Here is a 57,671-nt window from a genome sequence, read left to right as displayed (position 1 = left end):
AGATTCATAAGTTTCTTTATCTGTAATGACTTTTTTTATTTTACCTGAAAGTTTTGTTTCTATGACATTTTCATAACGAATCTCCACCCCAGCACTAAGTGCCTGCTCTTTCATCCTTTTAGCAAATGTAATACCAGATTCTTCTTGCACAATTGCTGTATAGTGAGTAACTGTAGATACTGTTCCTATCAAACCACCAACCTGATTTTTTTCTAAGACCAAAACTTTTTTTCCTCTGCTTTTGCCATAAATAGCTGCACTAATACCTGCTGGTCCTGCACCAATAATAATCATATCATACATTTCAATATCCTCCTTATACATAAAAATATTAGGCCATTACCTAATATAAAATTATATCATAATTTTTAATTTAAGTATGATTATATTTTTACTATTTTTAAATATCTTATTCAAAATATTTCGTAATTAATCCTTATTATTTCTAAGCTTTGCTTTTTCTTACATTTTAAGTTATTTTTAAAAATCTAATATGCAATTCAAATATGTCTTATAGCTATATTGTCATAGGACTTTTTTTGATTCGACTAGCACATTTCTATTTGTTGACGCATCCATGATCTTCTATACAAATTCCCAGATTTACTACCACTTTTTAGTGTTGTTCAATACCTATAGTTTGCCCTCTTTCTAAATCTAATTTTTGATATTTATGTGTAATAAAAAAGGTGAATTTATCAATATTTGATTTTCCCATGCTCAAAACTATACTTAGCAATTTTGCTGAATTGATTACCATTATCACAATCACTACAATATTATCCTAAAAACATAGGACATAGCTCGCAATTTAAACCACAAGGAGAAAACAGACGATTCTTTCCCTTGATCTACTTTACAGATCAGTAAAAAACATTGTATTTTATACAATGGTATTAGTTAAGAGAAAACGAAATATTATTGGGATATTTATGAGCTTTTTTTACATATTTTACGATTTATCAATAAAATAAAAAGAAAAAGGATATATTGTATATCAACAAATACAGATTATATCCTTTTTTAATGTTAAATTTACGACATTGAGTCATTAATACAGACTAACTACTTTTTTGTATGTAGAACATGAGTTTATTAGATTACAGCTTAAAGACTAAAATTGCTTTATCAGTCCTAACCATTGGCATAGTGACCAATTCATTGGTGCTTTTTTAACATTTCTTCAGCTGTTTTTTCAATCTCTTTTGTCATATCTTCTACACCAGTTGAACATTTAGTGAAATGAATTAAACATTTTTGATCCTTTCATAAATGCGTTTTTCATTGTAATTACATTATTATAATTAATCAACAATAAAATGTAAATTTTATTATTTCTTATCTTCTTTTTCCTTCTTTCTATCCCACCATGTACCTGTTAATGAACAAGTTCCGCCCATAGCTATAAAAACTATCATTATAATCCAAAACTCCATATTTCTTCCTCCTTAATTTATTAAATATTGGCAAATAAAAATTACAATTATACATACAATAAGTGCGATTACACCTGCTAAAAGTGCAAATATGATTTTTTGATAATTTCTTTTTCCTATTTCTTGTTGTGTTTCATCATAAGTTAATTGTTTTCCGTCAATAAATGCCAGAATTTCTTTATATGTTTGAATATCATACTTCTTTTTAAATCTTTCAATCTTACTTGCTGTATATAGTGCTACAGTAAACAAGCATAGCCAAATAATAATTCCAGTATACCCATCAACACTAAATAAAGGATAAGCACTTATGGTTACAATTATCAATTCAACCAGAAAAACAAAACTCATCACATTAAACTTTTTAATTGTTGTTTTTTCTACAATTTCCCTCATCTCCTTTATATCTTCTTTTATAAAATTATCTAAAGATACATTGAAGATATTAGATAAAGCAATTAAACTTTTAACATCTGGACAACTTTTATTTGTTTCCCAATTTGAAATGGTTTGTCTTGAAACAAATATTTTAAAAGCCAGTTCTTCTTGAGAAATCTTTTGTTGTTCTCTAAATTTCTTGATTTGTAATCCAATATCCATCTTGAATCTTCCCCTTTATTGTATATAAATATATATTATTTGTCTGTCAAAAGCCTTTGACATTGCCTTTTTTTCTTGTCAAAATGATTTTACATGGCTAAAAACAGTTCTTTTTGACTAATTATATCGTTTCCATATATAAGTTACAATAAAAATCTAAACTTCTATTTTATTTTTTCGGCGTCCTTATGATGTATAGTTCTGTAAATTGCCAGCTTGACTATTATGATTCAAAAAACTATGTGATATTAATAATGGCGGGACTGCCAACACTGAACTTTACAATCAATAAAGCAGTACATGAAGCATTGAAACAAAGGGTAGTAATTTAGCATGAAGCCAGTGGTATGAAACTGCTTCTTTTTTATTAATTTTAAATTTGTTAGGGAGACCAAAAATACTTTCAAAGGAGGCTTTAACCATGACAAATAAAGTACAAAATGAACGACTTGAAATTAAACTAACACAAGAAGAAAATGAAGATGACACGTTGTAAAACTATGAACTATTTTTTAAGAAAAGTTGTATCTGAATCAGATATTTATGTTGTAAATTTACAACCTTAAAAAAATACAAGGTCCACTTGCAAGATATACAAATAGTGTTAATCAGATAGCTAAGTGTGTAAATTCTACTAGCGTTATTTATAACGACGATATCAAAGATCTAAAAAATCAAATAGAACATCTATCAAAAGAAATATGGCAAATTCATTCTTTGCTACTTGATAGGACTTCTAATAAAGATGATGTTTAAATTATGAAAGTTTACTAACTCCCTTCTTAGCCTAGCTTGAAAACAATGAAAAGGAGATAACATTTTTGCTATCTCTCAGTCTTAAATCATATTATGATTTCTTATTTACAACTTGTTTAATTGCATTTGTTTTTTGTGTGAAAGCATTACAACCGTCTCCACATGTGTCGTTACTACTATCAGAACACATTTTACCAACCTCGTTGCTGTCATGTGAACACAATTCAGCAGTCCTATGTCGTCCTCTTGCATTTTTTCTTTGTGGTTTAAATTTAGCACCATCTACACTATTCTTCAAGTCCGTTTTATAAACAAACGTTAACTGTGCAGGGTCAACATTTCCATTTTCATCAAGTCCACCTACAATTACTTTTTCAACAATACTTTCAAACACATAGCGGTCAAATTTATCAAGAACTTCATTCTGTTCCAGAGTTTTCTTAAACTCTTTCAGACGTTTTTTGATGTCTTTCTCATTATCAGAAGTTTCTTGTAATTTTTTTCTTTCTTCGACAAGCTGTTCTTGTTTGCTTACTAAATCGGGATATTTTCTTTCGTAGGTTTCCTTATCAATAATTTCTTCTAAACGCATATCCACAAGTTTACTCTTTTTGATAATCTTTGGATTGATAAGTTTTACACGCTGTTCTGGCTTAAAGTGCTTTTCGCCAGCCTTTGCAAGCAATACAACAACGATAATATCGTTGGCTCTTTGAATATCCGAATATAACCACATTATATCATTGCAAATTCTAATACTTATATCTTCCTTTTCTTAAATTTTTCCTTTGCATATTCATAGGCTTCTTGAATAAGTGGTTTCAATTCTTCAAATTTTTGCTCTGTAGGATTTAAAATACAGACCCAGCCCATCCATGCGTATATAGGGTGTGGCATTAGTTGATTGCTGGAAGTAAAATCATATTCCATTTCTACGATACCGCCTTTTATTGGTCGCTTAGGGATACCGCCAAACATATTTACAAATGTATTTTTTCTCAACCCCATATTTACACGGTATATGTTTTCTCTATCAAGATTAGAGCTTTTATCATTCTCGCCGTCTTTTTCTTTAACAGTAAGAATATACACCCCACGTTTAAGCGTATTATTAGGATTGTAAAATATACCTTTTTCTCCCCAGCTATTTACTAAAACAGTACCTTCCAAGTTATTAAGACAGTATTGTAATATCTTATCTGGTGTCATAGATTATACCTCTCTTTCAATTTACATATATGGTACAAATTATAACTGTGCCATTTATTTTTTTCAATGATATTGATTTATTTTTTCGGCTGTCCCTGCGGAGCATGGTTCTGTGTATTTCCAGCCTGATCGCCTTTGTTCTTCAATACAATATCATCAGCCTTGATATACCAATCAACCATAGTCCCTCTAAAGTTGGCATTTGCCACCGTATCAGCTACGGGATTGATTAACTCCACTTCCACATTATAAGGATAGTCCTTTACGGAAACATCAGCGGGGATTGTCACTTGTATCATGCGTTCCTGCACACTACATTTCAAATCATAAGTACGACGCTTAATTTCATCACTTGTCGTTCCGTCCTCATTTTCTAAACGAACCTCATGTCGAAGTGCAGAGAATTTCACTACTCCAAAAGTTTTGAGATTTCATCATAGGAAGCTCGCACGTTGTCACATTACCAGCCAAGATGAACGCTCAATCTTTGCCAGACAACCAACTGTCTTAATAAGTAGTTGTGCTGGCTACTCAAACCGCTGCGGTTTTTTGCTCATCACTTTTCGTCCAATACTGCGTACCTGACGCATGAACTGCCCGGTAAAGCGGTAACGACAGTCGCAAAGGCAAGGAAGCCCATACACAATCGTTTTAATATCTTTTTCATACCTTAGATGCTCCTTTCGTTTTATTTTTGGGTAAAAAACAGACGCTCAATTTTGGACGTCTTATATTGAAAAGGGATACTTTTTTACAAGTACCCCTTAAATTGAATATTTAGTTTCTTGTCTTCCCACACTCTATATCAACTACTACTGAAACATTGATATAGTTTTTAATCTCTTTATTTCGGATTTTATCGCCCTCACTTGTAAATACGATATGCTTGAAAAAGTACCTAAAATTAAGGATTTCTACATAGTTCGTCTTTGTAGCAACACACAAGTCTCTATATGTACAGTCTGTGGAAACATATCAACTGGATACATAATATTGCCACGATATCCTAGTTTTGCTAGATATTTAATATCTCTAACCTGAGTACTTGGATCACAAGAAATATAAACGACCTTGCCTGGATTCAAGATTTTTATAGCATCAATGAATTCCTTAGTACTACCACTACGAGGTGGATCCATAATAACACAATCAACTTTCATTTTTTGCTTTGCTAATTTAACCATAAAAGCACTAGCATCATCATTAACAAATCTAATATTATTTATTTTATTCATCTTAGCATTATTAATTGCATCTTTAACAGCATCCTTGTTTACTTCTACTCCAATTACTTCTTTTACTTTACTTGAAGCAATCATTCCAATTGTACCAATTCCACAATATGCATCAATAACAACTTCATTACCCTTTAATTCTAATAAATCTATCGCTTTAGAATAAAGTATTTCACATTGTTTATGATTAATCTGATAAAATGATTTCGGTGAAATCTTAAATTTCAAACCACATAATTCATCAACAATAAACCCTTTACCATAAAGTACCTTTTCATCATTCCCTAAAACAATACTCGTTTTTCTTTTATTAACATTTAAAACAACTGTCTTAATACTAGGAAAACTCTTTATCAACTCATTACAAAAATTCTTAGATCCTTTAAACACATTATCATTACAAACCAAAACCACCATTGTTTGATCTGCAATAACTGCTCTACGAATTAAAACATGTCTTAACAAGCCACGATTACGATTTTCATCATAAATACTAACTCGGTATCTTTTTAATAAACTTTGAATTTTCTTTATAATCAAATCACTTACTTCTTCATGTAATAAACAACGATTATAAGGAATAATTCTGTGACTATCTTCTTCATAAAAACCAAATTCATATTTATGATTAAAAGCAACAATTATTTTATTACGATACCCATAAGGATATTCCATCCCAATCGTATTTTCCACTTTATACATATCTAATTTCTGATCATTTAATAACTTTTTACAATAATTCATTTTAATATTTAATTGTTTTTGATAATCAGTATTAATATATTTACAACTACCACACTTTTTTTCAATCAAACATTTCATCTTATCACTAATCCTATCATATATTCATAAAACTACTTATTTAGTATAACACAACCCTTATAAGAAAACTCAATTATTCATTAATCTTTACTAGCATCAAGCATCTTTTTTATATATAAAGCCAACATATATGACATTTTTTCATCAAATGTTTCTAACTGACAATTTAATAATTCTTTTATCTTTATCATTCGATAATTTATTGTATTACGATGCATATAAAGATTTTTAGCCATAGCTACCTGACTACCATCATAAAGCAAATAATAGTAAAGTGTATGTTCTAATTCGCCATGATGCTTTTGATCATAATCAATAAGAGGTTGTAACAGTTTTTGATACATTTCAATTAAAATCCGTTTATCTTCAATTGAAAATAAAATTTGGTAAACACCCATTTCCTCAAATAAAACCATTGGATATTTAAACTGTTCAGCCATGGTTACTGCTGCTTTAGCACGCTTATAGCTTAAAATAACTTGGTGAAGATCATGCATTTGAGTTCCTATTCCTAAATGAATAAATCTTGATGGCATCCGTTTTTTTGTCCGTTTATACATTTTATCAATTATTGATTCTAATATTTCTGAATCTAAATTATTCACAACCAAAACAAAATATCCATCAAACCAAAAAAAGGCGTATGAACTTTCTATTTTCTCAAAACACAATTCCAATTGAAAAGCCACTCGTCTTCGTTCAATTGCATCAAATTGATCAGAATCTTCAATTCCAATTAAAACAACCTGGAAAGAGCCATCAACATCAAAGGCCCCCATTAACTGTTGTCGTATTTCTTCAATCAATTGTGGCATTGAAAATGCTTTTTGAAACAACTTAGATATTTCATTATCTTCCTTTTGAGAATATAAACAACGCATACTAAAATCTTTTATTAAATCAGCCATATGCACTTCCCATGGCGTAGTTAATAAAGGAAAATCCTGCTCATTGCAATAATCAATAATATCCTGTGGTATATCAAAAATATACTTTCCAGTATTAATCACTAATCCTACACTATGATATTTGATTAAACATTTAATAAATTCAAATAATGCATCATGGCTTTGAAAACCTAATCCAGTTGTAACTGCTAATTCTTTTCCCCACAATTGTTGGATGATTGTAGTATCTTCAATCATATGAACCCAACTCATTGCGTTTGAACAACCTCCATGTCCAGCTAATAACTTTAATTGATATTGTTTCTGATTTTGAATCAAAGCATCTTCAATCGTAAACCCCATCATTATCACCTCTTAATTATCATCTTACAACAATTGTGCAAAACGCACAATTGAATACACTTTTTTTATTATTTATGTCTCTATAATAATTTATAAAATATCTTATAATATAGATGTATTAAAAAACGAACATTTAGGAGGGACATTAAATGGATATTTATGGATATTTTGTAATAACTGATAATTTTGAAACTTGCCCTGCTTGGGTTCAAAGTGAAAATTATTTTAACTGTGAAAACTTTTCAAAACTTTTTAAATTTTTAAAAAGAAAATAATATAATAATGTTTCATTATATTTAAAAAACAGAGATTACAATTGATTGTATCTCTGTTTTTAGTTCAACTAAAGCTATAGTCACTCCGATTTATTACACACATAATATAACAGAGCAAAATCAATGTTAGCTGTTTTTTTATCTTACTGAACTGCAAAAGTTAACTCTGCTTTACAAACTACTTTTCCATTTACCTTTGCAACTGCTTCACCAATACCAATTGGTCCTTTTTGCTTTGTTAAAACACATTCCATCTCTAATACATCACCAGGTGTAACTTGACCCTTAAATTTACATTTATTAATTCCTCCAAAAAAAGCAATTTTACCTTTATTTTCTTCTTTTGAAAGAATCGCAATACATCCCACTTGTGCCAATGCCTCTACAATTAAAACACCAGGCATCACATGATGCTCAGGAAAATGTCCACAAAAATGCATTTCATTAACACTTACACACTTAATTCCTTTCGCCCACTGCCCAGGTTCAAAATCAGTAATTCGATCTACTAATGCAAAAGGATAACGATGAGGATTAATTGCCTGAATTTGATTACTATTTAATTCCATATTTTTATTCTCCATATTTCTTAAATACAATAGTAGCATTATGTCCGCCAAAACCTAGTGAATTTGACATTGCTACATTTACTTCCTGATTTCTACCAGTATTTGGTACTATATCTAAATCACAAAGCGGATCAGGTGTTTGATAATTAATTGTTGGTGGAATAAATCCCTCCTCAACTGCTTTTACACAAATAACTCCTTCAATTCCCCCAGCGGCACCTAGACAATGTCCAGTATTACCTTTAGTTGAAGAAACAGCAACTTTATTAGCAGCTTTACCTAAAGCTGTTTTAATCGCCATAGTTTCGCCCTTATCATTTAAAGGTGTACTTGTACCATGGGCATTAATATAAGTTACATCTTCTGGTTTTAAATTAGCATCATCAAGCGCATTAATCATTGCTTTTGCACCACCTGAACCATCTTCTAATGGTGCGGTAATATGATGAGCATCACAACTAACACCATAACCAGCCATCTCACAATAAATATGAGCACCACGAGCTCTAGCATGTTCTAATTCTTCAAGAACAATAATCCCAGCGCCTTCCCCCATAACAAAACCACAACGATTTGCATCAAATGGAACTGATGCTCTTTTAGGATCATTATTATCACAAAGTGCTTTCATTGATGAAAATCCACCAATTCCAAGTGGTGTAATACTAGCTTCAGCACCACCAGCTACCATGATATCTTGATAACCATCACGAATATTTCTAAAAGCATCACCAATTGCATTAGTTCCACCAGCACATGCAGTTACTGGACAAGTACATAATCCTTTTGCACCTAATTCAATTGCAATATTTCCAGCCGCTAGATTAGTGATTGACATCGGAACAAAGAAAGGTGATACTCGATCATAGCCTTTTTCTAAACCTTTAGTATGGTCTTTTTCAATTGTTGCTAGCCCACCGATTCCACTAGAAACAACTACACCAAAACGATCAGCATCAATTTCTTCACTATTTAAACCAGAATCTTTAAATGCTTCTTTAGCAGCAATTACTCCAAATTGAGTAAAACGATCCATTTTACGAATAGCCTTTTTATCTAAATAATCAGCTGGATTAAAATTCTTTACTTCACCAGCAATTTTTACTTTTGTTAGTTCTTTATCATAGTTTGTGATTTCCGCAATTCCACAAACACTCTCTTTAATACTTCTCCAAGTTTCTTCAACATTATGACCAATCGCATTAATTGCTCCAAGTCCTGTTACTACAACTCTTCTTTTTTCCATTATTTCTCTCCTTACATTGCCATTCCACCATCAACGTGGATAGTTTGACCAGTTATGTATCTAGCATCATCACTTGCTAAAAATACTACTGTATTTGCAATATCACTTACTTGACCAAATGTCCCTAATGGGATTTGTTTAGCCATACTCTCTTTAATTTCATCAGGTAAAACATCTGTCATTGCTGTTTGAATAAACCCTGGTGCTATAGCATTAACCGTAATTCCACGACTACCAACTTCACGTGCTAATGACATTGTCATCCCAATAATTCCAGCCTTGCTAGCAGAATAATTAACTTGTCCTGCATTACCCATAACCCCAACTACTGAAGACATTGAAATAATTCGACCATAACGCTGTTTCATCATAAACTTAGCAGCATGTTTCATACAATTCCAAGTTCCTTTTAAATTTACATCTATAACAGCATCAAAATCACTTTCTTTCATTCTCATTAACAAATTATCTTTAGTAATTCCTGCATTATTAACTAAAACATCAATTCGCCCAAATTCTTTAATTATAGTTTTAAACATTGTTTCAGTCTCTTCAAATGAAGCTACATTTGCTTGTACTAGCATAACTGTTGCTCCTAATGCTTCTAGTTCTTCTTTTGTTGCTTTAGCAATAGTTTCATTTTCACCAAAATCAACATAATTTACAACTATTTTAGCTCCTTCACGAGCACATGTTATACAAATTTCTTTTCCAATTCCTTGAGCTCCACCAGTTACTAAAACTACTTTATCTTTTAATTTCATCCTATTCTCCTTTCAATCCAGCTAATGTTTTTTCCAATGATGCTTGGTCTTCGACTTGATAAGTCTTTATTGTCTTATCAATTTTACGAATAAATCCAGATAATACTTTACCAGGACCGATTTCAATAATTGTATCAACACCATTAGCAATCATATAACGAACACTATCCTCAAAATAAACAGAAGACATAACTTGTTTTTCTAACATCTTAGCAACACTTTCATCAGCCTCTAATTCTTTAGCTGAACTATTAAAAACAACTGGTATTTTCATCTCTTTAAATTCTACACTAGCAAACTTTTCTTTTAATTCTAAGCTTGCTGGCACTAATAAGCTAGTATGGAATGGTCCACTTGTATTTAATGGGATAGCTCGTCTTGCTCCCTTTTCTAAAGCTAATTCACTAGCTTTATTTACTGCATTAGCTTCGCCACCAATTACTAATTGCCCAGGACAATTGTAATTAGCAATGGATACTACTCCTAGATTACTCGCTTCATCAACTGCTTCATTTAATAATTCCCGATCCAAACCAATAATCGCAATCATTTTACTTTCAATTCCAACAGCTGCTCTTTCCATTGCCTGACCACGAAAACGAACTAAATTAATTGCCATTTGATCATCCAAAACACCAGATGCATTTAAAGCAGAATATTCACCAAGACTTAATCCAGCAACATAATCAGGAACAACTCCATTTTCTTTTAGTAACTTAGTTGCAACAACAGCAACAGCAACCATACAAGGCTGGGTATTACTAGTCTTAGAAAGTTCTTCAAGAGGACCTTCAAAACATAATTTTTTAATATCTATATCCAAATCAATATTGTCAAAAACATCTCTAGCCACTTGATAATTATCATAGAATGATTTTCCCATACCTACTACCTGGCTACCTTGACCAGCATATACAAATCCAATCTTCCCCATTATTTTAATCCTCTCTTTAATTCTTCCATCAACGCTTTGACAGAAACGATTTTATTATTACGATACCCATTACTACCACTAAAAACTAAACCTTCATCAAGATTACCTTTAGCTGCATTGATCAATGCCCCGCTAATACAATATGGTGTAGTCTTAACATCACATGGAATTAAACAGTTATAACATCTTTTAACTGTTATTTTTTCATCATTCCTTAGTTTTTCTGTAAGCTTTGTCATGATTGCCCTTCCTGGCATCCCAACTGGTGATTTAACAATTTCAATATCTTCTTTTTTGGCATTAATAAAAGCTTGTTTATATTTTATATCTGCATCACATTCATCAGTACAAATAAAGCGTGTTGCCATTTGAACACCATCTACACCTAAATCTAAATAATCCTGAATATCTTTACTATCATATATGCCACCAGCAACAAAAATCGGTATTTCTCTTTGATATTTATCAATAAATGGTTGAATCGTTTCTTTTACTTCTTTAAAAATATCTGTTAATTTTGCTGTTGTTTTATTTAAAACATCTTCTTTATGGAATCCTAAATGTCCACCTGCCTCACTACCCTCAATAACAACAAAATCAGGGACAACTTTAAATTTACGATCCCATGTTTTACAAATCAACTTAGCAGCCTTACCACTAGAAACAATTGGTGCAATCTTTACTTTTGTTCCCTTAACAAAACTTGGTAGATTTAAAGGTAATCCAGCTCCAGAAATAATTGCATCAATTTTATTTTTAACTGCAACTTCAACTAAAGCAGCATAATCAGTAATTGCTACCATAGCATTAATTGCTACCATTCCCTTGCCTTTAGCAATTTCTTTAGCCTTTTTTATTTCATTAGCTAACTCTCGTCTATTGACTTCAAGTGGATTCTTTTCAAAATCATCAGCTCGATATCCAGGATGAGCAGTTGAGATAACACCCATTCCCCCATTTAATGCAACATGACCAGCTAAATTTCCAAGTGAAATCCCAACTCCCATACCACCTTGAATAATTGGTACATCAAGAGCCATTTCACCAATATTAACTTTTTTCATTTTTAAAACTCACTTTCCAATTTTTTAAATTCAGTTGCACAATCATCAAATAATTCTTTAATAATTATTTTTATTGGTTTTATTTCATTAATCATTCCAGCTACTTGACCAGCCATTAATGAACCAGTATCAATATCGCCTTCAAAAACAGCTCTTCTAAGTGATCCTAAAGTATATTTTTCTAACTCCAACATATCCACGCCTTCTTTTTCACGTTTGACATATTCTTTAGCCATTTTATTTTTAATTATTCTTACTGGTGTTCCCGCAATTCGACCAGTAACTACAGTACTCGTATCTTTAGCTTTAATTACTGCCTGTTTATAATTATCATGAATTGGACATTCTTCACTTGCAAGTAAACATGTTCCTACCTGAACTCCACAAGCACCCAAAGCATAAGCTGCTAAAACCTGTTTACCACTAGCAATGCCACCTGCTGCAACAACTGGTACATTAACAGCTTCAACTACTTGAGGAACAAGTGCCATTGTAGTAAGTTCCCCAATATGTCCACCTGCCTCAGTTCCTTCAACAATGATTGCATCAACATTATATTTTTCTAAACGCTTTGCCAGCGCTACACTTGGTACAACTGGTAATACTTTAATTCCTGCTTCTTTCCAAGCTTCAACATATTTTCCAGGATTCCCAGCACCAGTTGTTACAACTGGAACTTTTTCATCAATTACTAATTGTGCCATTTCATCAGCACAAGGATTAATTAACATAATATTGACCCCAAAAGGTTTATCAGTTAAACTACGACAAATTTCAATATTCTTTTTTAATGTTGCAGTATCCATACCACCTGCACCAATTAAACCAAGTGCCCCAGCATTAGATACACTAGCAGCAAACTCGCCAGTAGCAATATTTGCCATTCCCCCTTGAATCAAAGGATATTTAATATTTAATAATTCATTTAATTTCATCTTCTAACTCCATTCCATTAATACTGCACCCCAAGTAAGTCCACCACCAAAGCCAACACAAATTATTTTATTTCCTGATTTTAGCAGTCCTTTTTCATCCATCTCACCTAAAGCAAGAGGAATGCTGGCAGCTGATGTATTTCCATATTCTTGTAAATTCATATAAAACTTTTCTTCAGATGACTTCATCTTCTTATAAACATTTTTAATAATTCGATAATTTGCCTGATGACAAACAACATAATCAATATCATCAAGTGTTAAATTAGCCTTTTGTAAAACCGCATTAATACTTTCAGGAATTACTTTAATTGCAAACTTAAACACTTCCTGTCCAGCCATACTAAGATAATGATTTTCATTCATTTTGCCAATAGCAGGAGCTTTTAAAGCTTCTAAATTTCCAGCTGAATTATTATAACTTGCAAATACTCCTGTCCCTTTACCAACCACTACAGCTCCTGCTCCATCACCAAACAGTACACAAGTATTGCGATCAGTAAAATCAATTATTTTAGAAATTTCTTCACTACCTATAACTAAGGCATATTTATCATCGAGATTTTGCAATAATGCTTGAGCTACTGTTAATGAATATACAAAACCACTACAAGCTGCGCTTAAATCAAAACACATTATCTCTTGATCATTTAACCCCAGTTTTTCTTGAATTAAACATGCTGTACTTGGTGTAAAATAATCAGGTGTCATCGTAGCACAAATAATTAATCCAATTTTATTTTTATCTATTTTTTCAATTGCTTTTAATGCTGCCTGATACCCAAGATCAACACAACTTTCCTTTTTAGCAATATGTCTTTTATTTATCCCAGTTCTAGAAACTATCCACTCATCTGTTGTTTCGACCATTTTTTCAAAATCGAAGTTATTAAGAACATTTTGTGGTGCATAATAACCAGTTGATATTACTTTTAATCCATTCATATAATCTCCTAATATTTTTCTTTGATATCTTCAAAGAAATAAACCAGCTGTTGTAAAGATTTTATCAATAATTCATCATCAAGAACATGACTATCTTCACATATTCGACTAACCATTTCTTCATGAAATTCGTGATGAACTTTACAAACACGATTCCCTTTTGTTGTCAACTCAACTCTAATAACTCGACGATCAATATCATCTTTACGTCGCTTAACATATCCCTTAGCTTCTAATTTTTTTATTGCTATAGTAATCGTACCATTAGATAAAGTTGCCTTTGAAGCAATTGTTGACATTGTGGGATTTGAAAGTGAGCTAATTGCATCAATAATATGCAGCTCAGACAAACTTAAATCTTCGACCCCATGACCAACCATATATTGAGCTTCAATATCCAATATTTGGTTAAATAATCTTACAAACAGATGATTAATTAATTCTCTATTTAAGATATCACGATTAGTCATTATTAATTCGACCCATTTCTCTAAATTTATTATAGCGTTTATTTATTAATGATGTTTTTGATAACTTCATTAACTCTTCTAAATTATCTCGAAGATATATTCTCAAACGTTTATATACATACTCACGATTCTTTGTAATACCTCCACGAGGTTCTTTAATAATCTTATCAATAATTTTCATTTCATATAAATCTTCGGCTGTCAATTTCATTAACTCGGCAGCTTCCTGAACACGTGAACCATCTTTATCTTTCCATAAAATTGAAGAGAATCCTTCTGGTGATAAAACTGAATAAACACTATTTTCTAACATTACCATGCGATCACCAATACTTAAAGCTAGTGCTCCACCACTTCCCCCTTCACCAATTACAATTACAATAATTGGTACTGTTAACTGTGACATTTCCATTAAATTACGAGCAATAGCTTCACCAATACCATGTTTTTCTGCCTTTAAACCAGGATACGCTCCTGGTGTATCAACAAAGGTAATGATTGGGCGATTAAACTTTTCTGCCTGTTTCATTAAACGCATTGCTTTACGATATCCTTCTGGTGAAGACATTCCAAAATTACAATGAAGATTTTCTTCTAAAGTTCGACCCTTTAAATGTCCAATTACTGTACAAGGAATATTGTTAAACATTGCTAGACCACCAACAATCGAACCATCATCCTTATACAAGCGATCACCATGCAACTCAATAAAATCATCAAATAGATTATCAATATATTCGTAAACATTTGGACGATCTGCCTTTCTTGCAAGATAAACACGATCATAAGCACTAATATCTTTATAAGCCTCGGCTTCTATTTTTATTTTAGTATTTTCTAAGTCTTGAATTTGTAAAGTATGATCTATTTCTTGATCATCTTTTAGTTTTAACAATTCTAACTCAATTTCTTTTATTTTAATTTCTTTTTCCTGCAGCGACATTATTGTGCCCCCCTGCTATGCATTTTTAATAACTTTATAATTGTTTCCCGCATTTTAGAGCGTTCTACAATCATATCAATAAAACCTTGAGCTTGCATAAACTCAGTTCTCTGGAAACCTTCAGGTAATTTTTGTTTAATCGTTGATTCAATTACTCTTGGTCCTGCAAAACCTATTAAGGCTTTTGGCTCCCCAATAATAATATCGCCAAGCATCGCAAATGAAGCAGTTACACCACCTGTTGTAGGATGCGTAATATATGATATATACAGCAATCCTGCTTCATGATGTTTTGCTAATGCTGCACTAGTTTTAGCCATTTGCATCAATGAAATAATTCCCTCTTGCATTCTGGCTCCCCCTGAAGTAGTAAAAATAATAATTGGACATTTACGTTTTGTTGCATGTTCAATAGCTTTAGTAATCTTTTCACCTACCGCCCCTGACATACTCCCCATTAAAAAACGTGAATCCATCACACAAACAACTACTTTTTTTCCATCAATTTTTCCAGTTGCACAAACAACCGCTTCGCCAAGACTAGTTGTTTCTTCTAATTTTTCTAATTTATTTTTATAACCTGGAAACATTAATGGATCATTAGATTTAATATTCTTATATAACTCTTTATACTTTTGACCATCGTATAAAAGATTTAATCTTGTATAAGCTCTCATTTTTAAATGAGCACCACAGCTAGGACAAACATAATAATTTTCTTTTAAGACTTCACTCAAAATAGATTCTCCACAAGTATCACACTTGGTATAAATACCATCAGGTACATCAATTCTTTTTTTATCCTGCATTTTATTACGAATTGATTTAAATAAATTTAACTTCTCTTTTCGCGCTTTAAATAACTCTTCCATTTATTATCCCACCAACTTATCTAAGTGATTTTCAATAAAACCAGTATCAAAATTCCCTTTTACATATTCACCTGTATGCAAAATCAAATATTGTAATTCCTGATTTGTATCAATTCCATCAATGACTAGCTCTGCCAAAACTCTACGCATTCTTCTAATTGCTTCTAAACGATTAGAACCATGTACTATTACTTTAGCAATCATTGAATCATAGTGCGATGATACTTTATATCCCTGGTATAAAGTTGTATCTATTCTTACACCAAGCCCTCCAGGTAAATGAACACTATTAACTATCCCTGGACATGGTCTAAATCCTTCCCGTGGATTTTCAGCATTAATACGACATTCTATGGCATGTCCATTTAAATGAATATCACTTTGTTTATAAGTTAACTTTTGATTAGCTGCAATTCTAATTTGTTCTCTAATCAAATCTACTCCTGTTACCATCTCTGTAATTGGATGTTCTACCTGAATTCGTGTATTCATTTCAATAAAATAATAATTTCCATCTTGATCAAGAACATATTCAATAGTTCCAGCATTACGATAACCAGCTCCCTTAGCTGCTTTAATAGCATCCTCACCCATTTTTTGGCGAAGTAATGGCGTCAATGCTTTACTTGGTGCTTCTTCAATCATCTTTTGATTGCGACGTTGAATTGAACAATCACGTTCTCCCAAATGAATTACATTGCCATAATTATCTGCTAAAATCTGAAATTCAATATGTTTAGGATTTAAAATTAATTTTTCTAAATACATATCATCATCACCAAAACAAGCTTTCGCCTCCGCCTTAGCAGTTAAATATGCATCATCAAATTCTTCTTCACTAAAAGCTTTACGCATTCCACGTCCGCCACCTCCAGCCGAAGCTTTAATTAAGACTGGATAACCGATTCGATTAGCTGCTGCTCTTGCTTTTTCTAAAGTATTAACACTGCCATCACTTCCTGGTACAACTGGTACTCCAGCCTCAATCATTTTTTGACGTGCCATACTTTTATTCCCCATCATATCAATAACATCACCACTTGGACCAATAAAAGTAATGCCACATTCTTCAACTAAACGAGCAAATGTTGAATTTTCAGACAAAAAACCAAATCCAGGATGAATTGCATCACATCCAAGTGCTGTTGCAACACTTAAAATATTTTTCATATTTAAATAACTATCTGCCGCCTTAGCTGGACCAATACAAACTGCATGATCAGCTAATTGTACATGTAATGAAGTACTATCAACATCTGAATAAACTGCCACTGCCTCAATCCCAAGTTCCTGACAAGTTCTAATAATCCTTACCGCAATTTCGCCACGGTTAGCAATTAAAATTCGTTTAAACATAACAAATTACCCTTCAATGATCATTAATACTTGATCATATTCAACTAAATCTTCACTATTAGCCATAATTGATGTAACAGTTCCATCAATTGGTGCTTTAATCTCATTCATTACCTTCATCGCTTCAACAATACACAATACCTGTCCTGCTTTTACTTTACTTCCTACCTCTACATAAGGTTTAGCAGTTGGTGAACTAGCTGCATAATAAACACCTACGATTGGTGATTTAACAGGTGTCCCATTTATCTCAGGCTCTTGCTTAACTGGTTCATTTACAATTTCCGTATTTGTTACTTGAGTTGTAATAGGAGTACTTACTACATTTACAGGCGCTATTGGTGTTTTTTCTAATTCTAATTTTATATCATCTATCTCTACTTTCATTTTAAAAACTTCTGAGTTTTCAAATTCATTAATAAGTTGTTTTACTAAATCTATTTTCATGTCATTCTCCTTTGTTTTGAATATCAAAGTAAATTTTGTTAAAAAAATAAATGTTCATACTTTGAACATCAAAATATTTTTTTAGTAAAATTATTACCCAGCTATCCTGGGTAATAATTTTAAGCATTTGCTTTAATGTAATCTACGATATCTTGAACTGTTTTGATTTCAGTAGCTTTATCATCTGGTATTTCAATATCAAATTCTTCTTCAACTGCCATAATTAGTTCTACTGCATCTAATGAATCAGCATCTAAATCTTCTTTCAAATTAGCTTCTAAAGTTACTGCATCTTCATCACAACTTAAAGAATCAACAATTATTTCTTTTACTTTTTCAAATTCCACGTTTTCTTCCTCCTCGTGTATATTACGCGTACATTATAACAAAAACTAAATATTTGTAAATAGTTTGATGTTCAAAATTTTTATCGAATCTTAGCCGATAATTGAAAGCACTAGTAAAATCAAGGAATTTTTTTTATGTTTTAATCAACTTTTTTATGTTATATTCTTTTTTAGGAGGACTTATTAATGAAAATACCAGAAATTAAGACCAAAACAATTATCCAAAATAAAGTTGATAAAAAACATCTATGGTTCGGATTCGACTATAATATGAACCTCTACCAAGGCTGTCATCATGGTTGTATATATTGTGATAGTCGAAGTGAATGTTATCATATTGAAAACTTTGATCAAGTCAAAGTAAAAAAAGATGTCATACCACTGCTTTCAAAAGAACTTTGTGCTAAAAGAAGAAAAGGTATCATTGCAATTGGTGCAATGTCAGATCCCTATAATCATTATGAACAACAATTAAAAATAACCCATCAAGCTCTAAAAATAATTAACCAAACTAATTTTGGAGTAATGCTAACAACTAAAAGTCATACAATTATCAATGATCTCGAACTCCTAAAACAAATAAATGCCAAACAATCTGTACTAATTTGCATGACAATTACTTGTGGCAATGATCTACTTTCAAAAAAAGTTGAACCAAATGTTTCTCCTTCATCAAAACGTTTTAAAACCATCAAATTATTACGTCAACAAGGTATCTATACAGGAGTTTTAATGACACCAATTTTACCTTTTATAAATGATACTCCTGAAAACATCAAAGAAATCATCTACCAAGCCCATTTAGCCAATGCAAATTTTATTTATCCTATGTTTGGTGTAACTTTACGAGATCGTCAGCGTGAGTATTTTTACGCTCAGCTTGATAAACTATTCCCTGGTCTTAAAGAATACTACATAAAACAGTTCGGTAATAATTATTTATGCAATAGTCCTCGTCTTTATGAATTAAAAAAAGTATTTATTAAAGAATGTCAAAAATATAATTTAACTTATAAAATGGAAGATATTATAGCTGGTTATAAACATCCCTCTTTACTACCTGAACAATTAAGTTTATTTTGATAAAATATCAATCCCCAACATCATGATTTATAATATATACAACACTTTATTTTTTCACTCTTCAAGAGAAAACAAGAAAGAATTAAGTTAAAAATTACTCTTTTCTTTCAAATATTTATTAGCATGATTCATTATATTAATCATTTTTTTGTGAGTATCACCATTTTTATAATTTAACCGTTTTACTAACTTTGTAATATAATCTTGTTGATAAACATAATTACAGCTGTATTGATAATTTAAATCAAAAATTAAAGCCAGAAATGATACCCATCGATCTAAATCTGTTCTACGAGTAGTACTAAGAATCGACTTATTATTCATAAATGTTTGATATATTTGTTCACTAATAATATCATTTTCTAAAACACACTGATTTGAATCTAAAAATGCCTCAAATGTTTCAAGTAATCCTGTCTTAAAAATATCAATTTTATCAGCATCTCGAATTATTTTACAATGAAGTAACTCATATTCATTTAAATCTTTAGCAACTTCGTATTTATTATGATTAAAAATTGCTTTGTAGATTAATTGATAATCTTTTTGTTTTATATTAAATTTATCAATTAAGCCATCATCAAATAAAATTTGTACTCCTAATAATGCATGATCAACTGTTTTACTATCAATAAAACAATTATAACGCTTTAATTGTTCAAATCTCCCAATATCATGTAATAACCCAATTAATGTTGCTATTTCAATATCATCTTGAGTTAAATTTAGTGATATTGCAACATTTTTAGCAGCTTCCATAACTCGATAAGTATGTTCTATCTTCAAAACAATTTTTTGATTATTTTTATCAAAATCATTAACATATTCATCAAATACTCTTTTAGCATTTATTAAGTCAATCATCTAACCACCTCCAGCTTTCATTATATGCTCTTTATCAACAATTCTCTACTATTATTCTAAATAGCAATTTCCATTTTAATATAGTTATGCTATATTAATAACCAAGGATGTGATTAAATGAAATTAAGATTGACTACAACTAATGATTTAAATGCTGTTATGACAATTATCAATCAAGCTAAAAAATATTTTAAAGAACAAGGAATCAACCAATGGCAAGATGGCTATCCCAATGAAAATTCTATTCTTAATGATATTGATCATCAAGAAGCATACGTACTTGAAATTAATGGTGAAATAGTCGCAACTGCTATGATTTCTAAAGCACTTGAACCAAACTACAATTATATTGATGGAAAATGGCTTCAAAATGCCAACTATATTACTGTCCATCGTATAGCAATCAGAAATGATCAAAAAGGTAATGGATTAGCAAAAATAATTATGGATGAAGCAACCAAACTATATCCCAAACTGCCTAGTATTAGAATAGATACCCATGATGATAACTTATCAATGCAGCGTTTTTTAACTAAATATGGATTTACACATTGTGGTACTATCTATTTAGAAAATAAAGAAACTCGTCGTGCATATGAAAAAATCCTTTAACCTGCCAATGCAGGTTTTATTGTTCAATAAAATCAATTAATACTTGATTAAATCTTTTTAACTCATCATAAAATATCCCATGTCCACTGTATTCAAATTTACAAAGACATGAATTTTCAATGCATTCATGCATAATTAAAGCAAATGAAAATGGACAAATTTTATCTAATACACCATGCATTATTAAAGTTCTAACCTTGATATTAAATAAATCTTGATAAACATCCTCATCACGTAAAGAGACAGCCGTTCGAATTGTTCCAATTCCTGACCCTGTTAAACAAATCGAAGAAAACCAATTCATAAATTCATTTCCATGATTTAAAGCAAAAACATCCTGACCAAAATCATAAACTAATTTTGGACGATTTATATAACACTGCTCAATTAGATGATTTACTTCATCAATAGTTTTGCCATCTGGATTATGAACTGTACATGTAAATGATGGTGCTGCTGCTCCTATTAAAACTAGTTTATTAACTCTTTCATTATTATATTTACTCATGTACCGAACACAAATAGCACCACCCATTGAAAATCCTACCAAAGTTACATTATAAACATTTAAAATATTTAAAATACAGTGAAGATCAGTAGCTAATTGATCATAATCATAACCACTTCCAGTAACCTGAGATTTTCCCAACCCTCGAATATCATAACTAATAATTCGATACCGCCTATCATTTAAAACATTTTTTTGGTATTCATACATATCCTGGCAAATAGGCCACCCATGTACTAAAACTACTGTTTTTTGGCAATGTGGATTTATATCTTCTACTGCCAAATTTGTATTATCTGATGACTTTAGATAAAACATATAATTCCCCCTCACCATATTCTATGCAGTATAATAATAATTTATAATAAAAGATTAAATCTATATTTTTAATATAATAATCACCATTATTTTAGTAATTAAATGTATTATTTATATTATTAATATCTTTAATCATTAAAAGATGTAACATATATTATTTTTTTATTCATATTTACTTCTGATTTGCATATTTTCAAATGAGGTGAAATTATGGAATATAAAGTTAATAAACCCTACCCTAAAGTAGAGGTCGAAGCACCAAACGAAACATATGGATTAATGATTCTTGATAATGTTGGTGGTATGAATTCTGAAACATCTGCCATTTGTCAATATATTTATAATCATGCTATTGCAGGAGAAGATTTTAACGATCTAAAACAAACATTTTTAAATATTTCAATGGTTGAGATGCATCATTTAGATATCTTTATGGAATTATCATTAAAACTAGGAATGAATCCTCGTTGGTGGACTTGTTTAGATGACCAATGCTGTTATTGGTCTCCATCATATTTAAACTATCCTAATCAAGTTTCTGAAGTTCTTCAAAACGCAATAGACAATGAGTACCAAGCAATTAATAAGTATATGTATCAAGCTAGTATAATTAAAGATCTACATATTGTAGATATTTTAAAAAGAATTATTGAAGATGAAAAATTGCATATAAAAATCTTAAAACAATGGGAGACTAAATTAGTTAGATAAACTAACTAATTAGTCTCCCTTCTTTTAATAGCTGCAATAATTCTAGATTCTGAGCAGCACTACCTACATAATTAGTTACCCCATTTAAGTTTGCTAAACGCCGTCGATTTTCAAAACTAATATCTTCACCAATTTGTTTTAATGCATTAACAAAACTATCTCCTACATAATTTGGATTTGACAAATAATTAACTCTTCCCTCAATTACCTGATCATTAACCCATCCTTGATCTTCTCCAATAAGATATGGATTACGAGCATTTCTAACAATTCTAGTTATTCTTCCCACATTTCGATATGGACGTAGTGGATTAGTAGATTCACTAGTTAAAAAGACATAATTAAATCTAACCGTATCACCTATATTATATCGTTCTAATGGGGTAATTTTATCAAAATTATTTTTCCCAGCAGCTTTTATTATTGCAGGAAAATCCTCATAACAATAGTTCTCATCAACAATTGACGGTACACCTTCTACTCTACCTGTTGAAGAAAATTGCCACATATCATATGGTTTATCAAAATTTAGTTCTGAAGCATAATTAGCAACCCAACGTGTATATTGATCAAATATATCACTAGTAAGTTTTGTTCTCCACCAATACAATGAAGCATATATTCCTACAAAATAGCCGTTTGCTTCTAGTTCATCAGCAAAAGTTTTTGCAATATTAGCAATAACCTCATTTGATTGTTTTCCAGTAGTATTTTCATCTTCCAAATCATAATATATAGGATACGCCATTTTATAATTTTCAACTAATCGCATTACATGACGAGCTTCACCCTTTGCATCACTACTATTTTTTGCATATGAATATAAATATACTCCAAAAGGAATTCCTAATCTTGTACACTCATCAGCATTTCGTTTAAATAAATTATCATCCTGACCTGGAATATCCTGCCCATAACCACACCTAATAATAGCAAAATCTATATGATCTTTTGCTACCTCCCAATTAATTAATCCCTGATATTGTGAAACATCAATTCCATATGTCAATACATCTGTTCTTTGTGCCATTATTTTTCCTCCCAATTTTAATATATGAAGGTTAAAAAAAAATGTGTGACTTAAACAACATTTTCATCATTTTAATGATAAAATAGTAATATTGTGCTATAATCACAGTGGTATGGTCTTATTAAACGTACTATTAAAATCGAATATAAAAATTAATATTATATATTATAAATCGGAGGTAAATTAAATGAAAAAATTATTCATTTATGCCTTAGGCGTCTGTACAGTATTAACATTAACTATCTTTCCAGCACCTATAAAGGCTACAGATTTCGAGGGTCAAGAAGATAAATATATGAAGATATGTTCTTCATCCAGTTTATCTAATAGTAATTTAAACACTTGTAAAGAGTTTAATTCTTATTTAAAAAGAAAAAATAAAGCTCTAAAAAATCAAGTTAATGAAAGTAAAGCTCAAGCTTCTAACACTAAAGCTAATCTTGACAGTATCACTAATGAAATCACTTCTTTAAATGATGAAATTGCTCAAAAAGAAGCTGAAATCAATTACTTACAAACCTCTATCGCTAATTTAGAAACAAGTATTTCGAAAAAAGAAGAAGAACTTAAAGAACGAATGTACTCAATGCAATCTTACATGAATAACAACTCTTACATAGATTTTATTTTTGGTGCATCAGACTTTTCTGATATGTTCTCTCGAATTGAAAGTATCAATGAATTAACTTCTTATGATAAAGAATTAGTTTCCCAATTATCAGATGAAAAAAAGCAAGTAGAATCTCAAAAAGCTACTATAGTTTCTGCAAAAGCAAACATCGAGACTCAAAGAGCCTCTAAAAAATCATTACAAGAACAATTCCAGGCTTTGTATCTAAAACAAAATGCTGAAGCAATTGCCCAAGAAAAAGCTGCGCTACAAGCTAAAAACAGTAGTGAAAAAATTGATGATAACTTAGCTGCCTTTGCAGCTGCTGTAAAAGAATCTGAGCTTCCAAGTGGTAGTGTTGTTTCTGGTAATTCTGAAATTGGAAATGCTATTGCTAATAAAGCATTAAGTAAACGGGGCAGCGTTTATGTATATGGTGCTTGTCATAGTATGTCAGAAATCGCTAATCCAAATCAATCTACTTTTGACTGTTCTGGTTTAGTTAGCTGGGCTTTCTATCAAGCAGGTGTAAATATTGGTAGCAACAGTACTAAAACGCTAGCAAAAAAAGGTATTTCTGTATCACGCAGTAGTATGCAGGCAGGCGATATTATTCTATTTAGTAAAAACGGAAGTGCCAGTGGTATACATCATGTTGGTATTTATATTGGTGGTGGTAATATGGTACATGCTCCACAAACTGGTGATGTAGTTAAGATAGCATCATTGAGTAGTGGTTATTATCAAGCAAACTGGTATGATGTTCGAAGACTATATTAAGATAAGCAATTGCTTATCTTTTTATTTTGACAAGTTTTCTCTTTTATATCAAAAAACTTATAAAGACTATTTACTTATGTCGATTTTTATAGGATAATGACTGTGTATCGAGGTGATTAAATGAAAATAAAGAAATCTATATCAACAATATTAGTACTATCTATATTTACAACTACTTATTCTAATGCATTGCCAATAAAGGCTGTTGATTTTGAAGGCAATGAAAATAAATATATGAATTTATGCTCTTCTTCAAATATTTCTAATAGTAATAAGTCTACATGTGAACAATTTAATAAATATCTTAAAAAGAAAAATAATGATTTAACTGTGCAATTAGCAAAGCAAAAAGAAGCTGCAAATGATACTAAAGCAACACTTGAAAGTGTTCAAAAACAATTAGAATCTTTAAACAAACAAATTAGTGATCGTGAAGCAGAGATTAGTTATTTAACTACTACAATAGCTAACCTTCAAGCTAATATAGAAAAAAATACCCAAATATTAAAAGACCGTATGTATTCTATGCAGTCTTATACTAATGAAAATACAATCATTAATTTTATCTTTGGTGCATCAAACTTTTCTGATATGTTCGCACGTATTGAAGGGTTTAATGAACTAACTAAAAATGATAAAGAATTGATTGAAGAATTAAATAGTCAAAGAAAACAAGTACAAGAGCAACAAAAAACACTTGAAGATGCAAAAGCAATACTATTAAATCAACAAAATGAACAAAAAGCATTGCAAAGTAAATACACTGCTCTATTAGAAGAACAAAATAAAAATATTGCTTCTACTCAAAATGCTATTTATGACTATGGTGAAATGACAGATACTTTAAGTGCTGCAATTGAAGAATTTAATAAAAATGCATATGAAACTCCAACACCACCACCTCCTCCTCCTAAACCTAGTAAACCTGATAATGGAAGTAATTCCAATAACAATGGAAACAATGGTGGAAATAACAACAACAACAATGATGAAAACAATAACAATAATAATGGAGATATTCCAAATAACGGAGATTTAGGTGAAAGAATTTATGCTGCTGCTTATACTAAGCTAGGAGCTCGCTATTGGTGGGGAGCACAAGGTCCTACATACTTTGATTGTTCTGGATTTGTATATTGGAGCCTAAAACAAGCTGGAGTGAGCGGAGGACGAAACACTGCTGCTGGATATTCTAAAATGTGGTCAAGTGTAAGTTTCTCTAATTCAAAAACTGGTGATCTTGTATGTTTTGGTAATCCTGCTTATCATATAGGAATCGTAATTGTCAATTCAAATGGTTCTAGATCAATGATTCATGCTGGTGGTGGAGATAGTTCTACTCATGGCGATGATCCAAATGCATGTGTAAAAATATCATCTTTAGAACCTGGTTCTTATTACTACTCTAGAATATCTACAATAAGAAGAGTTAGCTAACACTGATTAAAATAATCAGTGTTTTTTTATTTATATATTCAAATGTAACAAACATAGTGCTATAATCATTCAAAGAATGGGGGTTATTATGAAATATATACATCAATTTTTAATTATTCTAACAATTTCCTTTATTGGAGAATTACTTGGTCTAATAATACCATTACCAATTCCTGCTAGTGTTTATGGATTAGGAATTATGTTAATTTGTTTATTTAGTGGTATTATAAAGCTACATCAAATTGAAGAAGTAGCGGACTGGCTGATTTTAATCATGCCAGTACTATTTGTTCCCTCTGCTGTTAGTTTAATCAATGTAAGCGAAGCTTTAATGAAAGATATTTTTGTCATTAGTATCATCACTTTAATTAGTACTATTGTTGTTATGATAGCTACAGGAAAAGTTGCTCAATCAATAATTGAAAGGAAGGAGCAAAATAAAAATGGATAAGATACTTGTAGAAACAATATATTTTGGACTTGTTATTAGTTTTTTATCATATTGGATAGCTGTGCAAATAAGAAAGAAATTACCTTTTCCTATTTTTAATCCACTTTTAATTAGTGCAATCATTTGTATTGTAATTTTAGTTGTATTTGATATTAACTTTGATACATATAATAAAGGTGCTCAATTTATTACCATGTTATTAACACCAGCAACTGTATGTCTAGCTGTACCTTTATACAAACAAGTAAGAATACTGCTTCAACATCTTACCGCAATTATTATCAGTCTATTAAGCGGCTGTATAGCTGGTCTAACTTCAATATTTATTATGTCTTTATTAATGAAAGTTGATCCTGTTATTTATCATTCATTATTACCTAAATCTATTACAACTGCAATAGCAATTGGAGTTTCTGATAAAATTGGTGGTAACTCTACTATCACTGTAGGGGTAGTGATTGTTACAGGTATCTTAGGAGCAATTATTGCTAAAAGTATTTGCAAAGCATTCAAAATCAGTCATCCTGTAGCAATTGGTTTAGCATTGGGAAATAGTGCCCATGCTATTGGGACAGCTAAAGCTCTTGAATTTGGGGAAATCGAAGGGGCTATGAGTAGCTTATCAATTGTTATCGCTGGTCTATTAACTGTTATTTTCGCTCCTTTAGTAGCGACATTACTTTAACTATAAAAATTTTATAAATCTATATATATTTTTTATAATATAATTATATGCTTAATAATAATCTTAAATAACATTAATATACTTAATCTTTAATCAAAAAAGTATGAAGTTAATTTCATACTTTTTATTTTATCTCATATTTTATTTACTTGTCTTTTTATTTTTTTACAATAGCACCACTACTATCAGCTTAGTTGCATATTTACTATTAAAATGTAAGTTTTATTTATTTCTAATTATCTTTTTTCTTAAAGAATAGTTAAATCAACTATCTTAAATAAAAAAGAGACTATAATATTAACTCTTCATTAATTAATATCAGCCTCTAATTATAATAATCTATCTTAATCAATTTAAATTTTTTCTTTTCTTATTTACAGTTAAAACAAATGAAGCTAACAACATTCCTGCTACTGGATATAATAAATTTGTTGTATCTCCAGTTTTTACACTTACTGTTGTATCTCCTGGTTTTACTGTTTCTACAGGTTTATTATCTACTATTGGATTGCTTGGACTTACTTCTAATCCTGATAATGCTTTTGTTAGAGCTGCTACTACAGTTTCTACTTCTTCTTTTGTTGCTTTTGAATTATTTAATACTTCTTTTGCTCTTGTCATTACATCATCTACCGCTTTTAATGACGCTGCAGAGTAGTTTTCTCTATTTAATCCGTTTGCTTGATTGATTAAACCTTGTAATAAATCTTTATTTGGTTTTAATCTTAAATTAATAAATGCTCTTACTAATTCACTATATACTTCATCTATTTCTTCCTGCATTGCATTTTCATTACCTAGTACTTCATTTGCTTTTTCTAATACTGGTAACATTGCACTCCATGTAGATGGTATATATTGTTCTTCTACTAAGCTATTAATTTGTTCTACTTGTTTTTGTAATAATTCTTTATTTCCTTTGAAGAAGTCTAACATATGCATTACACTAGCTAATCTATCAAATGCTTCATCTACTTCTTCTTGTGTTGCATTATCATTTGCATAAACTGTTTGAGCATTTTCTAATGCTGCACTGAATTCTTCTACTACTGCTGGTACTACATTTTCTAAACTTGCATTTTCTGCCATTTCTATAGCAATAGCTAATGCTGTTTTATTTGTTTCAACTTGGTTTCCTTCTGTTGAAATAATTAATTCATTTGTTTCTGTATTTCTAGAGAACGGTTTAAAGAAATTCCAAATTTGTTCTGCCCAGCCTTCATAATGATTATGATCATAGTCAGCTACAGTAACATATTTAAAAACAGTTACATCAGCATCATTTTTAAAATCTGAAATAGTTTCTTGTATACCATGTTTTGTAGTGATTGTTTTAGTTTCACTGGCTAGTGCCTCTATATCAAATCCAACAAATGGATATTTTACAAAATTTAAATTACTAGAATCAACCTGCTTATCAATACCATTAATTCTTAAAGCGGGATTAATAACACGACTGACAATTTCCGGATCCATAAATGATTCCCCAGTATACTGAATATCTCCAGCACCAGAAAAATCAGTAGGACGAGTCATAAATATATCTTTTTCCCCAAGTCCATAGAAAATCGGTAATTGAACATTTCCAGAATAAGTAATTTCAGGGAAAGCTGCCATTGGTGCAACAGCTGCAAATAATTCTGGATATTCATTAACCATTTTTTCAGCTTCAACACCACCCATTGAAAATCCAGTACAATAAATTCTAGATTTATCTACAGGATATTTAGCACATACCTCTTCAATTAAAGCTTTTTGTGCACCAGCACCAGCATTGTTTCCAGGTGCAATAACAATAAATCGTTCTTTTCCTGCTAATTTAACCCAGCCTTGGCTTTCTGCTTCAAATACTGGATGATCTCCAGAACCATGGAAAGTCACAACTAAAGGATATGTTTTAGTATTATCTTCTGTTAAAGCTTCCTCTGGAACCCATTCAAAATACCCCGATTGATCCATTACATAGTTAATTTCATTAAATATTAATTTTTCTTCTGAATATACAGCTCTATCCATCAAAGTAAATATTTCTTGAGATTGACGTCCCAATATAGCATCTATATACCAGATACATTCTTCAATAACATTTCTAGTAGTTTTTCTTAATAAGTTTACCCATGCATCTTTAATTAACTCTTTATTAAATCTTGTATCAGCCAATTCATTAATAATAACTTTTTTTACATCTAATGTAGAATTATAGAAACATTGGTTTTCACCTATCATTGTTTCCTCAGTTGCTTCATTAATTGATTTATAGAAATTAATAACATCATCATTTGCTCCCACCAAATATGCTGGTAAAGCCATTAAGTTTTCTGGATTATCAATTTCTCCACCAAATGTTGCAACACCAGCAATTCTATTTGCATTTTGAGATAAGACATTATGAATAAATGTTGCTCCATTTCCTTCTCCAATTGCATAAACTAAATTAGTATATGTAAAATATCCTAATTCTTCAATCGCACTACTTTTTGTGATTTTTGCAATAATATTCCAATATGCAGTTACATCCTCTTCACTCCAGCTGTCACCATTTTCAGGTGATAACAAAAATACTCCTCCTCTTGCTGTATCTGCAATTTCTTTTAGTCCCATATCAACTAATGCAACATACGCATCATCCTGGTTTTGATATCCATGATTGCTATACACAAAAATAACAGGTGTCATCATAGGGGCAGGATTATTGATGACAGGTGCAGTATACGAATATACATCTGCTTTTACTCCATCAATATTCACTTGCTGAAATATCCCTGAATCTTCAGTTACCTCTGCCTTCTTAGCAAATACAGATGGCGCTGTAACTGCAAAATAACTAGTGAGTATTGTTACAACAATTAAAAATGTAAAAATTAATTTCACTTTTTTCATAAAAATTAGTTCCTTTCTTATGCACCTAATATACATTTAAAATCAAAACTTTTTATCTCACAGTAAATCAAAGTATAGCTAACAAAACAATATATTAACCACTCTATACTAGACAACTACAACGAATTAAATCATTTATAATAAAATTTCTAAGATTATTTCAGATTTATGACGATTTCAGTTATTATCACATAAAAATGTTATAAACACCAATAATACCAAGATATGTTCATATAAATTCCCGATAATTATATAACAGCTTATAAAGATCCATTATCTTTACCAATTTAACCTTTTTAAATCAATTTATAGTTATTTCCACTAAAAACTTAAAAATATGCAGTATCTATTACTATCATGATTGTATTTTACTTGCCTAGTAATTTTCCTGTTAAAAAGTAGACTTCTTCTATTCAAAGTATAGCACTTACAAATAGTACTTTTCAATATAAAAAGAATTTATTATATTTTTAATATTAAAATTATTTATATGATGTTATTTTTCACAAATATTATTTCATATATTTTTTATACTTATATAAGAATACACAATTTAATATAAATAAACTAACGAAAAAGACTAGTCAACGACTAGTCTTTGCATTAAGTTTCAATTAATTATTTAGATAATTCAGCGAAATATTTGATTGTTCTAACCATGTTAGAAGTATATGAATTTTCGTTATCATACCAAGCAACTGTTTGAACTTCAGTAGTTCCGTTATCTAATGGTTTAACCATTGTTTGAGTTGCATCAAATAATGATCCATAAGTAATTCCGATAATATCAGAAGATACTAATTGTTCTTCAGTGTATCCAAATGAAGGAGTTGCTGCTGCTTTCATAGCTGCATTTACTTCATCAACTGTAACTTCACCTTCAACAACAGAAGTTAAAATTGTAGTTGATCCAGTTGGAACAGGTACACGTTGAGCTGAACCAATTAATTTTCCATTTAATTCAGGGATTACTAATCCGATAGCTTTAGCTGCACCAGTTGAGTTAGGTACAATATTTACTGCAGCTGCACGAGCTCTTCTTAAATCACCTTTTCTATGAGGTCCATCTAATACCATTTGGTCACCAGTATAAGCATGAACTGTTAACATGATACCAGATTTAATTGGAGCTAAATTATTTAAAGCATTAGCCATAGGTGCTAAACAGTTAGTTGTACAAGATGCTGCAGAGATAATAGTATCATCAGCAGTTAAGATGTTTTCATTTACACCAAATACAACTGTTGGTAAGTCATTTCCTGCAGGAGCAGAGATAACAACTTTTTTAGCCCCAGCATCAATATGTGCTTGAGATTTAGCCTTAGATACATAGAAACCAGTACATTCTAATACTACATCTACACCGATTTCTCCCCAAGGTAATTTAGAAGCGTCTGCTTCACTATAAATTTTAATTTCTTTTCCATCAACAGTGATAGAATCTTCACCAGCTACAACTTTATCAGCTAATGCATATCTACCTTGTGCTGAATCATATTTTAATAAATGCGCTAACATTTTTGGATCAGTTAAATCGTTGATTGCTACAACTTCATATCCTTCAGCACCAAACATTTGTCTGAATGCAAGACGTCCAATGCGTCCAAATCCATTAATTGCTACTTTTACTGCCATTCTTTTTATTCCTCCTTGAATGTTCTTTATGAACATATTATATTCCAGAAAGCTAAGAAAAGCAACTAATGTAATGGGTTTCATTAAAAAATATTTAAAAAATAAAACTAAATTTCCTTATATCTACATACATATCTTTTATATTACTTTTTTTGCACCTTATCATAAACTCAATTTAACTAAATAAAAGAGAAAATGAATAATTATTATTTAAATCACTATACTTAAATATGGAGGTAAGATAATGCATTTAGTTCCTACAGTAATTGAAAAAACAAACCAGCGTGAATATGCATATGACATTTACTCACGACTTTTAGAAGATCGAATTATTTTATTAACAGGTACCATTGATGATAAAATGGCAAGCAGTATCGTTGCTCAGCTTCTATATTTAGAGTCTATTGATAGTAATGCTGACATTTTCATGTATATAAATTCGCCAGGAGGTAGTATTAATGCTGGAATGGCCATTTATGATACCATGAATTTTATTAAATGCGATGTTTCCACTATTGTAATAGGAATGGCTGCAAGCATGGCTGCTTTTTTACTTAGTGCTGGAGTAAAAGGAAAGCGCTGTAGTCTACCAAATAGTGAAATTATGATCCATCAGCCATTAGGTGCTTTTGAAGGCCAAGCAAGTGATATAGAAATCAGTGCTAAACGTATTTTAAAACAAAAAGAAAAATTAAATAAACTTTTAAGTCAAAATACAAATCAGCCACTAAATAAAATAGTTGTTGATACAGATCGTGATCATTTTTTAGAACCCGATGAAGCATTAAATTATGGCTTAATTGATGAAATAATATAAAAGACACCAAATATAATTGATGTCTTTTATATTACTTTAGTATTTTTATATTGATAAGCTATCAAGCATGATAACCAGAACATTCCTCCTGGCAACCAAAAAACCACAAAATGATACCACTTTAATTTAATTCCCTTAAATCTATTTAGCATACCATATTTCCCTTCTCTAACTTACCTTATAATAAATCATCTAAAAAATTTGTCAATGCATTCTATGAATTATTTAATTTTTTATTCATAAAAACAACTTCATCTTTTATTGAAAAACCATTTTTTTGATAAAAATTAACACTATAAAAATTTTTCCCTGTTAATAACGTAAAGTTATCAACTTCATCTAACTCTTTTTCTAATAAAATCATCATTTTATGTCCAATCCCCATTCTTTGATACTCAGGATCCACATAAAAATCTTCAATCATCAAATCTACACTTTTAATATATGTTACTATTTTTCCACACATTACTCCAGCTATTTTATTATCAATCAAATAAACATAACATCTTGTATGTTTACCATCATCTAACTGTTCTACTCTTTGAAGTGCTCGATGATAATCCCATTCTTCATTCCAAGGGGGATTTTTAAATGCTTTAATTAATAATCTAGTAATTGTTTCATAATCACTTTTTGTTACTTTTCTAATCATTTTATACTCCACACTTATAAAAAAGCAAAACTAAATGTCTTGCTTAATTATAATCATCTTCAATTGTTGAATCAACATCTTCTTCTAATTCTTCAGAAGCTTCTTCTTCATCATCCGCATAAATATCATTCATATCAATATGAACATCACTAAATTTATGACGACTTCTCAAATCCCAATTATTTTCACCAACTGTTATAAAACGTCCATCTAATGTAATATTAGTATAAAATAATGATTCTTTATCATCTTTTTGCACATCATCAAATTTCTTCATTTGACAAACTTCTTCCCATAATTTATAAAAATTAACAGCTGATTTCTTTTTAGACATCAACTCATATGCCACATCAACCATAGACATATTATAATACTTATTCATACTATCCATTTCCATACTCCTCCTACATTTTTTCTGGGGCACTTACCCCAATTAAACTTAAAGCATTAGCCATAGTAATTCTTGTAGCTTCAACTAAAGCTAATCTTTGCCCACTTAATTCTAAATTATTTTCATCAATAACATAACATTCATTATAAAAACTATGAAATAATTGCGCTAATCTTTGTACATAGTTAGCAATTTTATGTGGAGCCCGATTAACTGCTCCATCAATTATTGTAGCTCTAAATTCATTAATATGTTTAACTAATTCAATTTCTTTATTATTAATTAATAAATCATAGTTTTGACTATATGTTACATTTGCTTTAGCAGCTTGGGCTTTAATCGAGCACATTCTTGCATGGGCATACTGAGCATAATAAACTGGATTTTCATTTGATTTAGATTTCGCTAAACCAATATCAAAGTCAAATGGTGTATTAGCTGCTTTAGAAACAAAGAAATAACGTGTTGCATCAACCCCAATTTCCTCAATTAAATCTTTGATTGTCACAGCATTTCCTGTTCTCTTTGACATTTTTACTGGTTCTCCATCATTCATCATTCTAACCATTTGAATAATGTCAATATTTAATTGATCAGCATTGTATCCTAATGCTTGAATCGCAGCTTTCATTCGATTAATATAACCATGATGATCAGCCCCTAATAAATCAACTAGATATTCATAACCACGATCTAATTTATTTAAATGATAAGCAATATCAGGTGTTAAATAAGTATATGAACCATCTCCCTTAATTAAAACCCGATCTTTATCATCACCAAATTCAGTTGACTTAAACCATAAAGCTCCATCTTCTTCATAAGTATAACCAGCTTGTTTAAGTTTTTCAATTGTCGGAATGACTCTATTTTCTTCATATAAAGAAGTCTCAGAAAACCATATATCAAATGAAACTCTAAATTCATTTAATATATCTTTTATTTTTTGTAATTCATATTCAGTTCCTTTAGCTCTAAAAAACGCAATTGCCTCTTTTTTGGATAAATTTAAATATTTATCCCCATCAGTTTCTTTAATCTTATTTGCAATATCAATTATATCTTTACCATGATATCCATCTTCAGGCATTACTGCTTCTTGATCAAACGCCTGCTTATAGCGTGCATATAATGATAATGCTAAATTATGAATTTGATTTCCTGCATCATTTATATAATATTCCCTTGTCACATCATAACCTGCAGCATCCATGATTCTACAAATACTATCACCTACTGCAGCCCCTTTTGCATGTCCTAAATGAAGATCTCCTGTTGGATTTGCAGAAACAAATTCAACATTATATTTAATACCATTACCATATTTTGTTTTCCCATAGTTTTCTTTTTCTTCTAAAACTTCTTTAATGATTGAAGTCATTGCATCTTTAGCTAAAAATAAATTGATAAATCCTGGTCCTGCAATTTCTACTTTTTCAATATTGGCAGCTTTTTTATTTAATGACTCAACTATTGTATTAGCTATTTCACGAGGATTTCTTTTTAATAACTTTGTCAACTGCATTGCTAAATTAGTTGAATAATCACCATGTGACTTATCCTTAGGTATTTCAATCGTGATATTTTCTTGATCATATTCTTCAACAAATCCACATGTAATAATCGCTTCTTTTAACACACTTTTTAAAGTTGTTTCTATCTTATTAATTGCCATTATTGTCCTCCTTACGTTTTTACCACATATCTTAATTAAATTACCATTAAACCCTTATTAAGTCAATGTTTTTAAAGTAATTTATCCAAATAGTTCATATCTTAAAATACGACAATTTAAGTTTCTTTATCATCTAACTTCCTTGATTACAACAATGGAGCAAATAACCTAAGAATTCCTTCTAACCAGCCCCTAAATTTTCCCCTTCTTACAGTATCCTCTGTTATCTCTTTACTTAAAGCAATCGTCCTTAAAAAATCTTGTTTAATATCTCTAATTGCAGGTACATCATACATATATACCCCACATTCAAAATGTAAATATAAACTACGATAATCCATATTTATCGTTCCTACTGTTGCAACTTTATCATCACTTACAAAGTTTTTAGCATGAATAAATCCTGGAGTATATTCATAAATTTTTACCCCACCCTTTACTAAAGGTTCATAATAAGAACGTGTTACCTTAAATACAATCTTTTTATCAGGTATTCCTGGTGTCACAATTCTTACATCTACTCCACGTTGAACTGCCAAACAAAGAGCATTTTTTAATTCATCATTGATAATTAAATATGGTGTATCAATATATATATATTTTTGAGCCTGGTTTATCATATTCAAATAAACATTCTTACCAACTGGTTTATTATCAAGAGGTGAATCTCCATAAGGTAGTATAAAGCCTGTTGGCTTTAAGACATGCATTGGATAATGACGAGGATGATATTTATCATAATCTTCATATGTTTTTAAAGAAGCATTCCATGTTGTCAAAAACATTAATGTTAAATTCCAGACTGCTTCTCCTTGTATCATTACACCAGTATCTTTCCAATGACCATACTTAACTTTAGCGTTAATATATTCATCAGCCAAATTAAATCCTCCACTAAAACCAACATTTCCATCAATAACAGTTATTTTCCGATGATCACGTGTATTCATTACCGCTGAAAGAAAAGGAACAAAATGATTAAATGCAATACATTTAATTCCATAATTTTCTAGTTCTCGATAATATCTAAAAGGAAGCATTGTTAATGAACCTACATCATCATACATAAAACGTACCTCAACGCCTTCTTTAACTTTTTGTTTCAAGATATTTAAAACAGCATCAAACATTTTCCCTTCTTCAACAATAAAGTATTCCATAAAAATAAAGTGCTTAGCTTTTGCTAGTTCCACTAATAAATCTGGATAAGCATCATCACCTAATGAATAATATTTGATCTTACTATTATTATAAACAGGAAACTTTTCATTTACTAAATAATTAACTTGTCCTTTTATAATTGGATCAGATATTTCATCTATTATATTATTAGGATATATATAAGGGCTAACCGCTTCATTTTGCTTATCAAAGGCAGTCTGTAATCCTTTAGCTGGTTTCTTATTACCAAAAACAACATACAATAAACCACCAAAAACTGGAAAAGACAATATTGGAATCAACCAAATAATCTTATACCCAGGATCATCATCATCATTATTTATTATATATAAAGTAACAAACATACTTAAAGCAATAAATAACCAGCGTAAAGTACTTGAATCAATGAAAAGAAAATGCATAAATGATGCAATCCAAATCATTTGAATAACAATTAAAATAATTGATACAACTATTCGATTAGATAAAAACTTTAATAACTTCATTTCAATTCTCCAATATCATATAAGAAAGCATCATATATACCTGGCTAATCAAATTAGGACCATCATATAATTCATACTTTATTTTAATAGTATTGCCAATTTCATAATATATAAGTCGTGTCCTTAATGAGATTTCACCATAATCAGTTTGATATTGATTTAAAACATCTCTTCCTGAAATCAACCGTAAAATACTATTTCCATTATATAAAATAATTTCATTTGCTTTAATTTCAATTCTAATTAATTTATCGGTCATAAAACTAATTATTTTATGATTCCCACTTTCTTCTAAATAACCTTTTTCATCAAACTTAATTACCTCTTGATGATCTTCATATTTAAAAATATTACGATATTTAACTTTAATTACTTTTTTCATTATATCACCGTGCATATTATAACACAAATCCGTCAAGAATACTTTTGGTGAGATAATGAAAAAATTAATAAAAATATTTATAACTATTTTAGCTAGTTTAGCCGGTATACTTTTGTCATTCTACATTATTGCTTACTCTATGGGAGCACCAGATTTAAATAAAAATCGATATTTAAAACTATATGATGATAACCAGGAAATATATTATCAGTCAATCAATGATTATACAGGTCATTATGTAACATTAGATAATGTTAGTAAATATTTTATAGATAGTATTGTTGCTATTGAAGATCAGCGTTTTTATGAGCATCGTGGATTTGATCCAATTGGAATTATGCGTGCTATAAAAGTAAACTTAACCAATCAAAAAAAATCACAAGGGGCAAGTACAATTACTCAACAATATGCTCGCTTATTATATTTAACTAATGAAAAATCATGGTCTAGAAAATTTAAAGAAGCATTTCTAACAATGCAATTAGAAACACATCTTAACAAGGATGATATCTTAGAAGGTTATATTAATAACGTCTATTTTGGCCATGGGATATATGGAATTGAAAATGCAGCACAATACTTTTATGGTAAGAGTGCTAAAGAACTAGATTTGAATGAAAGCAGTATGTTAGCAGGTGTTGTTAATGGACCAACATACTTTTCTCCTCTTAATGATCAAAAGGCAGCTCGTAAAAGACAAACTATTGTCTTAAACGCTCTAATTGATTGTAATAAAATTAATAATCAGCAAAAACAGCAGGTATTAAAAAGTGATCTTAATTTAGCAACAGAACATAAAATTAATGATAATCTAGCTAATAATTTTTATAAAGATACTGTCATAGATGAATTAGAAGAATTAGGATATTATAACAATACTTACTTAAATCAAGGATTAAATGTTTATACTACCTTTAATCAAGGATATCAAAAAGTACTTGAAAAAAGTGCTAAAGATTATACAAAAGATAGTGAAGTAGAGACATCTAGTATTGTCGTAGAACCTTATACAAGTAAAATACTTGCCTTGATTGGTGGTAAAGACTATACTATTTCACAATTTAATCGTGCTACTAAATCAAATCGCCAAATCGGCAGTACTGTTAAACCCTTGTTATACTACCTTGCATTAGAAAATGGCTTTACTCCATCTACTACCTTTTTAGATGAACCAACAACTTTTAAACTAGAAGATAACACTACTTATAGTCCAAGTAATTACAATAATAAATATGCTTATAAAGATATTACTTTAGCACAAGCAATTGCAGTATCTGATAATATTTTTGCAGTTAAAACTCATTTATTTTTAGGCACAGATAATCTTGCTTCATTAATTAAAAAGTTTGATATTAAAAATGTTAAATCAAATGCTTCATTAGCTCTAGGTACAGTTAATACCAATATCTATAATTTAGCTAATATGTATAATACTTTGGCTAGTGAAGGTATATATAACCATGTATATACAATTGAAAAAATCACTAATAATGAAGGCGATATTTTATATCAGCACAAAGCTGAAGATAAACAAATGTTAAATCAAGATACCTGTTTAGAACTATCACAACTTTTAACAGCAACTTTTGATAGTACATATAGTACCTACCTTCAAGCAACGATGGCTGCATATCAATTAGATAACATTAATGCCTGTAAAACAGGAAGTACAGATTTTGATAATCTTGCTGTTGCTTATAATCCTAATATTTTAGTAGCTAGCTGGGTAGGTTACGATGATAATCGAAAAATGAAAAGTACTAATGATAAGACAGTTGCTAAAAAAACAGTCGTTGATGTTTTAAACTATACCAATGAAAATAAGGATGTTACTTGGTATCAGCCTACTAAAAACATTCAAGCAATTGCAATTAATCCCCTTACAGGGGACTTTGATGAAAATGGAATAATTTATTGGTTTAAGAAAGAATAATCCGGAATTACTATAATTCCGGATAAAATATTTTATGATCAATTTTATTTTTAGTAGAATTAGTTATTGCCCCAACAATCTCTGACACTTCAGGTAAAACCTTTAATTCTCGGTTTACCAATATCTCTATCTCCCCTATTTCACTTCCATTATTATAATACAAATAAGGAATCTGACTTTGATCATCACTAACTACATAATAGCGTGGATCAAACCCCTTTTGACAATAAAATTCCATTAATTTTAACTTTTCTTCATTACTTCTTAAATCATGATACAAAAATAATTTACGATTTAAAAAACGATTACATAAATCAGCTAAAATTTTATCTTTTCCTTCACTTTGTATTCTAAAATAATATAACACTATATTTTCATCTAACTTAGTATATGCTACTTCATCTACTCTATCTTCTAAAAAAGGCATTAAATAACGAATATCCCCAAACTCATATCCTTTAATATAAAGATCCTTCATTCTTCTAAAAATACTAATTAATAACTGCTCATAACTTCTTGATGTGGGATGATAATATACTTGCCAATACATATGATACCGAGCTAAAATATAATTTTCTATTGCTTGAACACCAGAATATTTATACACAATCTTATTATTTACCACTTTCATCACTCTTAAAATCCGATATAAATCAAAATGACCATAAGTTGTTCCTGTAAAATATGAATCCCTTAATAAATAATCCATTCTATCAGCATCTAATTGACTTGATATCATTTGAATTAATATTTTATTAGGATGCTTCTTTTCAATAATACTACTTACTTTTTTAGAAAATCCAGAATCAAAATTCTCTAATATATGATTAACTTCACTATCTCCATTAATGATCTTAATTGTAAAATCTTCATGGTTTAAGCTAAATACTCCTTCAAAACAATGTGAAAATGGACCATGACCAATATCATGTAATAAAGCTGCACACATAACTGTCAGTTTATCATAATCATTAATATATTCACCAATATCACTATTAAAAATCATTTTTCGTACAATAAAATAAACCCCTAGTGAATGACAAAATCTTGAATGTTCTGCACTCTGATAAACTTGATGAGTCCCACCTAACTGTTTGATCCTTCTTAAACGCTGCATCTCTTTTGAATTAATTAGTTCTAATATAACTGGTTGATCAACATGAATATAGTTATGTATGGCATCCCTAAATACTTTGCTATCTTTTAATTTAGTATATTGTAACTTATACGCTTGTGGATTCATTTTCTCACCCCTAGATATTTTATTTTGTATTTTAATTATAATATATATTAAAAGTTTATACCATAATCTCTTTAGGTAAAATAATAGATTTATATTAAATCCTAATTCATAAAGGAAATAATATTACTATTATTCTTAGGTCTAGTTTACTACTTTTTAAACTTTGTAATATAACATATACAAAAAGAAAAGGCCATTTAGCCTTTATCCTCTGATTTATTTTTTTTCTCATAGTAATTTCTTACTAACATCTGTGTTTTTCTAATATGATGTTGAATCTTTTCTTTAGCTAGTTCTTTATCACGAGCTAAAATCGCTTCATATATTTCACGATGCTCCTTAGCTGCCGATACTAAGCGATCTGGTTGACGAATTGAATGCCTAGAAGTTACATGAATATAATAATTTATATCTGTTAGCAATTGTTCAAAATATTTTGATTGAGTACAACGATAAATTGCCTCATGAAAAGCTATATTAACTTCATTAAACCTCTCCTGATCTCCTTTTACAGCATAAAATTCCATTAAATCATATACTTCTTTAATCTTTTTTAATTCTTCATCATTTATTCTCTCTATCGCAAATTGAATCGCTAATCCTTCTAATGCATAACGAATTTCAAGCATATCATCAATATCACGATGTGAAAATCCTAAAACATAAACACCTTTATTAGGAATACTTTTTACTAAACCTTCTAATTCTAATTGCTTTAAAGCTTCACGAATCGGTGTTCTAGAAATATTTAACTCTTTAGATAAAGCAACTTCATTAAGTTTTTGACCTTGTGTGTATTCCTCATTTAAAATTTTATCACGAAGTACGGTAAAAATTTTATTTCCTAATGACCCATGTCCTGTGTTTTCTAATAAGTTCTTTGTCATAATTTACCCTAACTTTCTAATGATTGCAGCTGTAAATTCCTCAGTAGAAGCATTTCCACCAATATCTGGAGTGATTGTAACACCTTCTTCTACTACAGCAGCTAATGCAGCTTTCAATCTATTTGCATCATCTAATTTTCCTAGTGCTTCTAACATCAATACAAAAGCTAATAATAATGCACTTGGATTAGCAATACCTTTACCAGCAATATCTGGTGCGCTACCATGAACAGCTTCATAAATTCGATATTCATCACCAATATTTCCACTAGGTGCAAATCCTAAACCACCAACTAAACCTGCACATAAATCAGAAACAATATCACCATATAAATTTGGAGCTACTAATACATCAAAAGTTTCTGGACGAATTACCAATTGCATACACATATTATCAACAATAACTTCTTGTGGTTCGATTTCTGGATATTCTTTGGCAACCTCTCTAAAAGCCTCTAAAAATAAACCATCTGTATATTTCATAATATTTGCTTTATGAACAGCAGTAACTTTTTTACGACCATTATTTTTAGCATAATCAAAAGCATAACGACAAATCTTTTCACTTGCCTCACGAGTAATCAATTTGATTCCATTTGCCATATTTGGATTGATCATATATTCAATCCCTTTATACAAATCTTCTGTATTTTCACGAATCATAACTAAATCAATATCTTCATAACGGGAATTAATTCCTTTAAAAGATTTGATTGGCCGAACATTTGCATAAGTTGCAAATTGCTGACGCAATGCTACATTAACACTTCTAAATCCTGTTCCTATTGGCGTAGCTGTAGGCCCTTTTAATGCCCATTTATACTCTTTAATTGCATCTACTAAACCAGGTTCAAAAACCTCTTTTGTCTTTGTTGCATATTCAGCACCTGCCTGATATTCTACCCACTCAATATCAAGATTCATCGCTTTAGTAATATCAACTACACTTTTAGATATTTCTTTACCTATTCCATCACCTGGAATCAATACAGCCTTCATTAAAATTCCCCTCCTAGTTCTTTAATTGCATTTAATAAACCACCATAATTGATCATAACCTTTTCACGAGGTGATAATGTTAATGATGCCTCAATTGATTCATTAGTAGTCTCATTAATCACTTTTACCTTGCCATTATGATCAACAACTTCTTTAATATTTACAATTTTATAATTATCTTGATCATTAAAGAAATCTTGATCCTTTGCCTCAATAACTAATGGTAATATACCATTATTAATTAAATTTGAACGATGAATTCTTGCAAAAGATACAGCAAAAATTGCTTTAATTTTTAAATAATTTGGCACTAATGCAGCATGTTCCCTCGAACTTCCTTGACCATAATTATCTCCTCCAACAATAAAACCACCATCATTAGCAATTGCTCGATCATAAAATTCTGGATCAACTTTACTAAATGAGAATTTAGCTAAATGCGGAACATTTGAACGATATGGTAATAATTTGCTATCTGAAGGAACAATATGATCAGTTGAAATATTATCTCCAACTTTTAAAACCACTTTACCACTAATCTCATCGCTAATCTTATCACCACGAGGAACTGGTTTAATATTTGGACCCATATATACTTCATTATTTTCATCATATTCATCAATAAAGAAATTTCTATTTTTAACAAATGGTGTATTAGGTACTTCATCTAAATACATATCATCCTTAAATTCTTCTGACATATATCCTTTAATCGCACTTAAAGCTGCGATTTCAGGTGATACTAAATACACACTAGCATCATTAGTTCCTGAACGTCCTTTAAAATTACGGTTGATCGTTCTTAAAGATACTCCTTTAGAAAGTGGTGCCTGTCCCATTCCAATACATGGTCCACAACCACATTCAAGAATTCTAGCTCCTGCCTGAACCATGTCAGCTAATGCTCCATTTTGTGAAAGCATTGCTAGAATTGAACTTGATCCTGGCGCAATTACTAAAGAAACATGATTAGCAACTTTACGCCCTTTTAAAATCTTGGCAGCTTTCATCATATCAGCAAATGATGAATTAGTACAACTTCCAATTACTACCTGATTTACTTTCATTCCTTCAAGTTCTTTTACAGGTACTACTGCATCTGGACTATGAGGTTTAGCTGTCATTGGTACCAGTTTACTTAAATCAACATCTAACTCTTGATCATATGCAGCATCTTCATCTGCTTTCATTTCAATATAATCTTCCTCACGTCCCTGTTGTACTAAGTATTCTTTTGTTCTTTCATCAGTTGGAAAAACTGATGTAGTAGCTCCAAGCTCAGCTCCCATGTTACAAATCGTTGCACGATCAGTAAGTGATAATGAAGCAATTCCTTCTCCTGTATATTCAATAATTTTATTAACGCCACCTTTAACGGTTAATTGCTGTAAAATATATAAAATAATATCTTTAGCACTTACCCATGGTGCTTTTTTACCAGTTAAATTAACTTTAACTACACTAGGGCACTGTAAATAATATTTACCAGTTGCCATTGCTACAGCGACATCTAGTCCCCCTGCCCCAATAGCAATCATTCCCATTGCGCCACAAGTAGGTGTATGAGAATCAGAACCAACCAAAGTTTTCCCTGGTTTTGAAAAGTTTTCTAATTGTAATTGATGGCAAACACCATTTCCTGGTTTTGAAAAAACAATTCCATGTTTTTTCGCCACACTGCGAATAAATTCGTGATCATCCATATTTTCAAATCCTGTTTGTAACATATTATGATCTATATATGCTACTGCTTTTTCAACTGCAACATGTTTGATATTCATTGCCTCTAATTGAAGATATGCCATAGTTCCTGTAGAATCTTGTGTCAATGTTTGATCAATTTGAATTCCAATTTGTTGACCAGGAATAAGTTCTCCATCTTTAAGTTTACTGCTTAAAATTTTATATGCTAAATTCATACCCATTGCGGTATACCCCCATCTTCTTATATTGCATACAATTATACAAAAAAACAATCCTTATTACAACCCTTTGATTGAAATTTCACATAAAATGTTCTAAAAATGAAACATTATTATTACAACTATTAAATTTACATATTAATAACTCTAAAAATATGTTAAAATACATGCGGTGATAAAAATGTTAATTGAATGTTCAAATATAACAAAATCTTTTCAAGGAATTCCCTTATTAAAAGACATAACTTTTAAAATTGATGATCATGATAAAGTCGCAATTATCGGCGTCAATGGAGCCGGAAAAACTACAATACTCAAAATTATTTCTGGTGAAGAAGAATATGATAATGGTAATCTTTTTTGTAATAAAGAATTATCTTTGGGATATTTAAAACAACAGCACGATTTGAAAATGGATAAAACTGTATATGAAATCGGTTTAGATGTATTTGCGCCATTAATTGCTATAGAAAATAGACTACATGAATTAGAAGCTTTAATGTCATATGATCATAGTGAAAAAATATTAAATGAATATGACAGGTTATCACATGAATTTCAAGAATGTGATGGTTATAGTTATCCAAGTAAATTAACTGGTGTCTTAAAAGGCTTAGGATTTAGTAAAGAAGAGCTAAACTATAAAGTATCTATGTTGTCTGGTGGACAGAAAACAAGATTAGCACTAGCTAAAATGCTATTACAAGAACCAAAATTATTGTTACTTGATGAACCTACTAATCACCTTGATAGTATGGCAATTAATTTTTTAGAGGGATATTTAAAAAACTATCCCCATGCAGTTATAATTGTTAGCCATGATCGTTATTTTATTGATCAGGTTTCAAATAAAATAGTTGAAATTGAAAATGGGAAATCTAAAACATATAAATGTAAATATGATGAATATTCTCTTTTAAAAAAGAAACAACGAGCAGTTGACTTAAAGCATTATTTAAATCAACAAAAGGAGATTAAAAGAATTCAAGAAAGTATTGATACTTTAAAATCATATAATCGTGAAAAACAAGTAAAAAGAGCTGAATCTAAAGAAAAACAATTAGCAAAAATTGAACGTATTGAACGTCCAGAAAATCTACCTGATACTATTACAATTAGTTTTAAACCTAAAAGAGAAGCAGGATTTGATATTCTAAAAATAGAAGATTTAGCTGTAAAATTTGATGAAATATTATTTAAGAATATTAATATTGATATAAAAAAACAAGAACGTGTTGCTCTTGTAGGAGATAATGGAATTGGTAAAACAACTTTATTTAGAACCATTTTAAATGACCTTCTTCCTTATCAAGGAAAAATAAAGTTTGGCAGTAAAGTAGATTTAGCATATTATGATCAAGAACATCAAACACTATCAATGAATAAAACAATTTTTGATGAAATCAGTGATAACTTTCCTAAAATGACTAATACTGAAATCCGTAACAGTTTAGCTTTATTTAATTTTAAAAGCGATGATGTTTTTAAAGAAATCTCTCTTTTATCTGGTGGTGAAAAAGGACGAGTTGTTTTAACAGAAATCTTATTAAAACAGGCTAATTTTTTAGTTCTTGATGAACCTACTAACCACTTAGATATAGCATCTAAAGAAGTACTTGAAGATGCTTTAAATCAATTTGAAGGAACTATTTTCTTTATCAGTCATGACCGCTATTTTATCAATAAAGTAGCTACTAGAGTTATTGAACTCACTAATAACAAAGCTATTAGCTATGATGGTAATTATGATACATATTTTAGTAATAAAATTATTAATCAGCCTGTAAAAAAAGAAAACGTTGATTATTTAAATATGAAACAACAAAATGCATTGTATCGTAAACAACAAAATAAAATAAAAAAAGTAGAAACACAAATTTCTAACTTAGAAAATCAAATTAATATGTTAAATAATCAATTACAAGATGAATCTGTATTAAATGATTATCAAAAGTACAATCAAATCAATGATGAAATTAATTTATTAGAAAATAATTTAAATGAATTAATGGAAGAATGGGAAGCCCTTCAATAAGGGCTTTTTTTATAATTTTTTTACATTTAAAATACAATAATTCTCATCTACTCCAGACCCCTCACAATCAATATAATTAACCTTTACAACACAATTTACTTTATTATTATCATCATGTAAAGATACAAGATCCCCCATTTGAATTCCTTCTTCTTTACAAACAATTAAATGACTTATTGAACCTCTTTCTATCATATCAAAGCTTTCACTATCAACTAACAAATCTATCACAATAATGCTCCTTTCAAAAAATACTTAGTAAAAAATTTTACTATGTAGTCAAAATCAGTTGATTAATTTTCTACCATTTATTTTAATTTCTATAGTTTTATCTTGATAATCATTTGTCAACATAACTTCCTTTTCTAATTCTTCTTTTCTTTGAATCCACATTATCCAAAGAGGATATATAATAAACCTTAAAGTTACAGTTATTGCTAAAAGACCTAGTGTAATAGATACACCTAAGATCAATGGTTTTATTGACATATTTTTAACCTCCATATTGACTATCTACTCTATCTATATTCATGAAATACTAATTTATGCAATTAACTAAAAGACTACCTATCTACTTAACCATATTTTATTTAAATATTTTGTCTAATTATGATAGATTCATAACTAATTATTAACAAAAAAAGGAATTGATCTAATCAATCCCTTAAATCATTATCTTCTTCATACTTAATAATCTCACCAGTATCTGCATTAATTTCAATCTCATATTCTTTATTACCATTTTTGATTTCTATTTCATACTTCTTAATACCATCATCATAATCTAATTCACTTTTAGTTAAATAACCTTCACCAACACGTTCTAAAGCAATCTGCTGTGCTTGTTCAATAGTGATTAATGTATTTGTATTTGCTGGTTCAACTGGATTAGAATTTATTTTTATATAATCATCATCTTTTTCCATTTTTAAAACTTTACCACTATTTGCATCTATTTCTACTTCATATTTTTCAGTATCTGTGATAATTGTAAAATCGTAGTAACTTACTCCATCTTCTTTATCTTCCTTAGCTTTTAAAACCTTTCCTGCGACTTCTTTTAAAGCAATTTCTTGAGCTTCTTCTATAGTTAAAGCATTAACTTTTTGATTGCACCCAACTAAAGCAATTGTAATTAAAACTAATAATATAATTTTTTTCATTTTTCTGTCCTCTTCTCAAATATAATTGTAAAAATTGTATATTCATTAATAATACTTTCAACACTAATTTCATATCCATAATAACTGCATATTCTTTTAGCTATTGCTAAACCTAATCCAAAATTATTATTACTTTGACTTCGGGCTTCATCCACTCGATAAAACCGATCAAATATATATGGGATTTTCTCTTCAGCAATACCAATACCATAATCTTTTATTTTTAATTCAATACCATCATAATATATTTCTATTCTACCTTTATCTTCTTTAGCATATTTAATAGCATTATCAATCAAAATAATTAAAAGTTGTTTTAAATGTTCAAAACGAATCCAAATTTTAGTAGCTGAATTAAGATAAATATCAAAATCAAACTCAGGATGAACTTCTTTAAAATCACTAATCGTATCTTTAATTACAATAGATAAATCAACTGGCTCTTCACAACTAGTATCCACATCTCTTGTTAAATGCAATAATTCATTACACAATTGAGCTAAGCGTCCAACTTCCTTACTTGTCACTTCAAGAGAATTATTTAAAATAGTTAGATCATCTTTCCCCCATCGTTGAAGCATGTCAAGATTACCTTTTATGATTGCTAGTGGTGTTTTCAATTCATGAGAAGCATCACTTACAAACTGATTTTGTTGCATCATAGAGCGCTCAACCTGATCTAATGTTTCATTGAATTCTCTACCTAATAAAGCTAATTCATCATTTCCCTCAATAACTAATCGGCGACTTAACCCTTTATTTTTAATTTCTTGTATATTTTTTGTGAATTGATCAACAGTTTTAAGAAATCTTTTACTAATCATCACACTACAAATTATACTAGCAAACAATGCAACTACAATTAAAATACCTAATAACAAAATAACAATTCCCGCCACAGGTGTAATCAAATTCTCATCCATTGCATAGATTTTACCAATAATCAACATATAATATCCCATATAAAGAAGAATAATCAAACTAAAGACAATAATTACTGCCATGATAATACTTGAAGTACTCCTAATTAATTGTTGACGTAACGATTTTAATTTCATGATAAACGATACCCAACACCACGAACTGTTTCAATTTTAATACCAGCTATTTTATTTCTTAAATAACGAATATATACTTCCACCACATTAGTTGATACTTCATCATCATAGCCCCAAACTTCATCTAAAATCATATCTCGTCTAACAACATTACCACCATTTTTAACTAATAAAGTTAATAGATCAAATTCAGTTGCTGTTAAAACTATTTCTTTATCCTTAAAATAAACCTTCCGTTTACTAGTATCTATTCTTATATCACTATAACTATACTCAAGTTCAGCTTTTTGAATGTTTATTCTTCTCAATAACGCACTGATTCGAGCTAATAACTCTTCCATTGCAAATGGTTTAGCTAAATAATCATCTGCTCCAACCTGTAGTCCATTTACCTTATCCATTACTTCATCACGAGCAGTTAACATAATCACTGGTGTCTGTTTAACTTCTCTTAAACGTCGACATAATTCAATTCCATTTATTCGCGGCAACATCAGATCTAACAAAATTAGTTCATAATCATTTTTTAAAGCCATTAATAATCCTTTTTCACCATCAAATGCCTGATCACACTGATAACCTGAATGAGTCAGTTCAAGTTTTAATAAATCTGACATATTTTTTTCATCTTCAATTATTAATATTGCCATTTTCACCTCTCCTTATATTCATATCCAATAATTTTTCCACTTTTAGCATCTACACTAACTTCAATATAATCTTGCTGTTGATTCTCTATTTCAATTTCATAAAATATTTTCATATTTTCATATTCTATTGAAGAAGATATGATTGTTCCTGGAAATTGTTTTAATGCTGCTACATGAGCCTCACTTTTTGAATAATTAATATTATTTAAAGTTGTATGTAAAATATAAATACCAGATCCTATAACAATGACTATTAACAAGATTGCAATAATAATAATTTGTTTTTTATAATTTATTAACTTTTCCATCTATATCTCCTTTCCATCTATATCATAACCTTTTTTTAATAATTATTGCTTAAAAAATGATAATAATAAAATAAGAATTTTCTCATTTTATAAAAAAAGACAGTATTGATTTATAAGGTCCTCTCTTACTCTAGGGTAAACTTTTAAAGGAGACTTCTTATATTATCAATTAATTCAATAATATTTAAAATCTCCTATTTACCCATTTTTTAGTAAGAACCATTTACAATACTACCCTTTTTAATTATCCATTGATCTGTATATTCTCTATAAAATAAATCTACTTCCCTTACCGATCTTTTACCATCCTTATTATACATTACCCCAAAACCATCTAACTTATCATCGGTATAACTTAAACACACAAAATAATGATCTTTATATAAAAATCATTAAATTCTACAAACTCAAATTGCTTTGCTAGATCTCTTTACTATTATGCAAGATATCAACATCTAAACCAATAAAACTAATAAATACCTTTTTATAACAGTCCTTTCTATATTAATTAAAATAATATGGAATTAATATATTTATTTACCATCTTCTTTATATTCTTGTAAATACTTTTCAATAAACTTAATTAACTCTCTTTTACTAATTCCTAACTCTTTCAACCAATCATTGAAATCCTGCCATAACTTACTATCTTCTTCATTTTTTGATAATATAATATTATCCTTTGCTTGAACAATTAATTCATTATCCATACTTATAGACAAATTACTATAATGATATTGTATCGCCCTATCATCTTCAAAAATATATTTAACCATTTTATCAGCTCCACCAAGCCACATTGTCACACTAACTTCTGAAGAATCTTCTTGATTAATTTCATATGAATAAGGTTTTTGATTCAATAACAAATCTTTAACATAATAATTGCGATAATAAACTAAACCCACTATCATTAAAATAATAACCATCACTATTAACAATACTTTATATTTTTTCATACCTATCATCCTAATTTAAATATATAATTTGATCAGCAATATCTTTAAAAACTGGATCATGACTAACAACTACAATTGTTTTACCACTATCCTGCATTCTTTTTAATAGTTTAATTATTATTTCTCTGTTACTTTCATCAAGTGATCCTGTGGGTTCATCAGCTAAAATTAAATCACACTGTTTTAATAATAATCTAGCAATTGCTACTCTTTGTTGTTCTCCCCCTGAACATTTGTATATTTTCTTATTTTCATAACCTTCTAACTGAACCTCTTTTAGTACTTCTTTTATTTTTTCTTTTTTATCAGCTTTTATATTATCTAGCGCTAACTTAAGATTATACTCTACTGTCTCGTTTTCAACTAATGCAAAATTTTGAAAAAGATAACCTATTTTCTCTCTTAACATTTTTTCTGCCTTTCTAGAAAATGGTTTAATGTTTTTTTCACCAAATAAAATAACATCCCCACTATCAGCTTTATCAAGTAAACCAATAATATTTAATAATGTTGATTTCCCAGAACCTGATACTCCCATTACAACATTAAAAGTATTTTCTTCAACTTCAAAATTAAATTTATCAAATATTATATTATCTTGATATGATTTATTCATATTAATTATTTTAATAACTTTCATTTTATAATTTCTCTCCTTTCAGCCAATTAACCATTTTTTTATTTTCAAAATAAATTATACATATTATTTCAATTATTATTTCCATCAACATAAAACAACTTACAAATAAAATACGATTATTAAAAGAGAGATTTAGCTTAAAACTTCCAAATAATATTATTGCATAAGCTAACAAATTAAGCATAAATAAATTAGTATGCCTTTTAATTCTAGAAAAACCAAAAATATAATTAATTGATATTTCTTTACCCTTTTCCTCTAAATAAGTAAAGATACTTTGAAATACTAAAGTCAGATAAACAATTAAATAAATTCCCAAATTAACTCCAAACTCAATCAATGCAGATTTACTTTGATCCATGAAATAATCATAATAATATTTGGCATTGATAATATTAACCTTTATTCCATTTAATTCTTCTAATTCTTTTTTCAATTCACTAACATTATCAGTTTTAATTCCTAAATTTGTAATCCTTGTTTCAAAAATTGAATATTCTGTTTCCAATAAAATAATTGGGTTTGTTAAATAATAAATATCTTCAATATGATAATTTAAAAACTCTCCAGGATTTTTAATATATACGATTTCCACACTAGATGGATAACGTGATAAATCTTGATCTTTATACATTTCAGGCACCAACAATGTCCCATGTGGATACTTATTATAATCAAATTTCTTTCCATCTAACGTTTTAATATTATGATTTCTTAAATAATATTCGTTTGCATGAATATACGGATATGGATAGATACTTTCATAATCATTAGTTAATTCTGCTACCTTAATATTTGCAAAATAATCTGTAAAATCAGCATAATAACAATCATCTTTATAGTATGCAAATATTTCTTTACTCTTTTCTGGTACTTCATTTAAAAAATATAAGTCTGTTATTTCTTCTTTTAAACCTTTAACTTTCAAATAGTTCATTAAATATGGTAATGATTCTTTTAATGAAGTAATAAATGGTGTCATTAAAAAGATAATCATAACTATTTTAATAATCATTTGCATATTAAATAATCTTTGAAAATAATTTTTATTATTTAAATATTTTAAATTACAGCTCAAATAAATAAAAATCCAGTTAAATAGAAAAATAATCAATAAAATTCCAGCAAAATAAATATTAAATGGTAAAATCATTTTCAATAATTCAATAGTAGCCTTATTAATATCCTGGCATAAAACAAAATAAGACAATAAATTAGTAATTATAAAAATAATTTGAGATATAAATATTATTCTAAAAAACTCATATCCAGCTATTTTTATAGAAGATGTTCCCATCATTCTTCTAATCATATACTGGCGATTTTTTCTAATAATAATCGTAGACATAACTGTAACAAAAATAATTATTAATATTATTAATGCATTTTTTAAATTATCAAAAATATAATTATTCTCAATATCTTCATCATGTACTCGTGTTTCATTTGATACAGAAACACTATTATCTGTTTTTTGTAAATATTCTTGCAAATCATTTATAAAACCATCATCTTTACTATATATAGTTAAATATAAATATTTTAACTGTTCAAATCCTGTATTATCTAAAGCATTATATTGATAAATATTTATTTTTCTTTTGATTTTATCAAAAAAACTATTATTTAATATCTTAATTTTTCCTACATTTTCTTTACTATTATGAGTAGAATAATACTGCTTACCTGTTAAATCAGAAAAATCTATTTTTTTACCATCAACATCAATACATATACCATTTAACAAATCAGAATGATTAGAATATATATAATAATTTTGATTTGTGTATAATCCTGCATCATCAAGAGTATTATCTAATGCAATAACTACTAAATCATTCTCCTTAGCATATAATCCAATCTGTTGATAAATATCAGTAAATTTACTATTTTCAAATGATACATATACATTAAAGTTATTTAATTTCAGATCAGCTTTTACACTCAAATTTAATTCATTTAATTTAGATGCCTCATCAATATTTTTTTCATTAAACGTATAATATACTAATGAAAAAGAAATAAGCATAACTACTACCATTAATAACTTCTTCATTTTCTTTCACCACCTTAACAACTTATCTTAAAAATGCTTTTCACATTTAAGGAAAAGCATTTATTAGGGTTTAATTTGTATACTTCATATATGTATGACAATGATTAGTATTATTTAATATATATTGATAATTATAATGTACATCAGTATCTTTCTTTCCAGCATCAATACCACCACTAGCCAAAACTGGGCCATTTATCGAAGCTGTATCTCGCAATCTCATTATATAAGTATATCTATCTGAACTTCCTGTATATTTTCCTACAATAAACATTGTATAAGTTTCATCAGGTGTAGATATTGTTGCTTCAGCAACATTTCTTGATGTTTTACACCCTATTCCTGCATCAACAGCATAAATAGAATTCTCAAACATGATTAATCCTAAAATAAACATAAATTAGACTCTTTTTATTTGATCCATTAATAAATTCAAAAAATATTATAAAATGGTATTATCTCTTAATAATTTTAAATATTTCAATATCTTACTTATATATTAATATATTTTAAACACTAAATCTATATCTCTGGCACGAATGACATATTTTTGGCACGAATAGCACATTTTATTTAAAAGTAAATATAGAAAGCTTGTATATAATTATTATAAGTGTTATATAAGGTCCAGAAAGAATAATCAATATTAACAATTACATAAATATGAAAAATAGTATCTGCTTCTTTATCATATCTCATATAAAGTATTTGTTTATCTTAATTCATTAAATAACATTTCATTGATATAAAATCCTTTAATCTTTTCTTATTATAACATATGTTATTAAATGCTTTATTAAGGTTAAATAGAATATTTAAATTTATTATTCAAGTATTCATGAAATATTTGCATTGAAAAGAAAAAGTTGACAATCAAACTCCCTTTTCTTACAATATTAATATCTATAGAAGGTAGTGTGAATCAAACATCTATTGGTTTTCAACACTACCTTTTTATCTTATTATCCTTTGACCTGTATATTTTCTAAAAAAATCTACATCTCTTACTGCCCTTTTACATACATTACATTGCACCAAAACATCTAGTTTATATTACTATCCCCCTTTTTATTAGTATAAAATCCTCCCCTCTCTTTTAACCAATCATCCATGTGTGTTGAATTTGATGTTGCTTTATCAATAAGTTCCTTAGCTTTAATTAAATTATCAGCTGGTATCACTAATAACGCATCCTTTTTTATTACCTGTTTTACTTTATCATCTACATTTTCATCAATAACTATGCAACATACTAACATATCCCATGACTTTGATGCAGCAATTATTTTACATATTGATTCCTTATTCCCTATCCCTATACTTGTATATATAGAGTTATCATAAAATTCACTATAAAAGAAACCATTATCATAATCAAAAGAACTTTTAGAATCATAATATACTTCTTTTTGTGAAAAAATACTAAATCCATTTACTAAGATATTACCTTGAATAACATCATTTTTATTATTAAATAAATAATCAAGATTCTCCCCTACTACTTCTGTTTCAATAATTTCATAATCACTTTCAGCCAAATCATAGACTAAACACCCTTTTGTAGATAAATAAAAATTTTTTTCTCTAGGATTATAGTAAGCTTTAATCAGAAATTCTGTCATTCCTAGAGTAACAATAACAGCAATTAGTACAATTGTATATAAAATATATTTTTTTATTTTCATACTATATAATATATATTTTCCTTTCTATCAACCTTTATCTATGATTAATTATTGTAGACTTGCATTCTTCATCAAAGTTAGATATGTTTTTATAATTTTAAATTTATATTAGTAAATTTTATTGCAGATAATTAACTTATAAAATTTGAAATAAAAAATAAACTTCTAGAATAATATCTCTCCTTTATTTAACAGCTCATTAAATTCTAAATATGGTATTACCTTTACAAATATATTAAACAAATGTTTTAAATACACAATAATAGAACAAAAAATACTAAAAATTATTTTAATCTGTTTATATTATAGCTATATCTTACTTACATATTAATATATTCTAAACACTAAATCTATGTCTCTGGCACATATGACATATTTTTGGCACGAATAACACATTTTATTTAAAAATATGTCTTAAAATCACTTTACTCAATCTCTTTTATAACTATATTAGTAATTATTAAATCTATTTGTTTCATTCGTTTTTCAAATTCTAAAATTAGCTTATTTATTTGCTCTAAATCCATATCAGTATACATTTGAAACTCTTTTAAATTCATCAATTTTACCATCTTGTTTAGTTAAATCAAATCTAGAAAGCTTGTATATAATTATTATAAGTGTTATATAAGGTCCAGAAAGAATAATCAATATTAACAATTTCATAAATATGAAAATAGTATCAGTATCTTTAGTATATTTCATATAAAGTATTTGTTTATCTTAATTCATTAAATAACATTTTTATTATAATATATGTTATTTAATACTTTATTAAAGTTAAATAGAATATTTGAATTTATTATCCAAGTATTCATAAAATATTTGCATTGAAAAGAAAAAGTTGACAATCAAACTCCCTTTTCTTACAATATTAATATATACAGTAAATAATAGGGAGAGAACATAATCATGATAATTGCATTAATTGATAGTAATAATGAAGAGTTAGATATTACTAATTCTTTCATTAAAAATGAAATACAAAAATATACTTCTAATTTTATTATTGAAAAAATAGATAATCCATTAACATTAGATTTTAACAAATATTATAATGTTCTATTTTTAGAAATTGAAATGCCAAAAGATGGTATTGAACTAGCAAAAGAATATCTTAAATATCATAAAACAACAAAAATCATTTTTATTAGTAATAATATTGAACGAGTATTTGATACATTTGATGTACATCCATTTTATTTTATTAAAAAAGAATATTTAAAAAGTACTATTTCAAAAGTTATTAAATCACTAATTAATAAAATAGATATTAATAATGCATATATATCTGTTAAAACTGATATTGGTTTAATTGATATACAAGTAAATAGCATAAAATATATTAAAAGTGATAAACACTATTGCTTATTCTTTACAACAGATGAAATATATAAAGTTCGTGATACTATTAGCAATATTCTTTTAAAAATAACTAGTAAGAATTTTTCTCGTATTCATCAATCAATAATCGTAAATTGGCAATATGTTGAAGAATTTAGATACAATACAATTAAAATAGACCAAGAATATTTACCAATAAGCAGAACTTATTTAACTGAATGCAAGAAAATATATACAATTTTTATTAAGAACCAAATTTAATATCTGTCTTTAAAAATATTTTAGTGATAATAATTTTATTCCAAACAAACATCTCATCAAATAATATCATAATCAAAAATGGATATTAATATTGTTGAAAATATATTAATAATATTATAAAAAATTTATTTCTACTATTTTAGCCATTTTTATTATTATAATAGTATTAACTGTTAAAATAGAATACAGTATTCACTATTACATTCATCCCATAAAAAAGAATAAAATATATTCCACTATTTACAACTGTTAAAATAAGAACTATAAATCAGTCACAATAGATGTTATATGTATACAAATATTATTATATGAAATGATATGCCTTAATAGGGATAAAGAAAAATCATATTTGATATCTAAAATAATAAGTATGAACCATTAAACCAAATTGACAGTGAATAGATGAAAAAAGCAAGAAATTACTGACAGAAGAATAAATATATCAATTAATGGTATTGGTTTTTTGTGATATTTTATTATTATCATACAAGATGAAACTCAATTTTGGCGAGAGGGGTAACCAAATAATTTAGGGGGAAAGCCAAATTATTTGGGGGTCAACTTTAGGGGTGCTAAAAAAAGTCTGTTGAAATTTAGGGGACACTTTAGGGGATAACCTAAAACTGATGAATAAAGAAGTTCAATAGGGAACAATCAAAAATGGTTGTTCCCCTTTATTTCGTCTAGATACTTTTATATTTTATTTTTTAAATTTATAAACTTCTTTTTTGGATTTTGGAGTAGAGAGAATGGATTCGTTTTTTCTGTTGGCCCAAATCAATCTGCTACGTGCATATTCAAAATTATCTAATCCTCTGGAATTTCTTTTGAAATCTTTAGGAGTTCTATTATAACCTTCCATAGG

General features: G+C 29.0%; 59 protein-coding genes and 2 pseudogenes (1 of these 61 running past the window's edge). 13 read left to right on the top strand and 48 right to left on the bottom strand.

The features are described from left to right. Nucleotides 1–303: the start of an NAD(P)/FAD-dependent oxidoreductase gene (locus BMW96_RS05605; RefSeq protein ID WP_092353355.1), read on the bottom strand. The gene continues 600 nt to the left of window position 1, outside the view; 303 of the gene's 903 nt are visible here — the first part of the coding sequence; it begins with the start codon at nt 301–303; its stop codon lies beyond the left edge, outside the window. A 1,145-nt stretch (nt 304–1,448) separates the two neighbouring features. Next, nucleotides 1,449–2,036, bottom strand: a complete 588-nt coding sequence (locus BMW96_RS05600) for a helix-turn-helix domain-containing protein (protein ID WP_092353353.1) — start codon at nt 2,034–2,036, stop codon at nt 1,449–1,451. Nucleotides 2,037–2,588: 552 nt separating this feature from the next. Here BMW96_RS05600 and mobC point away from each other — a divergent pair. Then, the gene (mobC, locus tag BMW96_RS14920; protein WP_472573227.1) at nt 2,589–2,792 is read left to right on the top strand and encodes a plasmid mobilization relaxosome protein MobC; all 204 of its coding nucleotides are present in this window, start codon (nt 2,589–2,591) and stop codon (nt 2,790–2,792) included. A 91-nt stretch (nt 2,793–2,883) separates the two neighbouring features. Here mobC and BMW96_RS14915 read toward each other — a convergent pair whose 3' ends face one another. The 6 genes and pseudogenes from BMW96_RS14915 to BMW96_RS05565 all read right to left on the bottom strand — a co-directional run bounded on the left by BMW96_RS14915 (nt 2,884) and on the right by BMW96_RS05565 (nt 7,308). Continuing rightward, nucleotides 2,884–3,528, bottom strand: a complete 645-nt coding sequence (locus BMW96_RS14915) for a DUF961 family protein (RefSeq protein WP_092353351.1) — start codon at nt 3,526–3,528, stop codon at nt 2,884–2,886. 23 nt (nt 3,529–3,551) lie between these two features. After that, nucleotides 3,552–4,001, bottom strand: a complete 450-nt coding sequence (locus BMW96_RS05585; protein ID WP_065987107.1) for a DUF6194 family protein — start codon at nt 3,999–4,001, stop codon at nt 3,552–3,554. A gap of 77 nt (nt 4,002–4,078) precedes the next feature. Then, a pseudogene (locus BMW96_RS05580) lies at nt 4,079–4,414 on the bottom strand (YdcP family protein); the annotation flags it as partial. Nucleotides 4,415–4,464: 50 nt separating this feature from the next. Further along, nucleotides 4,465–4,668: pseudogene (locus BMW96_RS05575) on the bottom strand (hypothetical protein); the annotation flags it as partial. Between the two features lie 247 nt (nt 4,669–4,915). Then, nucleotides 4,916–6,058, bottom strand: a complete 1,143-nt coding sequence (rlmD, locus tag BMW96_RS05570) for a 23S rRNA (uracil(1939)-C(5))-methyltransferase RlmD (RefSeq protein ID WP_092353347.1) — start codon at nt 6,056–6,058, stop codon at nt 4,916–4,918. An 80-nt stretch (nt 6,059–6,138) separates the two neighbouring features. Beyond that, nucleotides 6,139–7,308, bottom strand: a complete 1,170-nt coding sequence (locus BMW96_RS05565) for a PucR family transcriptional regulator (RefSeq protein ID WP_092353345.1) — start codon at nt 7,306–7,308, stop codon at nt 6,139–6,141. Nucleotides 7,309–7,457: 149 nt separating this feature from the next. Between BMW96_RS05565 and BMW96_RS14635 the strand changes: the two genes are divergently transcribed. Beyond that, on the top strand, nt 7,458–7,583 hold the full coding sequence (locus tag BMW96_RS14635; protein ID WP_257606867.1) for a hypothetical protein: 126 nt from the start codon (nt 7,458–7,460) through the stop codon (nt 7,581–7,583). Between the two features lie 143 nt (nt 7,584–7,726). On the opposite strand, the gene fabZ is transcribed toward BMW96_RS14635, so the two are convergent. From fabZ to acpP, 13 genes are all read right to left on the bottom strand, one after another. After that, on the bottom strand, nt 7,727–8,152 hold the full coding sequence (gene fabZ, locus BMW96_RS05560) for a 3-hydroxyacyl-ACP dehydratase FabZ (protein ID WP_092353343.1): 426 nt from the start codon (nt 8,150–8,152) through the stop codon (nt 7,727–7,729). A gap of 4 nt (nt 8,153–8,156) precedes the next feature. Then, the gene (fabF, locus tag BMW96_RS05555; protein WP_092353341.1) at nt 8,157–9,398 is read right to left on the bottom strand and encodes a beta-ketoacyl-ACP synthase II; all 1,242 of its coding nucleotides are present in this window, start codon (nt 9,396–9,398) and stop codon (nt 8,157–8,159) included. 11 nt (nt 9,399–9,409) lie between these two features. Beyond that, the gene (gene fabG / locus BMW96_RS05550; protein WP_092353339.1) at nt 9,410–10,162 is read right to left on the bottom strand and encodes a 3-oxoacyl-[acyl-carrier-protein] reductase; all 753 of its coding nucleotides are present in this window, start codon (nt 10,160–10,162) and stop codon (nt 9,410–9,412) included. A 1-nt stretch (nt 10,163) separates the two neighbouring features. After that, entirely contained in the window at nt 10,164–11,096 is a 933-nt protein-coding gene (gene fabD / locus BMW96_RS05545) for an ACP S-malonyltransferase (RefSeq protein ID WP_092353337.1), read from the bottom strand. Beyond that, on the bottom strand, nt 11,096–12,160 hold the full coding sequence (locus BMW96_RS05540) for an NAD(P)H-dependent flavin oxidoreductase (protein WP_092353335.1): 1,065 nt from the start codon (nt 12,158–12,160) through the stop codon (nt 11,096–11,098). The genes fabD and BMW96_RS05540 overlap by 1 nt, the downstream gene beginning before the upstream one ends. Before the next feature lie 2 nt (nt 12,161–12,162). Then, a complete protein-coding gene (locus BMW96_RS05535; RefSeq protein ID WP_092353333.1) occupies nt 12,163–13,095 on the bottom strand; it encodes a DUF561 domain-containing protein in 933 nt (310 codons plus the stop codon). A gap of 3 nt (nt 13,096–13,098) precedes the next feature. Further along, the gene (locus BMW96_RS05530) at nt 13,099–14,040 is read right to left on the bottom strand and encodes a beta-ketoacyl-ACP synthase III (protein WP_092353331.1); all 942 of its coding nucleotides are present in this window, start codon (nt 14,038–14,040) and stop codon (nt 13,099–13,101) included. 8 nt (nt 14,041–14,048) lie between these two features. Next, nucleotides 14,049–14,510, bottom strand: a complete 462-nt coding sequence (locus BMW96_RS05525; RefSeq protein WP_092353329.1) for a MarR family winged helix-turn-helix transcriptional regulator — start codon at nt 14,508–14,510, stop codon at nt 14,049–14,051. Further along, nucleotides 14,503–15,453 (bottom strand): acetyl-CoA carboxylase carboxyltransferase subunit alpha, encoded by a 951-nt coding sequence (locus BMW96_RS05520; protein WP_092353327.1) that lies wholly within the window; start codon nt 15,451–15,453, stop codon nt 14,503–14,505. Before BMW96_RS05520 ends, BMW96_RS05525 begins: the two co-directional genes overlap by 8 nt. After that, complete coding sequence (gene accD / locus BMW96_RS05515) at nt 15,453–16,325, bottom strand: acetyl-CoA carboxylase, carboxyltransferase subunit beta (RefSeq protein WP_092353325.1); 873 nt, start codon at nt 16,323–16,325, stop codon at nt 15,453–15,455. The genes BMW96_RS05520 and accD overlap by 1 nt, the downstream gene beginning before the upstream one ends. 3 nt (nt 16,326–16,328) lie before the next feature. Next, a complete protein-coding gene (locus tag BMW96_RS05510) occupies nt 16,329–17,681 on the bottom strand; it encodes an acetyl-CoA carboxylase biotin carboxylase subunit (protein WP_092353323.1) in 1,353 nt (450 codons plus the stop codon). Between the two features lie 6 nt (nt 17,682–17,687). Further along, complete coding sequence (accB, locus tag BMW96_RS05505; protein WP_092353321.1) at nt 17,688–18,128, bottom strand: acetyl-CoA carboxylase biotin carboxyl carrier protein; 441 nt, start codon at nt 18,126–18,128, stop codon at nt 17,688–17,690. A 119-nt stretch (nt 18,129–18,247) separates the two neighbouring features. Further along, nucleotides 18,248–18,475 carry an acyl carrier protein gene (acpP, locus tag BMW96_RS05500; RefSeq protein WP_092353319.1) on the bottom strand — a complete coding sequence of 76 codons (228 nt, stop codon included), beginning with the start codon at nt 18,473–18,475 and terminating at the stop codon, nt 18,248–18,250. A gap of 186 nt (nt 18,476–18,661) precedes the next feature. Between acpP and BMW96_RS05495 the strand changes: the two genes are divergently transcribed. Further along, nucleotides 18,662–19,558 carry an SPL family radical SAM protein gene (locus BMW96_RS05495; RefSeq protein WP_092353317.1) on the top strand — a complete coding sequence of 299 codons (897 nt, stop codon included), beginning with the start codon at nt 18,662–18,664 and terminating at the stop codon, nt 19,556–19,558. Nucleotides 19,559–19,645: 87 nt separating this feature from the next. Here BMW96_RS05495 and BMW96_RS05490 read toward each other — a convergent pair whose 3' ends face one another. After that, entirely contained in the window at nt 19,646–20,422 is a 777-nt protein-coding gene (locus BMW96_RS05490; RefSeq protein WP_092353315.1) for an HD domain-containing protein, read from the bottom strand. A gap of 117 nt (nt 20,423–20,539) precedes the next feature. Between BMW96_RS05490 and BMW96_RS05485 the strand changes: the two genes are divergently transcribed. Continuing rightward, a complete protein-coding gene (locus BMW96_RS05485) occupies nt 20,540–21,034 on the top strand; it encodes a GNAT family N-acetyltransferase (RefSeq protein ID WP_092353313.1) in 495 nt (164 codons plus the stop codon). A 16-nt stretch (nt 21,035–21,050) separates the two neighbouring features. Here BMW96_RS05485 and BMW96_RS05480 read toward each other — a convergent pair whose 3' ends face one another. Next, on the bottom strand, nt 21,051–21,860 hold the full coding sequence (locus BMW96_RS05480) for an alpha/beta fold hydrolase (RefSeq protein WP_244881263.1): 810 nt from the start codon (nt 21,858–21,860) through the stop codon (nt 21,051–21,053). Between the two features lie 210 nt (nt 21,861–22,070). On the opposite strand from BMW96_RS05480, the gene BMW96_RS05475 reads away from it, so the two are divergent. Then, entirely contained in the window at nt 22,071–22,571 is a 501-nt protein-coding gene (locus BMW96_RS05475; protein ID WP_092353309.1) for a ferritin-like domain-containing protein, read from the top strand. A 1-nt stretch (nt 22,572) separates the two neighbouring features. Here the strand turns inward: BMW96_RS05475 and BMW96_RS05470 are convergent, their stop codons facing one another. Continuing rightward, the gene (locus tag BMW96_RS05470) at nt 22,573–23,601 is read right to left on the bottom strand and encodes a glycoside hydrolase family 25 protein (protein ID WP_092353306.1); all 1,029 of its coding nucleotides are present in this window, start codon (nt 23,599–23,601) and stop codon (nt 22,573–22,575) included. A 187-nt stretch (nt 23,602–23,788) separates the two neighbouring features. Between BMW96_RS05470 and BMW96_RS05465 the strand changes: the two genes are divergently transcribed. The 4 genes from BMW96_RS05465 to BMW96_RS05450 all read left to right on the top strand — a co-directional run bounded on the left by BMW96_RS05465 (nt 23,789) and on the right by BMW96_RS05450 (nt 27,564). Continuing rightward, nucleotides 23,789–24,991 (top strand): C40 family peptidase, encoded by a 1,203-nt coding sequence (locus BMW96_RS05465; RefSeq protein WP_092353304.1) that lies wholly within the window; start codon nt 23,789–23,791, stop codon nt 24,989–24,991. A 120-nt stretch (nt 24,992–25,111) separates the two neighbouring features. Further along, nucleotides 25,112–26,428 (top strand): C40 family peptidase, encoded by a 1,317-nt coding sequence (locus BMW96_RS05460; RefSeq protein ID WP_092353302.1) that lies wholly within the window; start codon nt 25,112–25,114, stop codon nt 26,426–26,428. Between the two features lie 88 nt (nt 26,429–26,516). Then, nucleotides 26,517–26,879, top strand: a complete 363-nt coding sequence (locus BMW96_RS05455; protein WP_092353300.1) for a CidA/LrgA family protein — start codon at nt 26,517–26,519, stop codon at nt 26,877–26,879. Further along, on the top strand, nt 26,872–27,564 hold the full coding sequence (locus tag BMW96_RS05450; RefSeq protein WP_092353298.1) for an LrgB family protein: 693 nt from the start codon (nt 26,872–26,874) through the stop codon (nt 27,562–27,564). The genes BMW96_RS05455 and BMW96_RS05450 overlap by 8 nt, the downstream gene beginning before the upstream one ends. 348 nt (nt 27,565–27,912) lie before the next feature. Here BMW96_RS05450 and BMW96_RS13870 read toward each other — a convergent pair whose 3' ends face one another. Both BMW96_RS13870 and gap read right to left on the bottom strand, forming a co-directional pair. Continuing rightward, nucleotides 27,913–30,444 carry an LPXTG cell wall anchor domain-containing protein gene (locus BMW96_RS13870; RefSeq protein WP_162207533.1) on the bottom strand — a complete coding sequence of 844 codons (2,532 nt, stop codon included), beginning with the start codon at nt 30,442–30,444 and terminating at the stop codon, nt 27,913–27,915. 618 nt (nt 30,445–31,062) lie between these two features. Further along, nucleotides 31,063–32,079, bottom strand: coding sequence for a type I glyceraldehyde-3-phosphate dehydrogenase (gene gap, locus BMW96_RS05440; protein ID WP_092353296.1), 1,017 nt, complete (start codon nt 32,077–32,079; stop codon nt 31,063–31,065). 244 nt (nt 32,080–32,323) lie between these two features. Between gap and BMW96_RS05435 the strand changes: the two genes are divergently transcribed. Further along, nucleotides 32,324–32,896 (top strand): ATP-dependent Clp protease proteolytic subunit, encoded by a 573-nt coding sequence (locus BMW96_RS05435; protein WP_092353294.1) that lies wholly within the window; start codon nt 32,324–32,326, stop codon nt 32,894–32,896. 214 nt (nt 32,897–33,110) lie between these two features. Here BMW96_RS05435 and BMW96_RS05430 read toward each other — a convergent pair whose 3' ends face one another. The 5 genes from BMW96_RS05430 to BMW96_RS05410 form a co-directional block, all read right to left on the bottom strand. Beyond that, a complete protein-coding gene (locus BMW96_RS05430) occupies nt 33,111–33,548 on the bottom strand; it encodes a GNAT family N-acetyltransferase (RefSeq protein WP_092353292.1) in 438 nt (145 codons plus the stop codon). Nucleotides 33,549–33,591: 43 nt separating this feature from the next. Next, a complete protein-coding gene (gene rpoE, locus BMW96_RS05425) occupies nt 33,592–33,939 on the bottom strand; it encodes a DNA-directed RNA polymerase subunit delta (RefSeq protein ID WP_092353397.1) in 348 nt (115 codons plus the stop codon). A gap of 13 nt (nt 33,940–33,952) precedes the next feature. Then, entirely contained in the window at nt 33,953–35,614 is a 1,662-nt protein-coding gene (gene argS, locus BMW96_RS05420; protein ID WP_092353290.1) for an arginine--tRNA ligase, read from the bottom strand. 146 nt (nt 35,615–35,760) lie between these two features. Beyond that, on the bottom strand, nt 35,761–37,281 hold the full coding sequence (cls, locus tag BMW96_RS05415; protein WP_092353287.1) for a cardiolipin synthase: 1,521 nt from the start codon (nt 37,279–37,281) through the stop codon (nt 35,761–35,763). A gap of 1 nt (nt 37,282) precedes the next feature. Further along, nucleotides 37,283–37,663 carry a DUF1934 family protein gene (locus tag BMW96_RS05410; RefSeq protein WP_244881262.1) on the bottom strand — a complete coding sequence of 127 codons (381 nt, stop codon included), beginning with the start codon at nt 37,661–37,663 and terminating at the stop codon, nt 37,283–37,285. A 55-nt stretch (nt 37,664–37,718) separates the two neighbouring features. Between BMW96_RS05410 and BMW96_RS05405 the strand changes: the two genes are divergently transcribed. Beyond that, a complete protein-coding gene (locus tag BMW96_RS05405) occupies nt 37,719–39,596 on the top strand; it encodes a transglycosylase domain-containing protein (protein WP_177165817.1) in 1,878 nt (625 codons plus the stop codon). Between the two features lie 10 nt (nt 39,597–39,606). Here the strand turns inward: BMW96_RS05405 and BMW96_RS05400 are convergent, their stop codons facing one another. The 4 genes from BMW96_RS05400 to BMW96_RS05385 form a co-directional block, all read right to left on the bottom strand. Beyond that, the gene (locus tag BMW96_RS05400; protein ID WP_092353281.1) at nt 39,607–40,839 is read right to left on the bottom strand and encodes an HD domain-containing protein; all 1,233 of its coding nucleotides are present in this window, start codon (nt 40,837–40,839) and stop codon (nt 39,607–39,609) included. A gap of 197 nt (nt 40,840–41,036) precedes the next feature. Beyond that, nucleotides 41,037–41,726: a GntR family transcriptional regulator gene (locus BMW96_RS05395; RefSeq protein WP_092353279.1), complete on the bottom strand. Its 690-nt coding sequence runs from the start codon at nt 41,724–41,726 to the stop codon at nt 41,037–41,039. A 3-nt stretch (nt 41,727–41,729) separates the two neighbouring features. Next, nucleotides 41,730–42,725 carry an isocitrate/isopropylmalate dehydrogenase family protein gene (locus BMW96_RS05390; RefSeq protein ID WP_092353277.1) on the bottom strand — a complete coding sequence of 332 codons (996 nt, stop codon included), beginning with the start codon at nt 42,723–42,725 and terminating at the stop codon, nt 41,730–41,732. After that, nucleotides 42,725–44,650, bottom strand: coding sequence for an aconitate hydratase (locus BMW96_RS05385; RefSeq protein WP_092353275.1), 1,926 nt, complete (start codon nt 44,648–44,650; stop codon nt 42,725–42,727). Before BMW96_RS05385 ends, BMW96_RS05390 begins: the two co-directional genes overlap by 1 nt. 178 nt (nt 44,651–44,828) lie before the next feature. Between BMW96_RS05385 and BMW96_RS05380 the strand changes: the two genes are divergently transcribed. Next, nucleotides 44,829–46,682, top strand: coding sequence for an ABC transporter ATP-binding protein (locus tag BMW96_RS05380; protein WP_092353273.1), 1,854 nt, complete (start codon nt 44,829–44,831; stop codon nt 46,680–46,682). Nucleotides 46,683–46,691: 9 nt separating this feature from the next. Here the strand turns inward: BMW96_RS05380 and BMW96_RS05375 are convergent, their stop codons facing one another. The 13 genes from BMW96_RS05375 to BMW96_RS14630 form a co-directional block, all read right to left on the bottom strand. Then, nucleotides 46,692–46,913 carry a hypothetical protein gene (locus tag BMW96_RS05375; protein ID WP_092353271.1) on the bottom strand — a complete coding sequence of 74 codons (222 nt, stop codon included), beginning with the start codon at nt 46,911–46,913 and terminating at the stop codon, nt 46,692–46,694. Between the two features lie 54 nt (nt 46,914–46,967). After that, nucleotides 46,968–47,171, bottom strand: coding sequence for a hypothetical protein (locus tag BMW96_RS05370; RefSeq protein ID WP_092353269.1), 204 nt, complete (start codon nt 47,169–47,171; stop codon nt 46,968–46,970). Between the two features lie 167 nt (nt 47,172–47,338). After that, nucleotides 47,339–47,845: a PepSY domain-containing protein gene (locus BMW96_RS05365; RefSeq protein ID WP_092353267.1), complete on the bottom strand. Its 507-nt coding sequence runs from the start codon at nt 47,843–47,845 to the stop codon at nt 47,339–47,341. Next, nucleotides 47,842–48,903 (bottom strand): sensor histidine kinase, encoded by a 1,062-nt coding sequence (locus tag BMW96_RS05360; protein ID WP_092353265.1) that lies wholly within the window; start codon nt 48,901–48,903, stop codon nt 47,842–47,844. Before BMW96_RS05360 ends, BMW96_RS05365 begins: the two co-directional genes overlap by 4 nt. Continuing rightward, entirely contained in the window at nt 48,900–49,553 is a 654-nt protein-coding gene (locus BMW96_RS05355; RefSeq protein ID WP_092353263.1) for a response regulator transcription factor, read from the bottom strand. The genes BMW96_RS05360 and BMW96_RS05355 overlap by 4 nt, the downstream gene beginning before the upstream one ends. A gap of 2 nt (nt 49,554–49,555) precedes the next feature. Beyond that, on the bottom strand, nt 49,556–49,861 hold the full coding sequence (locus BMW96_RS05350; protein ID WP_092353261.1) for a PepSY domain-containing protein: 306 nt from the start codon (nt 49,859–49,861) through the stop codon (nt 49,556–49,558). A gap of 209 nt (nt 49,862–50,070) precedes the next feature. Next, entirely contained in the window at nt 50,071–50,226 is a 156-nt protein-coding gene (locus tag BMW96_RS14070) for a hypothetical protein (RefSeq protein WP_157796072.1), read from the bottom strand. 168 nt (nt 50,227–50,394) lie between these two features. After that, nucleotides 50,395–50,820: a hypothetical protein gene (locus BMW96_RS05345; RefSeq protein WP_092353257.1), complete on the bottom strand. Its 426-nt coding sequence runs from the start codon at nt 50,818–50,820 to the stop codon at nt 50,395–50,397. Nucleotides 50,821–50,830: 10 nt separating this feature from the next. Further along, a complete protein-coding gene (locus tag BMW96_RS05340; protein ID WP_092353255.1) occupies nt 50,831–51,460 on the bottom strand; it encodes a putative bacteriocin export ABC transporter in 630 nt (209 codons plus the stop codon). A gap of 1 nt (nt 51,461) precedes the next feature. Continuing rightward, nucleotides 51,462–53,516: a DUF1430 domain-containing protein gene (locus tag BMW96_RS05335; protein WP_092353253.1), complete on the bottom strand. Its 2,055-nt coding sequence runs from the start codon at nt 53,514–53,516 to the stop codon at nt 51,462–51,464. Between the two features lie 70 nt (nt 53,517–53,586). Beyond that, nucleotides 53,587–53,913 carry a hypothetical protein gene (locus tag BMW96_RS05330; RefSeq protein ID WP_092353251.1) on the bottom strand — a complete coding sequence of 109 codons (327 nt, stop codon included), beginning with the start codon at nt 53,911–53,913 and terminating at the stop codon, nt 53,587–53,589. 646 nt (nt 53,914–54,559) lie between these two features. Then, nucleotides 54,560–55,201 carry a hypothetical protein gene (locus BMW96_RS05325; RefSeq protein ID WP_092353249.1) on the bottom strand — a complete coding sequence of 214 codons (642 nt, stop codon included), beginning with the start codon at nt 55,199–55,201 and terminating at the stop codon, nt 54,560–54,562. A 425-nt stretch (nt 55,202–55,626) separates the two neighbouring features. Then, nucleotides 55,627–55,761 carry a hypothetical protein gene (locus BMW96_RS14630; protein WP_257606866.1) on the bottom strand — a complete coding sequence of 45 codons (135 nt, stop codon included), beginning with the start codon at nt 55,759–55,761 and terminating at the stop codon, nt 55,627–55,629. A gap of 352 nt (nt 55,762–56,113) precedes the next feature. Here BMW96_RS14630 and BMW96_RS05320 point away from each other — a divergent pair, with 352 nt between their 5' ends. Beyond that, a complete protein-coding gene (locus BMW96_RS05320) occupies nt 56,114–56,806 on the top strand; it encodes a LytR/AlgR family response regulator transcription factor (protein ID WP_092353247.1) in 693 nt (230 codons plus the stop codon). The last annotated feature ends 865 nt before the right edge of the window (nt 56,807–57,671 follow it).

Origin of the sequence: Thomasclavelia cocleata (assembly GCF_900102365.1) — a bacterium.
Classification (GTDB): Bacteria; Bacillota_I; Bacilli_A; order Erysipelotrichales; family Coprobacillaceae; genus Thomasclavelia; species Thomasclavelia cocleata.
Note: the sequence above shows the minus strand (reverse complement) of the source record. Positions and strands in the feature narration are given on the sequence as shown.

What these genes read in the sequence shown, in the direction of transcription:
- BMW96_RS05600 (WP_092353353.1), bottom strand. Translation starts at nt 2,036, where the DNA reads ATGGATATTGGATTACAAATCAAGAAATTTAGAGAACAACAAAAGATT.
- BMW96_RS14915 (WP_092353351.1), bottom strand. Translation starts at nt 3,528, where the DNA reads ATGTGGTTATATTCGGATATTCAAAGAGCCAACGATATTATCGTTGTT.
- BMW96_RS05585 (WP_065987107.1), bottom strand. Translation starts at nt 4,001, where the DNA reads ATGACACCAGATAAGATATTACAATACTGTCTTAATAACTTGGAAGGT.
- rlmD (WP_092353347.1), bottom strand. Translation starts at nt 6,058, where the DNA reads ATGAAATGTTTGATTGAAAAAAAGTGTGGTAGTTGTAAATATATTAAT.
- BMW96_RS05565 (WP_092353345.1), bottom strand. Translation starts at nt 7,308, where the DNA reads ATGGGGTTTACGATTGAAGATGCTTTGATTCAAAATCAGAAACAATAT.
- BMW96_RS14635 (WP_257606867.1), top strand. Translation starts at nt 7,458, where the DNA reads ATGGATATTTATGGATATTTTGTAATAACTGATAATTTTGAAACTTGC.
- fabZ (WP_092353343.1), bottom strand. Translation starts at nt 8,152, where the DNA reads ATGGAATTAAATAGTAATCAAATTCAGGCAATTAATCCTCATCGTTAT.
- fabF (WP_092353341.1), bottom strand. Translation starts at nt 9,398, where the DNA reads ATGGAAAAAAGAAGAGTTGTAGTAACAGGACTTGGAGCAATTAATGCG.
- fabG (WP_092353339.1), bottom strand. Translation starts at nt 10,162, where the DNA reads ATGAAATTAAAAGATAAAGTAGTTTTAGTAACTGGTGGAGCTCAAGGA.
- fabD (WP_092353337.1), bottom strand. Translation starts at nt 11,096, where the DNA reads ATGGGGAAGATTGGATTTGTATATGCTGGTCAAGGTAGCCAGGTAGTA.
- BMW96_RS05540 (WP_092353335.1), bottom strand. Translation starts at nt 12,160, where the DNA reads ATGAAAAAAGTTAATATTGGTGAAATGGCTCTTGATGTACCAATTATT.
- BMW96_RS05535 (WP_092353333.1), bottom strand. Translation starts at nt 13,095, where the DNA reads ATGAAATTAAATGAATTATTAAATATTAAATATCCTTTGATTCAAGGG.
- BMW96_RS05530 (WP_092353331.1), bottom strand. Translation starts at nt 14,040, where the DNA reads ATGAATGGATTAAAAGTAATATCAACTGGTTATTATGCACCACAAAAT.
- BMW96_RS05525 (WP_092353329.1), bottom strand. Translation starts at nt 14,510, where the DNA reads ATGACTAATCGTGATATCTTAAATAGAGAATTAATTAATCATCTGTTT.
- BMW96_RS05520 (WP_092353327.1), bottom strand. Translation starts at nt 15,453, where the DNA reads ATGTCGCTGCAGGAAAAAGAAATTAAAATAAAAGAAATTGAGTTAGAA.
- accD (WP_092353325.1), bottom strand. Translation starts at nt 16,325, where the DNA reads ATGGAAGAGTTATTTAAAGCGCGAAAAGAGAAGTTAAATTTATTTAAA.
- BMW96_RS05510 (WP_092353323.1), bottom strand. Translation starts at nt 17,681, where the DNA reads ATGTTTAAACGAATTTTAATTGCTAACCGTGGCGAAATTGCGGTAAGG.
- accB (WP_092353321.1), bottom strand. Translation starts at nt 18,128, where the DNA reads ATGAAAATAGATTTAGTAAAACAACTTATTAATGAATTTGAAAACTCA.
- BMW96_RS05495 (WP_092353317.1), top strand. Translation starts at nt 18,662, where the DNA reads ATGAAAATACCAGAAATTAAGACCAAAACAATTATCCAAAATAAAGTT.
- BMW96_RS05490 (WP_092353315.1), bottom strand. Translation starts at nt 20,422, where the DNA reads ATGATTGACTTAATAAATGCTAAAAGAGTATTTGATGAATATGTTAAT.
- BMW96_RS05485 (WP_092353313.1), top strand. Translation starts at nt 20,540, where the DNA reads ATGAAATTAAGATTGACTACAACTAATGATTTAAATGCTGTTATGACA.
- BMW96_RS05480 (WP_244881263.1), bottom strand. Translation starts at nt 21,860, where the DNA reads ATGTTTTATCTAAAGTCATCAGATAATACAAATTTGGCAGTAGAAGAT.
- BMW96_RS05475 (WP_092353309.1), top strand. Translation starts at nt 22,071, where the DNA reads ATGGAATATAAAGTTAATAAACCCTACCCTAAAGTAGAGGTCGAAGCA.
- BMW96_RS05470 (WP_092353306.1), bottom strand. Translation starts at nt 23,601, where the DNA reads ATGGCACAAAGAACAGATGTATTGACATATGGAATTGATGTTTCACAA.
- BMW96_RS05465 (WP_092353304.1), top strand. Translation starts at nt 23,789, where the DNA reads ATGAAAAAATTATTCATTTATGCCTTAGGCGTCTGTACAGTATTAACA.
- BMW96_RS05460 (WP_092353302.1), top strand. Translation starts at nt 25,112, where the DNA reads ATGAAAATAAAGAAATCTATATCAACAATATTAGTACTATCTATATTT.
- BMW96_RS05455 (WP_092353300.1), top strand. Translation starts at nt 26,517, where the DNA reads ATGAAATATATACATCAATTTTTAATTATTCTAACAATTTCCTTTATT.
- BMW96_RS05450 (WP_092353298.1), top strand. Translation starts at nt 26,872, where the DNA reads ATGGATAAGATACTTGTAGAAACAATATATTTTGGACTTGTTATTAGT.
- BMW96_RS13870 (WP_162207533.1), bottom strand. Translation starts at nt 30,444, where the DNA reads ATGAAAAAAGTGAAATTAATTTTTACATTTTTAATTGTTGTAACAATA.
- gap (WP_092353296.1), bottom strand. Translation starts at nt 32,079, where the DNA reads ATGGCAGTAAAAGTAGCAATTAATGGATTTGGACGCATTGGACGTCTT.
- BMW96_RS05435 (WP_092353294.1), top strand. Translation starts at nt 32,324, where the DNA reads ATGCATTTAGTTCCTACAGTAATTGAAAAAACAAACCAGCGTGAATAT.
- BMW96_RS05430 (WP_092353292.1), bottom strand. Translation starts at nt 33,548, where the DNA reads ATGATTAGAAAAGTAACAAAAAGTGATTATGAAACAATTACTAGATTA.
- rpoE (WP_092353397.1), bottom strand. Translation starts at nt 33,939, where the DNA reads ATGGATAGTATGAATAAGTATTATAATATGTCTATGGTTGATGTGGCA.
- argS (WP_092353290.1), bottom strand. Translation starts at nt 35,614, where the DNA reads ATGGCAATTAATAAGATAGAAACAACTTTAAAAAGTGTGTTAAAAGAA.
- cls (WP_092353287.1), bottom strand. Translation starts at nt 37,281, where the DNA reads ATGAAGTTATTAAAGTTTTTATCTAATCGAATAGTTGTATCAATTATT.
- BMW96_RS05410 (WP_244881262.1), bottom strand. Translation starts at nt 37,663, where the DNA reads ATGAAAAAAGTAATTAAAGTTAAATATCGTAATATTTTTAAATATGAA.
- BMW96_RS05405 (WP_177165817.1), top strand. Translation starts at nt 37,719, where the DNA reads ATGAAAAAATTAATAAAAATATTTATAACTATTTTAGCTAGTTTAGCC.
- BMW96_RS05400 (WP_092353281.1), bottom strand. Translation starts at nt 40,839, where the DNA reads ATGAATCCACAAGCGTATAAGTTACAATATACTAAATTAAAAGATAGC.
- BMW96_RS05395 (WP_092353279.1), bottom strand. Translation starts at nt 41,726, where the DNA reads ATGACAAAGAACTTATTAGAAAACACAGGACATGGGTCATTAGGAAAT.
- BMW96_RS05390 (WP_092353277.1), bottom strand. Translation starts at nt 42,725, where the DNA reads ATGAAGGCTGTATTGATTCCAGGTGATGGAATAGGTAAAGAAATATCT.
- BMW96_RS05385 (WP_092353275.1), bottom strand. Translation starts at nt 44,650, where the DNA reads ATGGGTATGAATTTAGCATATAAAATTTTAAGCAGTAAACTTAAAGAT.
- BMW96_RS05380 (WP_092353273.1), top strand. Translation starts at nt 44,829, where the DNA reads ATGTTAATTGAATGTTCAAATATAACAAAATCTTTTCAAGGAATTCCC.
- BMW96_RS05370 (WP_092353269.1), bottom strand. Translation starts at nt 47,171, where the DNA reads ATGTCAATAAAACCATTGATCTTAGGTGTATCTATTACACTAGGTCTT.
- BMW96_RS05365 (WP_092353267.1), bottom strand. Translation starts at nt 47,845, where the DNA reads ATGAAAAAAATTATATTATTAGTTTTAATTACAATTGCTTTAGTTGGG.
- BMW96_RS05360 (WP_092353265.1), bottom strand. Translation starts at nt 48,903, where the DNA reads ATGAAATTAAAATCGTTACGTCAACAATTAATTAGGAGTACTTCAAGT.
- BMW96_RS05355 (WP_092353263.1), bottom strand. Translation starts at nt 49,553, where the DNA reads ATGGCAATATTAATAATTGAAGATGAAAAAAATATGTCAGATTTATTA.
- BMW96_RS05350 (WP_092353261.1), bottom strand. Translation starts at nt 49,861, where the DNA reads ATGGAAAAGTTAATAAATTATAAAAAACAAATTATTATTATTGCAATC.
- BMW96_RS05345 (WP_092353257.1), bottom strand. Translation starts at nt 50,820, where the DNA reads ATGAAAAAATATAAAGTATTGTTAATAGTGATGGTTATTATTTTAATG.
- BMW96_RS05340 (WP_092353255.1), bottom strand. Translation starts at nt 51,460, where the DNA reads ATGAAAGTTATTAAAATAATTAATATGAATAAATCATATCAAGATAAT.
- BMW96_RS05335 (WP_092353253.1), bottom strand. Translation starts at nt 53,516, where the DNA reads ATGAAGAAGTTATTAATGGTAGTAGTTATGCTTATTTCTTTTTCATTA.
- BMW96_RS05330 (WP_092353251.1), bottom strand. Translation starts at nt 53,913, where the DNA reads ATGTTTATTTTAGGATTAATCATGTTTGAGAATTCTATTTATGCTGTT.
- BMW96_RS05325 (WP_092353249.1), bottom strand. Translation starts at nt 55,201, where the DNA reads ATGAAAATAAAAAAATATATTTTATATACAATTGTACTAATTGCTGTT.
- BMW96_RS14630 (WP_257606866.1), bottom strand. Translation starts at nt 55,761, where the DNA reads ATGAATTTAAAAGAGTTTCAAATGTATACTGATATGGATTTAGAGCAA.
- BMW96_RS05320 (WP_092353247.1), top strand. Translation starts at nt 56,114, where the DNA reads ATGATAATTGCATTAATTGATAGTAATAATGAAGAGTTAGATATTACT.